Origin of the sequence: Streptomyces sp. NPDC005805 (assembly GCF_040630445.1) — a bacterium.
GTDB lineage: Bacteria > Actinomycetota > Actinomycetes > Streptomycetales > Streptomycetaceae > Streptomyces.
This window is the reverse complement of sequence record NZ_JBEXXN010000018.1, coordinates 1-55170: the sequence shown is the minus strand read 5'-3', so window position 1 is coordinate 55170 and position 55170 is coordinate 1. Positions and strand designations below refer to the sequence as shown.

Here is a 55170-nt window from a genome sequence, read left to right as displayed (position 1 = left end):
CACGGCCCACGGGGAGGACTGAGCCCGGCGCACGCGGTGGCCCTGCGCACGCGGTGGCCGGTCGGCGGGCGGGGAGGGCCGGTCGGCCCACCCCCGCTGACCGTTCGGCCACTGCCCCGCCACGTCTTCCGGCCCGAGGCTGGAGGCACGTGGAAAGGAGGCCGTGATGGACACCAGTCCCCTCGACACCGGCACCGCGGAGGCACTCGTCGCCGCCGCAGTGACCGCGCCCTCGATGCACAACGCGCAGCCGTGGACCTTCCGGTTCCGTCCCGGCGACGGGCTGCTCCAGCTGCGCCGGGAGCCCTCGCGGTCGATGCCCGCCACGGATCTGGGCGACCGGGCCCAGCACCTGGGCTGCGGGGCCGCCCTGTTCAATCTGCGGGTCGCCGCGGCCCGGCACGGCTGGCTGCCGCGTACCACCCTGCTGCCCTCGCCCGACGAGCCCGAGCTGCTCGCCGAGCTCTCCTTCCGCCGGTCGGACGCCGACCCCGAGGGCCTGGCGGAGCTGTACGAAGCGCTCCCCCGGCGGCGCACCAGCCGTGAGCCGTTCACCGGCGAGCCGGTCCCCCCGGAGCTGCGCGACGCGCTGAGCGGCGCGGCGGTCGCGGAGGGCTGCCGGCTGACCTTCCTGTCGGACTGGCAGGTGGACTCCGTCCTCGAACTCACCGAGGACGCCGCGTACCAGGAGGCCACCACCGAGGAGATCCGGGCCGAGACCGAGCGCTGGGTCCGCACCGGCACGCCCGGAGCGCCCGCCGGGGGCGCCCCGGCCGCGTCGGGCATCCCGGCCGCGTCGCTCGGTCCCCGGCGCTGGGACGGACGCGCGCCGGTCCGTGACTTCGAGCCCGCGAACTCGGTGGCCGGGCGGCCGTCGGCCGTCTTCGAGAGCCATCCGTGCCTCGCCGTGCTGGGGAGCCGGAACGACGCTCCCCCGGACTGGCTGGTCGCGGGCCAGGCCATGGAACGGGTGCTGCTGCGGGCGACCGTGGACGGACTGTCGACGGCGCTCAGCTCCCAGGCCCTCGAACGGCCCGAGTTCCGCTGGGCGGTACGCGACCCGTTCGCGGTCGGCCACCCCCAGATGATCCTGCGGCTCGGTTACGGACCGCCCGTCCCCGCCACACCCCGCCGGCCGGTGGCCGAGGTCCTGGAGATCGTCCACCGCGCCTGACGCGAGGCGCGTGCGCGCAGGCCCGCGGGGTGCGGGCCTGCGCGCGGCTCACGCGTGGCTCGTGTGCGGCTCACGTGTCGCTCGTGCGCTCACGCGTCACGCGCGGCTCAGGTGCCGGTGAGCGGCGCGGTGAGCAGGCAGCGGACGTCCACCACCCCGTCGACCGCCCGCGCCAGCCGCTCGGCCACCGCCACGAGGTCCGCGTCCCGCACGGCGCCGGTCAGGGTGACCGTGCCCTGGTCGACCGCGACCCGGACGCCGTGGCCGGAGACCGGGAACAGCCGGTCGACCACCTCGTGGCGGACCTCCTCGGCCAGTTCCTCGTCCGGGCGCAGGAAGACCTTCAGCAGGTCGCCCCGGCTCACGATGCCCTTGAGGGTGCCGGTGCCGTCCACGACCGGCAGCCGTTTGACCTGGTGCCGGGCCATCAGATGCGCGGCGCGCGGCAGCGGGGCGGAGGCGGCGACGGTCACGGCGGGGGCGGTCATCAGCTCGCGGGCCGTGGTGGCCGCGGCCTTGGCGTAGTCGGCGAGGCGGTTGCGCTGGTCGATCAGGCCGGGCGCGGCGGTGCGCAGTTCCTCCTTCGGCAGCAGGTCCGCCTCGGAGACCACGCCGAGGACCCGGCCCTCGTCGTCGACGACGGGCACGGCGCTCACCTGCCACTGCCGCAGTACGCGGACGATGTCGCCGAATCCGGCGGCCGGGCCGACGGCGACGACGGTCGAGGTCATCATGTCCCGCACGGTGCGGACGGGGTGCGGGGTCCGTGGCGCGGGGGGCGTCCTGTGCGTCATGGCGGCTGCTCCCTTCCCGGGGCGGGCCTTCGCTTCACGGTCCCACCCGGCGGCGGGCCCCCGATAGGGCCGACCGGCCCCCCGGCCCATCCGTACGTCCCGCCCGGGCCGGGCCCTGACCGTGCCGGTGGCCCCCGGCCACGGGCCGTGCGCGGGCCCCGGGCGCGGCGGCGCCCCGGCGCGTCAGTCCGGACCCGGGCCGGTGTCCGCCGTGGGCAGCGGGACGCGCCAGCTCAGGCGGGTGCCGCGGCCGTCCGGGCCGGGTCCGAGGTCGAAGCTGCCGCCCAGCGCCTCGGCCCGTTCGCGCATGTTCCGCAGCCCGCCGCGTTCCGTGCCCGGGGGCGCGCCCACCCCGTCGTCCGTCACGGTGAGGGAGAGTTCCCGCGCGGCGACCACCACCCGGACGTCCACCGAACTCGCGCGGGCGTGCCGGGCGGCGTTGGTCAGGGCCTCCCCCAGCACGGCGACCAGGTGCTCGCCCACCGGGCCGTCGGTGCGGGTGTCGAGCAGGCCCTCGACCCGCAGGGCGGGCGAGAAGCCGAGCGCGGCCGCCGCCCGCTGCACGGCCTCCACCACCGCGCCGCGCAGCGAGTGCGCGGCGGCCTCGGACTCGTGGCTGCGGAGCCCGAAGATGGTGGACCGGATGATCTTGATGGTCTCGTCCAGGTCGTCGACGGCTCTGCGCAGCCGCTCCGCCGCCTGCGGGTGGTCGACGAACCGCTGGACGCTCTGGAGGGTCATCCCGGTGGCGAAGAGCCGCTGGATGGCCAGGTCGTGCAGGTCGCGGGCGATGCGGTCGCGGTCCTCCAGCAGCGCCAGCTCCTGGGCGTCGCTGCGGCGCTCGGCGAGTTCCATCGCCAGGGCGGTCCGGGCGGCGAAGCCCGCCAGCGGATCCGTCTCCGTCTGAGTGAACGCGGGCCGGCCCCGGGTGCGGGCGAGGAGCAGGACGCCCTCGCGGCCCTGTGTCCCCAGCGGCACGGCGACCGCGGGGCCGAGGTCCCGCCACCGCTCGGCGGCGGCCTCGTCGGCGTGGGGCTCCCGCCCGAGGTCGGCCGTGGTCCGCAGCTCCCCCGCCGCGAACGCCTCGGCGGCGAGGGAGCCGGTCGCGGGCAGCAGGGTGCCCCGGTGGCGTTCGGCTCCCGGCCCGGCGGCGACGGCCGCCCGCAGCCGGCCCGTGCCCTCGGCCGGCACTGCGACCAGGCCGAGGTCCGCGTCGGCGAAGTCCCGGGCGTGGCCCAGGATCAGTTCCAGGACCTCCGAGCGCGGCCGCCCGGACAGCAGGGCGGCGGTCACCTCGGAGTCGGCCGCCGCCCGGCGCTGGCCCCGGCGGGCGTTCTCGTACAGCCGGGCGTTCTCGATGGCGACGCCCGCCGCCACCGCGAGGGTGGCGACGACCGCCTCGTCCTCGGCGTCGAACTCGGCGGCGCCCCTCTTCTCGGTGAGGTAGAGGTTGCCGAAGACGGTGTCCCGGACCCGGATGGGGACACCGAGGAAGGACCGCATCGGCGGGTGGTGCGGCGGGAAGCCGGCGGAGGCGCGGTGTTCGGCCAGGTCCGCGAGCCGCAGGGGTTCGGGGTGCCGGATGAGCTCGCCCAGCAGCCCGTGGCCGCTGGGCAGTTCGCCGATGGCGGCCCACTGCTCGGCGGTGACGCCCACGGGGATGAACTCGGACAGGGTCTCGTCCTCGCCGATCACACCGAGGGCCCCGTACTCGGCGTCCACCAGGGTGGTCGCGGCCTCCACGATCCCGCGCAGCACCTGCGGCAGTTCGAGGCCCCGGCCGACGGAGAGGACGGCCTCAAGGAGGCCGTGCACCCGGTCCCGGGTACTGCGGACGTCCTCGATCCTGACCCGCACCTCTTCGAGGAGTTCGTCGAGCCGCAGCTTCGACAGCCGGCCGAGGTGTTCCGGACTGACGCTCATCGTGCCTCCGCGACGACCTGGCTCACCGTGCCTCCGGGACGGTCCGGCGGCTTCCGCCGCCCTCCCACGGTAGGTCCCGGGCGCATACCGCGCCCGGGACCGTCCCCCGGGGAGCGCGGGCGGGGCCGTGCCCGCCCGCGTCCCGTCACGCGTCCCCGGCCGCGTCGGCCCGTGTGCGGTCCGCGCCCGGGGCCGTGCCGTGCGGGACGACCGCGATCGGGCAGGGGGCGTGGTGCACGACCGCGTGGACGACGGGCCCCAGGCGGTCGCCCGCGCCGGCCCGGCGGCCGACGACCAGGAGACCCGCGTCCCCGGCGGCCCGGACCAGTTCCCCCGCCGCGCGGCCCTGCACGGTACGGCGGGTCAGGGGCACCTCGGGGTACTTCTCCCGCCAGGGGCGCAGCACGGCCGTCAGCGCGGTCTGCTCGTCCTCGGCGAGCAGCCGGGGCTCCGGCAGCGCCGTCCAGGCGCGCGCGTAGCCGTACAGCGGCGGGGGCTGCCAGGCGTGCAGCACCTCCAGGGGCGCGCCGCGCACCGCCGCCGCCTCGAAGGCGAAGCCGATCAGCTCGTCGTCGGCGGAGTCGAGGTCGAGGCCCAGCAGCACGGTCTCCCTCGGCGGTCCGCCGGGGGGACGTCCGCCGCGGACGAGGACGACGGGGACCGGGGAGCGGGCGGTGACGTCCAGCGAGGCGGAGCCGATCAGGAACCCGGCGAAGCCGCTGAAGCCCTGCGAGCCGAGGACCAGCAGCTCCGACTCCCCGGCGGCGGCGAGCAGCACGTCGACGGGCGGGCCCATGACGGTGCGGGGATCGACCTCCAGGCCGGGGTGGGCGGCGCGGAGGTCCCTCGCCACGCCGGCCGGGATCCGGTCGGCTCCGTCGCCGGCGGTCGCGGGGTGGTGTCCGGTGTCCGGCACGTATCCGGCGTGCAGAAGGGTGAGCGCGTATCCGCGTCGCAGCGCCTCACGGGCGGCCCAGTCGGCCGCGGCCACGCTCTCGGGCGAGCCGTCGACACCTGTGGTGATGGTCCTGCGCATGACGCACCTCCCGTGGTCGGGGCGGCCCCGGTGCCTGAGGTCCGTCCGGCCGGGCGGTCCGCCTCCTGTTGCCATCGTCACCGGCCGGGGGCGGCCGCCGGGAGGGGCGGTCCGTCGCTGCCCGGGCCGGTGCGACCCGGGTGGGACAGGGCCGTTCGGCCCCTGGCGAAGGGCCCCGCCCGCGGAGATGATCGAATCACCGGGCGGGCCGGGTCCCGGAAGCAGCCGCCCACGCCCAGCCGCCATGCCCAGGAGCAGCAGTCATGAACGAGGTACCGGCCTTCTCCGCCGAACGGCCCATCCGGGTCTTCCTGCTGGACGACCACGAGGTGGTGCGGCGCGGCATCGGCGATCTGCTGGAGGACGAGCCGGACATCGAGGTCGCGGGCGAGGCGGGCAGCGCCGCCGAGGCCCTGTCGCGGGGCCCGGCGCTGCGCCCGGACGTCGCCGTGCTGGACGTCCGGCTCCCGGACGGCGACGGGGTCACGGTCTGCCGCGAGCTGCGCGACCGGATGCCCGGGCTCGCCTGTCTGATGCTGACGTCCTTCGACGACGAGGAAGCCCTCCTGGACGCGATCATGGCGGGTGCGGCGGGCTATGTGCTGAAGCAGATCAAGGGCACCGACCTGGTGGCCGCGGTGCGGACGGTGGCCACGGGCCAGTCGATGCTGGACCCGGCGACGACGGCCCGGCTGATGAGTTCGCTGCGCGGCCCCGAGACGGCCCCGCCGCAGGACGAGCGGCTGGCGGCGCTGTCGGAGCGGGAGCGGGCGGTGCTCGACCTGGTGGGCGAGGGGCTGACCAACAGCCAGATCGGCAAGCGGCTGTACCTGTCCGAGAAGACGGTCAAGAACCACATCTCCCGGCTGCTGTCGAAGCTGGGCGTCGAACGCCGGGTGCAGGCCGCGGTGATCGCGGCGCAGGCGCACGAGCACGAGAACGCGCCCGCGCGGGAGGACCGGCGGTACGGCCACGGCTGACGGCCCGGCTCGCCGCCCGGCCGGTGAGCCGGGCCGAGCGGCGGGCCGGGCCGAGCGGCGGGCCGGGCCGGGCGGCGGGCCGGGCCCTGGCCCCGGACGGGCACCAACCCCTCGGACCGGGTCCGGACCCCGGACGGCCGACATCACCAAGCCCGAGACCCACCGGACCGGGCCCTGACCCCGGACAGGCACCGGCCCCTCGGACCGGGCCCGGACCCCGGACGGCCGACATCACCAAGCCCGAGACGCACCGGGCCCGGCGGCGGGCGCCCCGGGCCGGAAGCGCCGGGCGACCGACATCACCGGGCCGGGCCTGGCCCCGGACGGGCACGGGCCCCTCGGACCGGGCCCGGACCCCGGACGGCCGCATCACCGGGCCGCAGACCCACCGGACCGGGCCCGAGACGCACCCGGGCCTGGCCCCGGACGGGCACGGGCCCCTCGGACCGGGTCCGGCACGCGGGGCCCGGCGTGCCGGGCCCGCCCGCGTGCCGGGGCCGCGCGCCGCGCGTCAGGCGGCGACGACCGTGTCGTGGGGCGGCTCGCCGAGGACGACCTTGAGCGCCCCCGTGTCCGCCGCCTTGGCGAACACCTCGTACGCCTCCTCCATCCGGTCCAGCGGGAACCGGTGGGTGACCAGCCGGGACGAGGGCAGGCGTCCGGAGGCCAGCATGTCGAGCAGCAGCGGGGTGCTGAAGGTGTCCACGAGTCCGGTGGTGATGGTGACGTCCCTGATCCACAGGTCCTCCAGGTGGAGGACGGCGGGCTTGCCGTGCACCCCCACGTTGGCGACCCGGCCGCCGGGGCGGACCACGCGGGTGCACAGCTCGAAGGTCTCCGGTACGCCGACGGCCTCCACGGCCACGTCGGCGCCCAGGCCGCCGGTGAGGTCCTCGACGAGTTTCGCGGGCTCCTCGGCGGCGTTGACCGTGGCGTCCGCGCCGAGTTCCCGGGCGGCGGCGAGGCGGGTGTCCGCGAGGTCGACCGCGATGATCCGTCCCGGAGTGAAGAAGCGGGCGGTGGCGATCGCCGCGAGGCCGACGGGCCCCGCGCCGACGACGACCACCGTGTCCCCGGGGGCGACCTGCCCGGCGAGCACGCCCACCTCGTAGGCGGTCGGGAAGATGTCGGCCAGCAGGACGGCGTCCTCGCTGCGGACGGCGCTCGGCAGCGGGTGCAGTGAGAGGTCCGCGAACGGTACGCGCACGTACTCGGCCTGGGTCCCGTCGACAAGGTGGCCGAGGATCCAGCCGCCTCCGCCGCGGCACTGCCCGTAGCGGTTCTCGCGGCAGAAGCGGCACCTGCCGCACGCGCTGATGCAGGACACCAGCACCCGGTCGCCGGGGCGCACGGTGCGTACGCCGGGGCCGGCGTCGACGACCGTGCCGACGGCCTCGTGCCCGAGGACGCGCCCGGAGGCCACCTCGGGCACGTCGCCCTTGACGATGTGCAGGTCGGTGCCGCAGATGGTCACGGTGTCGACGCGGACCACGGCGTCCGCCGGGTCCTCGATCGCGGGGTCGGGCACGTCCTGCCAGGAGGTCTTCCCCGGTCCGTGGAATACGAGTGCCTTCATGGCGCGGGCTCCGTTCCGTGTGCGGGCGGCGGGCCCCGCAGGCCACGGGGCCCGCTTCCAGTCTCGCCCGAGGCCGCCCCCGCCGCTTGGGCCGACCGGGCCCGCGCCCCGGGCCCGGTCGGCCCGGCCCCCGCCGGACCGGACGAGTCCGCCGCCGCGACCGACGGCGTGCGCCGCCGGTCCGTGGGCCCGTTCGCCGGCCGGGCGGGGATACGCGGCACGCCGAAGGGCGCCCGGCCGCGCGCGTGCGGCCGGGCGCCCTTCGGACGGCGCGGGGGTGGTGTCCGGCGGATCAGGCCACGGGGGCCGGGTACGTCGGGTACTCCACGCCGGAGACGTGCTGGACGACCCGGATGACCTGGCAGGAGTAGCCGAACTCGTTGTCGTACCAGAGGTAGAGGATCGCGTTGTCGCCGTCGACCTTGGTCGCGCCGGCGTCCACGATCGAGGCGTGGCGCGAGCCGATGAAGTCGCTGGAGACCGCGTCGGGGGCGCTGGTGAAGTCGATCTGGCGCTTGAGCGGGGAGGTCAGGGACACCCCGCGCAGGTACTCCAGGACCTCGTCGCGGGTGGTCTCGCGGCCGAGCCGGAGGCTGAGGATGGCGATCGAGACGTCCGGCACGGGGACGCGGATGGAGCTGCCGGTGATCGGCGCCTTCAGCTCGGGGAGGGCCTTGGCGACGGCGGAGGCGGCGCCGGTCTCGGTGATGACCATGTTCAGCGGCGCGGAACGGCCGCGGCGGTCGGCCTTGTGGTAGTTGTCCAGCAGGTTCTGGTCGTTGGTGAACGAGTGGACGGTCTCGACGTGGCCGCGCAGCACCCCGTACTCGTCGTCCATCGCCTTCAGCGGCGGCACGATCGCGTTGGTGGTGCAGGAGGCACAGGACAGGATCTGCTCGTCCGGCTTGATGTCGTCGTGGTTGACGCCGTGGACGATGTTCGGCACGTCGCCCTTGCCGGGCGCGGTCAGGACGACCTTGTCGATGCCGGGGCGCAGGTGGCCCGAGAGGCCCTCGCGGTCGCGCCACTTGCCGGTGTTGTCGATGAGGATGGCGTTCTTGATGCCGTACGCCGTGTAGTCGACCTCGGACGGGTCGCCGGCGTAGATGACCTTGATCTCGTTGCCGTTGGCGATGATCGTGCTGTTCGCCTCGTCGACGGTGATCGTGCCCTGGAACTGGCCGTGGATCGAGTCGCGGCGCAGCAGGGAGGCGCGCTTGACGATGTCCTGCTCGCCGCCGCGGCGGACCACGATGGCGCGCAGGCGCAGGCCGTTGCCGGAGCCGGCCTTCTCGATGAGCAGGCGGGCGACGAGGCGGCCGATGCGGCCGAAGCCGTACAGGACGACGTCGCGGGGCTCACGGCGGTCGATCTTGTTGGCGCCGGTGGCGCCGGCGACGGCGTCGGCGGTGAACTCCTGGACGGACAGGCCCCGGTCGTCGGCCTTGTACGTCGCGGCGAGCATGCCGATGTCGATCTGGGAGGGCCCGAGGTCGAGCGTGGTGAGGGCCTCCAGGAACGGGAGGGTCTCGGTGACCGAGAGCTCCTCACCGGCCATCTGCCGGGCGAACCGGTGGGTCTTGAGAATGCTGATGACCGACTTGTTCACCAGGGAGCGGCTGTGCAGGAGGACGGTGACGTCCCGCTCCCGCTGCAGCTTCCCGATGATCGGAATCATCGACTCCGCGATTTCCTCGCGGTTCTTCCAGTTCGTGAACGAGTCCTCGTTGACAGTCACAGGTTTCTCTTTCGAGCTAGACGGCGCTCATATGCTAACCCGATAGGTGTTCGCCTCTTCACGGGGTCCCCCGTGAGCGGGCCCCCGCACCCCGCTCAGCGAACGACCGCCTCCACCCCGGACGCGCAACCGGCCCGCCCCGCAGGTGAGTTGACGCTGCGGGGCGGGCCGGAACGGTCGACGGCGGCGGCCGCCGGAGGGCGGGCCGGGCGGTCAGCCGAGGGCGGCGAGGAGTTCCCGCTCCCGATCGGCGCCGAGCCCGGCGCGGCGCTCGCGCTCCAGACCCTCCGCCCGCTCCCAGTCCAGGGTGTCGGCGAGCATCCGGGCCCGGGGCCGGTGGGTGAGCCCCGCCGCGCGCGCCGCCGCCCCGGTGCGGGCCGAGAAGCCCTCCCAGCCCGGTTCGACATGCCACATCGCCAGGGACCCGGGGCCCATGAACTCGCCCACGCCCTGCTCCTTGAGCCAGGCGGAGGGGGCGGTGACCAGCGGCCCGGTGTGCCCGCCGGCCGCCCGGGAGAGCTCGATCCACTCCCCGAGCGGGACCACGGGCCCCACCGCGTCATAAGTACCGGTGGCACCGGCCTCCGCCGAGCGGACCAGCCAGACGGCGAGGTCGCGCACGTCCACCGCCTGGGTGGGCTGCTCGGGCTCGTCGGGTACGAGCATCGGCCCCTGCGGGTCGCGCGCGGCGCGGGCGGCCCAGTAGCCGGTGCGGCCGGTGTGGTCGCCGGGTCCCCCGATCAGACCGGCGCGGGCGACGAGGAGACGGTCGCCGACGGCGGCCCGCGTCGCCTCCTCGCAGGCCGCCTTGGCCTCCCCGTACAGCGAGCGGTCGACCTCGTCGAGCGCCGTCGGCGGCAGCAGCGGGGTCGACTCGTCGGCACCGAGGGCGGTGTGCGAGGCGTAGACGCTCCCCGAGGACACATAGGTCCAGTGCCGGGCGGCCGGGCCGAGGGCGGCGAGCGCCCCCCGGACGAAGCCCGGCTGCCAGGACACCTCCACCACCGCGTCCCACGTGCGGCCGGTCAGGGGCGCGTACACGTCCGGGTCCCGCCGGTCCCCGGAGACGAACTCCGCGCCCTCGGCGGTGCCGCCGCTCTCCCCGCGCGCCAGACACGTCACCGTGTGCCCGCGCCCGATCGCCTGCCGTGCCACCTCACGGCCCAGCCAGGCCGTCCCACCCAGTACCAGGATCTCCATGCCCGCCAGCCAAGCACGGTGCGGGGCACGGGTCAGGGGGGGGTTCGCCGACGGCTGAGCCGCCGCGCGGCCCGCCCCCCGCGCGTTGCCGACCTCCCCCTCCCCTGTCAGCGTGGACGGTGGGACCGTGCACCGCGCCCGAGGAGGAACGATGAACAACCCAGCAGCAGGCACCCCGGGAACCGGCCGGATCGTGGTCGGCGTCGACGGCTCCGACCACGCCCGCGCCGCCGTGCTGTGGGGCGCGGCGGAGGCCGCCCTGCGCGAGGTCCCCCTGCACCTGGTGCACGCCACCGACACCGACCGGGAGACCCTCTTCACCTCCGCCGAGACGGCCAGGCGGGTCCGCGAGGCGGGCCACGACCTGCTGGAGCGCACCCGGGAGCTGGCGGCCGGACGCCACCCGGGGCTGACCGTGACGACGGAACTCACCCACGACGACCCCGCCGACGCGCTGCGCTCCCTCGCCCGGCCCGACACGGCCCTGGTCGTCGGGCACCGCGGACTCGGCGGGTTCGGCTCTCTGATGCTCGGCTCCGTCGGCCTGTCCGTCGCCACCCGCAGCGCGGCCGCCGTGGTCGTGGTGCGGGGCGACACGGACGCGCCGCCGCGGAACGTGGTCGCCGCCGGTGTCCGCGGCGAGGACGACCGCCCCTGGCTGGCGCGCGCCGCCGAGGAGGCCGCGCTCCGGGGCGCCACCCTGCGCCTGGTGTGCGTGTGGAACGTGCTGACCCAGGTCGGCGACATGGTCAGCATGATGGACGGCCTGGACGAGACCGCCCTGCGGCACAGCGAGCGGGCGGATGCCCTGGCCGAGGGGGTGCGCCAGGCGTTCCCGGGGCTGGACGTCGAGGTCCGGTCCGAGGCGGCGCGTTCGACGGCGGGCCTCCTGGTCGACGCCACGGCGGAGGCGGACCTGATGGTCCTGGGTGACCGGCGGACCCGGCGGGCCCTGGGTTCGTCCCTGGGCCGGGTGACGCACACGGTGCTGCACCACGCGGCCTGCCCGGTGCTGATCGCGCCCCGCCCGGAGTGAGCGGGCCCCGGGACTCCGCCCACGCCTCGGAGCAGCCTCAGAGCAGCAGGCGCGCCGAGCCCTCCACCAGGTCCCGCAGCACCCGGACGTACTCCTCGTCGCCGCCCAGTCCGCCGAGCAGGTCCAGCGCCTCGTCCCGGTGGGCGGCGAGGTCGGCGGCGTAGCGGTCCAGGGTGTCCGGGGCGAGGAGCAGCCCGAGGAGTTCGGCGCGGGCGGCCTCCGACTCCCGTGCCGCGCGGCGCAGTTCACCGATCCGGGCGGCCCCGGCGGGCGAGGCGGCGTCCAGGGCCCGGGCCAGCAGCCAGGTCACCGTGCCGTTGGCGAGGTCCTCGTGCCGCCCGGAGCGGATGTCCTCCTGGTCGTTGAAGAGCTGCCACAGCACGCCGAACACGGCGCCCAGCTCCCGCCACCGGCCCACCCGCCCCCCGTCCGCTCCGGCGAGCAGCGCGGCCGTCGCCGTGATCATGGCGAAGGGGGCGCCGGACTTCCCCCGGTACACCTGGACCACGGCGTCCCGGGGCGACCGGGCCGCGTCCCCGCGCAGATCGGCGAGTTGCCCGTCGGCCGCCCCGGCGGCGCAGGCCAGGACCTCGTCGGCCAGAGCGCCCCGCAGGGACTCGGCGACGGGGAGCGAGCGGACGATCCGCAGCGGCAGGACATGGCCGGTGACCACCGCCGCGAGCAGGGCCTCGTCCGCGCCGAGGGCGCCGGACTGCACGAGGGAGGCGTTGCCGTCGGCCAGGTCGTCCAGATAGCAGGCGGAGGTCCACCACAGGTCGTGCAGCGCGGCCAGCGGGACGGCGGGGGCGGCGGTGCCGGTCTCCGCGCCGTGCACGAGGAGCGGCAGGACGGAGAGCGGGTGGGCGAAGGTCTGGTGGCGCAGCAGCCCCTCGGCCGCCGTCCGTAACGGGCCACCGGACGGCCCGAGGGTCGCGAGCGCCGTCTGCGTCTCCCTCTCGACGGCCGCCGCGAACTTCTCGTGCAGCTCCAGGTACGTCACAGCATCCACCCCTTGTCTCGCACCCCCGTACGGTGCGGCCGGTCGTCTCCGGCCGGCCGCCGGTCTGCGGGACGGTACCCCGCGGCGGGGCGCGGGCGGACGTGCATTCGCGGCCATTCGCCCCGTGGCCGAATCCGGCCACGGGCCTGGCAGGGCCCCTGCCGGGCGGGGCCCGGCGCCCCTCGGGTCGCCGGCTTCGGGGCAGGCCGCAGCCCGTGGGCGTCAGGCACCGAGCGGGTCCGGCGCGGCCGGGGCGGCAGCCTCGGAGCCGGTCCGGCTCACCCCGCAGCCTTAGCCTCCCGGCGGGCCCGGCTCACCGCAGGGTCAGTCTCCGGACGCGTCCGGCTCAGCCCGGGGCGTGAGCATCCGCACTGCGGCGTCAGGCACTGAGCAGTGCCGCCGCAGCCCGCAGGCTCAGGCTCCCGGCGCGTCGGGCGCAGCCCGGGGCGGCAGCCTCAGGGCGGGCCCGGCGCGCCCCTGGGCGTCAGCCCCGGGGCAGGTCCGGCTCACCCCGCAACCTCAGCCTCCCGGCGGGTCCGGCTCAGCCCGCAGCCCCCGCGCTGCGGGCGTCACGCGCTGGGCGGGTCCGGCTCACCCGCAGGGTCAGTCTCCGGCCCTGTCCGGCAGAGCCCGGGGCGTCAGCCCCGGGGCAGGTCCGGCACGGCCCGGGGTGTCTGGGTCCCGGTGGGCCCCGGGCCCCGCCTCCGGGCCCGGGCGTCAGCCCGCGCGCCGGCCGCCGCCCTTGCCCCGGCCCGTGCCGGGGCGCCCGCCGCGGCCCGGCTGAGCGCCGCCGCGCTTGCCGGGCGCGGGCTTGCGGCCGCCGCCCTTGGTGCCGGAGGCCGCCCGTCCGGACCGCCGGGCCGTGCCGCCCTTCCCCTGGGTCTCGGGCAGGGGGCGGCCCCGGGTGCTGTTGACCGTCCGGCCGCGCACGATCCCGATGAACTGCTCCACCAGGTCCGTCGTCGCCTCCTCCGGCCAGGCCAGCGCCACGCTCGACTGCGGGACGTCCGTGACCGGCCGGTAGGTCAGGTCACGGCGGTGGTGCAGCCGGGCCAGCGACTGGGGGACGAGAAGGACGCCCACCCCGGCCGCGACCAGCTCGATCGCGTCCGCCGTCGTCGCGGGACGCTCGATCGCGGGGCGGCCCGGGGGCTGCTCCCAGCCGAGGGTGTCGTCGAGGGGGTGAAAGACGATCTCGTCCGCGAGGTCCTCGGCCGTCACCTCGTCGACGGCGGCGACGGCGTGGTCCTTGGGGACGACGACGACCGTGGTCTCCGTGTAGAGGGGGATGGCGCTGAAATACGTCCGGTCGACCGGGAGCCGCACCAGGCCGGCGTCGGCCGCGCCCTCGCGCAGCACCTCCGCCACGCGCGCCGCGGGTACGTCGACGAGGGTCAGCGGGATGTCCGGGAGCCGCTCGTTCCAGATCCGCACCCACTTGGCGGGGGTCGCTCCGGGTACGTACGCGAGCCGGAACGACGGGGAGTTGTCCGAGCCTGTCACCGGGCCAGGCTACCGGCCGTGGTCGGCGGGGGCACACACGCTCGATACGCTGGTCACCATGACGTCGCACCAGAACACCCAGACCATGAAGCCCGCGACCGCGGCGAAGAAGCTGGGTGTGTACCTTGAGGCCACCCCCGCCTCGTTCCGTGAGGGTTCCGTCTCACGCTCCGAACTCAACGCCCTCCAGGCCGACCCGCCGGAGTGGCTGCGGGAGCTGCGGCGCGAGGGCCCCCACCCGCGTCCGGTGGTCGCGGCCAAGCTGGGCGTCTCCATCGCCGGTCTCGCGCGCGGCGGGGTCACCGAGGCGCTGACCACCGAGCAGATCGAGGCGATCAAGCGCGAGGAGCCCGAGTGGCTGCGCAAGGAGCGGGAGACCCAGGCCGGGGTCCGCAAGGAGGCGGCCCGGCTGAAGGCGCGGGACGCGGAGCGCGCGGCGGCGGACCACGACTGAGCCGGGCCGCGGCCCGCGGGCGGCGGTGGGCTGAGCCGCGTCCCCGTACGGGGCGCCGGGCGGTCGGCGTCCCCGGGGCGGCGGCCAACCGCGCCGCGTCGTCGGGCGCAACGGTGTCGCAACCTCCGGCCGGGTTCACTGGCCGGATGACCGAGATCCCGCGCGTGCAGCTGACGGAGGCCGCCGCCGGTCTGCTGCGGACCGCCCACGGGCCGCTGATGTTCCACCAGTCCGGCGGCTGCTGCGACGGCAGCGCGCCCATGTGCTATCCGGCCGGCGAGTTCCGCACCGGGGCCTCGGACGTGCTGCTGGCGGAGCTGGGCGTCGAGGGGGTGCCCGAGGCGGTGCCGTTCTGGATCTCCCGTGACCAGTACGCGCGCTGGAGCCACACCCGGCTGGTGGTGGACGTGGTCGAGGGGCGGGCAGCGGCTTCTCGCTGGAGGCGCCGGAGGGCGTCCGCTTCCTGATCCGGTCGTCCGTGATCTGACGGGCCCCGGGCACAGGCCCCCGGGCCGCGTGCCGGGTCAGGGCTGGAGGCTGCCGACCACCGAGGCGGTCGAGGCGATCCCCTCGTGGATGGTCGGGGCCATGCTGGTGCCGGCCAGGAAGAAGCCGAGCAGCGCGCAGACGAGCGCGTGGGAGAACTTGAGCCCCCCGCTGCGCAGGAAGATCACCGCGAGCACCGTCAGCAGCAGCAGTACCGAGATCGTGATGGCCATCGTGAGCCTCCTCCGCCCCGCCGCCGGGGCCGCGCCCGCCGGGCGGGGCCCGCACCGGTCGTCCGTACCGCACCGGATACGCGGCATTGCGCCGGATGTGCGGCATTCGGCGGCCAGTCTGGCGCAGCCCGGGGCCCGTCCGGGCGACTGGCGTGTCCGCCGTCCGGGTGAGACGGCCCGGGGCAGGTGAACCCAGGGCTCGCGGGGTGGCCGGGGCGACCGGCGCCCGGCCGGGCGTCAGGCCGCGGCGAGGTCCGGCTTCAGGCCGCGGTGAGCTCCGCCCAGTCGGCCGTCCGGTCGCACCAGCGCTCCAGCAGGACCCGGTCGTGCCCCACGGCGAGCAGCCCGGCGCCCGTCGTGCGCCGGTACTCCTCGACGGCGGCGACCAGGGCCGCCGTGGTGGAGGCGTCCAGCATCGCGGTCATCTCGTCGCACACCAGCCAGCGCGGCTCCAGCACCAGGGCCCTGGCCAGGCAGGCGCGCTGGAGCTGGCCGTCGCTGACCTCGTGGGGGCGGCGGCGCAGCAGCTCCGGGGTGAGGCCCACGGTCTCGGCGAGCGGGGCGGTGCGTTCCGCCGCCTCGGCCCGGCGGCCGGTGGCGCGCAGGGGTTCGGCGATGAGGTCGCGCAGGGTGAGCCGGGGGTCGGCGGCGAGCCGGGGCTGCTGGAAGACCACGCCGATCGCGGTGCGCTGGGACCGGGGCGCGCGGTGCCGCCAGCCGCGCACGGTCTCGCCGTCGACGGTGACCCGCCCCGTGTCGGGCCGGTGCAGCAGGGCGGCGACCCGGGCGAGGGTGGACTTGCCGCAGCCGCTCGGGCCGAGCAGACCGACGGACTCGCCGGGCGCGAGGCGCAGCGAGACCTCGCGGACGACGGGCTTGCGGCGCTCGTACCCGGCGGTGATCCGGTCCAGCTCAAACACGCGGGCTCTCCTCGGTCGTACGGTCGCCGCGCACCGGGGCCGGCTCCCCAGGCCCGGCGGCCGCCGCCCCGTCGTGGGGGTGATGGCAGGCGACGCCGTCGCCGAGGGCCGGCACGGCCTCGCACCGGGCGTCCGCGCGGGCGCAGCGCGGGGCGAAGGCGCAGCCCGGGGGCAGGTCGCCCAGTTCCGGGGGCAGGCCGGGGATGGGGGTGAACTCCCGCTCGGGCAGGGCCGCGAGGAGTCCCCGGGCGTACGGGTGCCGGGGGCCCGGCTCGCCGAAGAAGGCGTCGGCCGGCGCGAGTTCGACGATACGGCCGGCGTACATCACGGCGACCCGGTCAGCGGTGAGCTGCGCCGCGGCGAGGTCGTGGGTGATGAGGAGGAGGGCGCGGCCCTGGTCGGCGTGGCGGCGGAGTTCGTCGGCGGTGTGCTCGACCAGGTCGCGGTCGAGTCCGGTGGTGGGCTCGTCGGCGAGGAGCAGGGGCGCGTCGCCGACGAGGGCGAGGGCGGTGGCGGCGCGCTGGGCGAGGCCGCCGGAGAGTTCGTGGGGGTAGCGGTCGAGGTGCCCGGCGGGGAACGCGGCCCGGTCGGCGGCCTCGGCGGCGGCCTTGCGGGCCGCGGGTCCGCGCAGTCCGGTGAGCGCGCGGACGGTCTCGGCGAGCTGGTCCCCGACGGTGCGCACCGGGGTGAGGTGCGCGGCGGGGCTCTGCGGGACGAGGCCGACGCGGCGGCCCCGGACGCTCCGGGCGAGGGTGCGTTCATCGGCGGTGAGCAGGTCGGTGCCGTCGACGACGGCGCTGCCGCCGGTCTGCGCGTTGCCGGGCAGCAGCCCGAGCAGGGCGGAGGCGAGGACGGACTTGCCGCAGCCGCTCTCGCCGACGAGGGCCAGGCACTCCCCCGCCGCCAGGTCGAAGGTCGCCCCGGTGACGGCGGCGACATGGCGTCCGCCGCGCATCCGGAAGCGGACGGACAGGTCCCGGACGGCGAGCACGGATTCGCCGGAAACAGCCGGAGTCGTGGCCGTCGTGGTTGTCGTGGCCGGGGTGGCAGGGGTGGTCGCCGGGGTCACAGCATCAGCTCCGATCGGCGGCGCGGGTTGATGCGCTCGCGCCAGGCGCCGGCGAGACCGGCGACGGCGAGCGTGGGGATGATCAGGAAGAGGCCGGGGAAGAGGGTGGGCCACCAGTCCCCGGCGAGCAGGGAGCCGCGCGCGCTCTGCACCAGGTTGCCGAGGCTGGCCTGGTGGGTGGGGAGTCCGAGGCCGAGGAAGGAGAGCGCGGACTCGTGCCACATGGCGTGCGGCACCATCAGCACGGCGGCGAGCCCGGCCTGCGGCAGCACCCCGGGCAGCAGGTGCCGCAGCAGCACCCGCCGTCGGCTCGCGCCGCCGCTGACGGCCGCGTCGATATAGGGCCGGGCGCGCAGCGACAGCACTTCGGCGCGCACGATACGGGCGGTGGAGAGCCAGTGGGTGAGGGCGACGGACACGATCACGGGCCACACCCCGGGGCGGAACATCGCAACGATGAAGATGCCCAGCAGCAGGTGCGGCACGGAGGAGAAGGTGTCCACGAGCCGCATCAGCACCCGGTCGGTCCAGCCGCCGAAGGCGGCGGCGAGCGCGCCGATCGCGGTGCCGATGACGGTGGCCACCAGCGCGGCGACCAGGCCGACGAGCAGCGAGACGCGCAGCCCGTAGACGCAGCGCAGCAGCAGGTCGCGGCCCACGTCGTCGGTGCCGAAGGGGTGGGCGGCGGACGGGGGCATCAGCTTCATCGACAGGTCGACCGCCTGCTGGTCGAGCTGGACGACCGGCGGGACCACGAGGACGGCGAGGGCCACGGCCGCCGTGATCACGGCGGAGACGGTGACCCGCACGGTGCGCGTGGAGCGGCGGGTGCGGCCCCGGCTGCGCCACTCGCCGGGAGCGGCGGGTCCTTCGGCCGCGCGGGGCGTCTTGCTCAGCAGGTCAGCCATCGAAGCCCACCCGGGGGTCGGCGAGCCCGTAGAGGAGGTCGGAGAGGAGGTTGCCGGCGAGGACGGCGGCGGTCGCCAGCACGGTGAGCGCGGCGAGCAGCGGGAAGTCGACGGCGGTGGCGGCCTGGACGGTGGCGGCGGCGATGCCGGGCCAGCTGAAGACGGTCTCCACGAGCAGGGCTCCGGTGATGAGTTCGGGGACGCGGGAGCCGATCAGGGTGAGCATCGGCAGCATCCCGGAGCGGAGGGCGTGGCCGGTGAGCACGGTGCGTTCGGCGAGGCCGCGGGCGCGGGCGCCGCGGACGGCGTCCTCGTCGAGCGCGTCGCCGACGCCCTGGCGGACGTAGAGGAAGAACCAGGGCATCTGGCTGATGCCGAGGACGGTCGCCGGGAGGACGAGGTGGCGGGCGACCTGGTCGAAGGTGACCGTGTCGCTGGCGGTGTCGGTGAGCCCGCCCGCGGGCAGCACGCCCAGTTCCAGGGCGAAGAACCAGATGGCGAGCAGTCCGAGCCAGAAGGAGGGCGCGGCCTCCAGGGTGTAGGCGGCGGAGCTGACGCAGCGGTCGACCAGGCCGCCGCGGCGGCGGGCGGCGAGGAGGCCGAGCGCGGTGCCGAGCAGCACGGCGAGGGCGAAGGCGGTCGCGGCGAGCAGCACGGACCAGCCGACGCGTCCGGCGATGACGTCGGCGACGGGCATCCGCATCACGCTGGAGTCGCCGAGGTCGCCGCCGAGGGCGGCGGTGATCCACTCCCACCAGCGGGTCACCAGCGGCTGGTCGACGCCGAGGTTGGCCCGGATCTGGTCCAGGTTCTCCTGGGAGGCGGTGAGTCCGGCGGTGCCGGTGTACGCCTTGACCGGGTCGAAGGGGGAGGCGGCGGCGACCGCGAAGACGCCGAAGGTCACGGTGAGGAGGACGGGGACGGCGAACAGGGCCCGCCGTCCCGTCATCCGCGCCAGCGCCCCCCAGGGGAGGCGGCGCCTCACTTCTTCGCGTCCCCGGAGCCGTCGCCGGAGCCGTCGCCGGAACCGCCCTCGGCACCGCCCTTGGGGGCCCACTTCTCGACGTTCCACCAGGGGCCGGAGGCGAGGCCGTGGTCGTGCGGCTCGATCTGGGTGCTCAGGCCGTCCCACCTGTCGGCGAGGACGTAGACATGGTCGATGTGGGTGAGGAAGGTGTAGCCGGGGTTGTTCACCAGCTCACGCTGGACGGTGTCGTAGGCCCGCTTCCGCTCGGCCTTGTCACCGGCCTTGCGGCCCTCGTCCAGGGCCTTGTCGACGGCCGGGTTGTCGTACCAGGCCATGTTGTTGAAGCCGTCGCCCGCGAGGTCGGAGCGGAGCAGCAGGTACTGGTCGAAGTCGGGGTCGCCCGGGGAGCCGCCGCCGGCGAGGACGGCGTCGTGCTTCATCCGGGGCTCGATGACCTCCCAGGTGCCGGCCTGGGTCTTGATCTCGATACCGGCCTTGCGGGCGTCGGAGGCGTAGGCGAGGGCGTGGTCCTGGCGGAGCTTGTCGCCGCTGACGTACCAGAGCGGGAAGGCGGCGCGGACGCCGTCCTTGACGCGGACGCCGTCCTTGCCTGGCTTCCAGCCGGCCTCGTCGAGGATCTTCTTGGCGGCGCGCAGGTCGTGGGTGCGCTCGGTGCCCCGGGTGAACCACTCGCTGCCGGTGGGGACGGGCCCGTAGGCGGGCTTTCCGGCGCCGTTGAGGATGCTGTCGACCATGGCCTGCCGGTCGACGGCGGTGTCCAGGGCGCGGCGGATCGCGGTGTCGCCGGTGACCTTGTTGCCGGTGGGCAGGGTGACGGTGCGGTAGTCGTAGGTGGTGGCCTCGTGGGTCCGGGTGCCGCGGTCCTTGCCGAAACCCTCGGCGAGGTTGGGCGGGAGGATGGCGCCGTCCAGGTCGCCGGCGCGCAGGCGGGTGGCGCGCACGTCGTCGTCCTTGATGATCGCCATGGTGAACTTCTTCACCTTCGGCTCGCCGCCCCAGTAGCCGGGGTTGGCCTTGAAGCTGATCTTCTCGCCCTTGGACCAGTTGGTGAGGACGTAGGGGCCGGTGCCGATCGGCTTGGTGGTGAACGGGCCGGTGTTGACGTCCTGCTTGCCCGCGACGTGCTCGGGGGCGATGGGCAGCACGGTGCGCTGGGCGAAGGGCGCGTAGGGGTACGCGAGGGTGAAGACGACGGTGTCCTCGCCGGTGGCGCGGACGTCCTTGACGGCGTCCAGCTCGGTGCGGGAGGCGTTGTTGGTCTTCTCGTCGAGGATGGTGCGGTAGGTGAAGACGACGTCGTCGGCGGTGAACGGTTCGCCGTCGCTGAACTTCACGCCCTGGCGGAGCTTGTAGGTGTAGGTGAGGCCGTCGTCGCTGACCTCGGGCAGTTCGGCGGCGAGCGCCGGGCGGAGCTTCATCTCGCCGTCGAAGGCGAGGAGCCCGTCGAAGATCTTGCTGTTGCCGTCCTTGCCGTAGCCGAGGAGCGGGCTGAGGCTGTCGGGTTCGTAGGCGATGCCGACAACGGCGGACTCGCCGCCGCCGGCTCCGTCGGTGCCGCCGGCCTGCGGGTTGGAGCAGGCCGCCGCGCCGATGGCGAGCGCGGCGGCCACGGCCGCTCCGGAAGCGCGCCGTATGGATCGGCCCGTCATGTCGCACCCCTGTTGAAGATCGTCCGTTGTTGCCAAACCCTGGCATTAAACAGCAGGTAAAGGGTGGGGCGGAACAGGGGGTGTTACCCGGGGGACGGGTGCGGCACCGGGGTCGTCAGGGGGAGTGCAGTCCGGTGAGGGCGGCCACCGTCTCCTTGTGCCGGCCGGGTGCGCCGAAGGCGGTCGCGTCGGCCTTGGCGCGCTTGAGGTAGAGGTGCGCGGGGTGCTCCCAGGTCATGCCGATGCCGCCGTGCAGTTGGACGCACTCCTCGGCGGCGCGCACGGCGACTCGGGAGCAGTAGGTCTGGGCGACGGCCGTCAGCAGGGCGGTGTCCTCGCTGCCGGTGGCGAGCGCGTCGGCCGCGGCGCGGGCGGCCGCCCGGGCGGAGACGACCTCCAGCCAGGTCCCCGCCATCCGGTGCTTGAGGGCCTGGAAGGAGCCGACGGGCCGGTTGAACTGGTGGCGTTCGCGGGTGTGCCGGACGGTCTCCGCGAGGCACCACTCCGCGATCCCGAGCTGTTCGGAGGCGAGCAGCGCGGCACCCGTGAGCAGGCCGCGCCGGACCGCCCGTTCGCTCTCCGCCGCCCCGGCGAGCGGAGTCCCGGCCCCGGTGGGGACGGTGACGGCGGCGAGCGGCCGGGTCAGGTCGAGGGCGATCAGGGGTTCGACGAGGGCGTCCCGCGCTTCCACCGCCCGCAGTCCCTCCGGCCCGGGGACGAGGAGGACGTCGGCGGAGGCCGCGTCCGCGACCGGGGTGATCCGGTCCGTGCCGCCGGGCAGCGGGTCGCCGGGGGCGAGGGAGAGGGGCACGGCGAGGGCGGCGGTGCGGCGGCCCTCGGCGAGGTCGCGCAGCAGGGCCTCGGTCTCCGCGCCGGGGGTGAGGGCGAGCAGCACGGAGGTGGCCACCACGGAACTGGTGAGATACGGGACGGGCGCGACTGCGCGGCCGAGTTCCTCCAGGACGACGGCGGCCTCGCGGTGGCTCGCGCCCGCGCCGCCGAGCTTCTCGGGCACCAGGAGTCCGGCCGCGCCGACCTCGGCGGCGAGGGCCCGCCAGAGGGCGGGGTCGGCGGCGGCGCCGCTCTCGGCCCCGGGGGCGGCGAGGACGGCGGCCGGGTCGGCGCGGGCGGTGAGCAGGGCGCGGACGGCGGCCCTGAGGTCGGTCTCGTCCTCGGAGTAGAGAAGGTCCGTCATCGGGCGAGGTCCTTCCAGGGGATGTCCTTGTCGTTGCGGGGCTCGGCGGGCAGGCCGAGGACGCGTTCGGCGACGATGTTCAGCAGCACCTCGCTGGTGCCGCCCTCGATGGAGTTGCCCTTGGAGCGCAGATAGCGGTAGCCGGCCCCGCGTCCGGTGAAGTCGACGAGTTCGGGGCGGCGCATGGTCCAGTCGTCGTACAACAGCCCGTCCGTGCCGAGGAGTTCGACCTCCAGGCCGCTGATCTCCTGGTTGAGCCGGGCGAAGGCGAGCTTCATGGCGCTGCCCTCGGGGCCGGGCTGTCCGGCGACGAGCTGCTGGCGCAGGCGTTCCCCGGCGAGCCGGGCGACCTCGGACTCGACCCACAGGTCCAGCAGCCGCTGGTGGAGGTCGTGGGTGCGCAGGTCGGGGCGTTCGCGCCAGGTGCGGGAGACGGGGCCGATCATGCCGCCCTCGCGGGGCAGGCGCTGGCCGCCGATGGAGACGCGCTCGTTCATCAGGGTGGTCTGGGCGACCTTCCAGCCCTCGCCGACACCGCCGAGGCGGTGGGCGTCGGGGATGCGGACGCCGGTGAGGAAGACCTCGTTGAACTCGGCCTCGCCGGTGAGCTGGCGCAGCGGCCTGACCTCCACACCGGGGTCGGTCATGTCGCAGACGAAGTAGCTGATGCCCCGGTGCTTGGGCTGGTCGGGGTCGGTGCGGGCGATGAGGATGGCCCAGCGGGCGAGATGGGCGCTGGAGGTCCACACCTTCTGGCCGTCGACCACCCAGTCGTCGCCGTCGCGGACGGCCCGGGTGCCGAGGGCGGCGAGGTCGGAGCCGGCGCCGGGTTCGGAGAAGAGCTGGCACCACACCTCCTCGCCGGTCCACAGCGGGCGCAGGAAGCGCTTCTTCAGCTCCTCGGAGCCGTAGGCGAGGAGGGTCGGCGCGGCCATGCCGAGGCCGATGCCGATGCGGCGCGGGTCGTTGTCGGGGGCTCCGGCGGCGGCGAGTCCGGCGTCCACCACGGCCTGGAGGGAGCGCGGGGCGCCGAGGCCGCCGAGCCCTTCGGGGTAGTGGACCCAGGCGAGTCCGGCGTCGAAGCGGGCGCGCAGGAAGTCCTCGCGCGGGGTACCGGCGGGCGGGTGGGCGTCGAGCAACGCGCTCACTCGGTCGCGGAGTTCGGCGGCGTCGGTCATCGGGCCGCTCCGTCCGTGCCGCCGGGGAGGACCACGAGGCGGCCGGTGGTGGTGCCGTCGGCGACGCGCTGTACGGCGCCGGCCGCGCCGGCCAGCGGCACCCGCTCGCTCACCAGGGGGCGGACGAGGCCCTTGGCGGCGTACTCGGTGAGCACCCGGTGGCACTCGGCGATGGCGGCGGGGTCCTTCTGCGCGTAGAGGCCCCAGTGCAGGCCGAGGATGGCGTAGTTCTTGACCAGGGCGTGGTTGAGGGCGGGCGCCGGGATGTCGCCGCTGGCGAAGCCGACCACCACGATCCGCCCCTCGAAGGCGACGCACTTGGCGGACTGGGTGTACGCGGGGCCGCCGACCGGGTCGTAGACCACGTCCGCCCCGCGTCCGCCGGTGGCCTCCTTCACGGCGGCGACCACGTCCTGTTCGCGGCGGTCGATGACCAGGTCGCAGCCGAGGGAGCGGGCGACGGCGGCCTTCTCCGGGCCGCCGACGACGCCGATCACGGTGGCGCCGGCCGCCTTGCCGAGCTGGACGGCGGCGCTGCCGACACCGCCGGCCGCCGCGTGTACGAGCAGGGTCTCGCCCTCCTGGAGGGCGGCCCTGCGGTGCAGGCCGAACCAGCCGGTCTGGTAGCCGATGTGCAGGGCCGCGGCCTCGGCGTCGTCCAGGGCCTCGGGCGCGGGCAGCAGGGCGGCCGCGTCGGCGGGGGCGTACTCGGCGAGGCCGCCGTACGGGAGGGCGGGGTTGGCGATGACCCGGCGGCCGTCCTCGGTCTCGCCGCAGATCTCGACGCCGGGGGTGAACGGCAGCGGCGGGCGGATCTGGTACTGGCCCCGGCAGAGCAGGGCGTCGGGGAAGTTGATGTTGGCGGCGAGGACCCTCAGCAGCACCTGCCCCTCGCCGGGCACCGGCCGGTCCACCTCGTCGAGCTGCATCACCTCGCCGGGCTCGCCGTTGCGGTGCACTCGCCATGCCTGCATCTCGGGGCCTCCCACCAGCCGTAGGGCAGTACGTGCGGATCACGGGCGAAGCATCACCCGCGCGACGCATACTAAGCGGTCGCTTGCCGCCTCGGGAAGCCCCCCGTGCCCGCACCCCCGCCCCGGCCGGGGGCCGGGCCCCGCGGGGGCAGCCCCGCTGAGGATCAGTCCCGCCGGGGCCGCGCGCGGACGTGCATCCGCTCCCCCTGCGGGCCGAACAGGCTCAGGAACTCCACCGGCGCCTCGTCCGCCGTGCCGAACCAGTGCGGCACCCGGGTGTCGAACTCGGCGGCCTCCCCCGCCGTCAGCACCACGTCGTGGTCGCCGAGGAGGAGGCGCAGCCGCCCGGAGAGCACGTACAGCCATTCGTAGCCCTCGTGGACACGCTGCTCGACCGGCTCCCGGGAGGGCTGGTAGACGCCCTTGAACGCCTGGAGGCCGCCGGGCCGGTTGGTCAGCGGGTACATCGTGCGGTGCCCACGGACCACGGGCTTGGCGCGCACCCGTGGGTCGCCGACGGGCGGGGCGCCCACGAGTTCGTCCAGCGGCACCTGGTGGGCGCGGGCGAGGGGCAGCAGGAGTTCCAGGGTGGGGCGGCGCCGGCCGGACTCCAGCCGGGAGAGGGTGCTCACGGAGATGCCCGTGGCCTCCGAGAGCGCCCCCAGGGTCGCGCCGCGCTCGCGGCGGATGCGGCGCAGCCGGGGGCCGACCTCGTTCAGCACCGCGTCCAGGGGTTCGCCGCCCGGCGCGCCGTTCTCGTCGCTCATACGTCCGTCAGCACGGCTCATGCGTCCGTCAGCACGGGAAGAGCTCGAAGGTGACGGCCGGGCGGCCGCCGAAGCGCGGCGCGGCGGCCTCGGCCGCCGACACCAGGAAGCCCCGGCAGTACGCCTCGGGGTCCTGCTCGGTCAACCCCTCGATATAGGCGCGGTGTTCGAGGAGGGAGAGGACGGAGCGCTCCAGCCCGGGGCGCGCGTCGACGGCGTGCGTGGGGCTCTGCGAACCGGCGACCGCCACCCAGCGCACCCCGCCCCAGGGTTCGAGCCCCTGCTCGGTCACCAGCTCGGGGAAGATCCAGCGGTTCCCGGCGTCGGCCGCCGCGTCCAGGGTGGCACGGCCGACCGCGCGGTGGTCGGGGGTGTTCCAGCCGACACCGCCCCAGGTGTCCCGGTGGTTGAGGGTGATCACCAGCTCCGGGCGGTGGCGGCGGATCGCGGCCGCGATGTCCCGCCGCAGGCCGGTGCCGTACTCCACGACGCCGTCCCGGTGGTCCAGGAACTCCACGGCCGAGACGCCGACCACGGCCGCGCTCGCCCGCTGCTCCCGCTCGCGCAGCGGCGCGGCCTCCTCGGGCGGCACCGAGTCGATGCCCGCCTCGCCCCGGGTGGCGAGCAGATAGACCACGTCCTTGCCCTGGTCGGTCCATCCGGCGACGGCGGCGGCGCAGCCGTACTCCAGGTCGTCGGGGTGGGCGACCACGGCCAGCGCCCGCTGCCAGTCGCCGGGCATCTCCGAAAGCTGCTGCGAAACGTCATCGGTCATACCCGGCACCCTACGGCCCGCCCGCCCGGAGGCGGCTGATCCGGTGTCGGACCTCGCCGCGTCCGGATACGCGGCCCTGATCAGGTGTCAGACCTCGCCGCGCGCCAGGCCGATGAGCCGGTCCAGGACCCGGGTGCCGCTCGCGCGGACGCCGTCGTGCTCGTACTCGTCCGTCACCCAGGTCCGCAGCCCGCCGACGGCCCGGGCGGTGGCCAGCGAGTGGGCCGTGTCCACGTACATGTCGTCGTGGTAGACGGCGGCGGCGACCGGGACGGTGTTCCCGGCGAGTCGCGCGGTGTCGTAGAGGACGGGCCAGTCGGTGCGGGCCGCCAGCAGCTCGGCCGTCTCGCGCAGGGGGCGCAGGGCCGGGTCGGTGGTGAAGTGCCAGGGGTGGATGGTCTCCCCGGTGAACAGCAGCGGCCCCTCCCCCGCGAGCGCGCCGGCCGCGTCGAATTCGGGGAACCCGGCGCGCACCCGTTCGGCGGCCCAGTCGGTGGGGCGTCCGCCCTGGGCGTAGATCGCCTCGTGGAGGACCGCGTACAGGGGGTTGGCGGCGAAGGAGAGGACCGGTCGGACGCCCGCGAGGAAGGCGTCGGACAGCTCGTGCCCGGCCGGGGTGCGCACAAAGGCGTTCTCCAGGAGGTAGTGCAGCTGGTGGCTGCCGTCCCCGGAGCCGAGCAGGATGCCGAGGGACTGGAAGACCTCGGGGGTGAGCCGGTGGCCGTCCGGCAGTTCGGCCGGGTGCTCCGCGAGGTGCGCGCCGATGCGGCGGGCGCGTTCCACGTCCTGCGGGTAACGGGCGTAGTGCGCCTCGTTCTTGCGCCGGATACGGGGATAGGCGGCCCGGTAGACGTCGTCGGCGTGGGCGTCCAGGGCGGGCAGCCCACCGGTGATCAGGACGGTGTCCAGGCCCTCGGGCGCGGTGGACAGGTAGTGGGTGGCGCAGAAGCCGCCGAAGCTCTGCCCGAGCACGGTCCAGGGCGCCCCGCCGGTGAGCTGCCGGCGGACGTTCTCGCAGTCGCGGACGATGGCGTCCGCACGGAAGTGGGCGAGGTACGCGGCCTGTTCGGCGGGGCCGCCGCGCAGCGGGAGGGTCTGCCGGTTGGCCGGGGTGGACCGGCCGGTGCCGCGCTGGTCGAGCAGGAGGACGCGGTACTCCTGGACGGCCCTCGCGAGCCACGCCTGCGCGCCGGTGAAGCGCCGGACGGCGTTGCCGGGGCCGCCCTCCAGATAGACCAGCCACGGCAGCCGGTCCCCGCCGGGCCGGGCGGCGGCGACCTCGCGGGCGTAGAGCTCGATCCGTTCGCCGGAGGGGTTGTCGTGGTCGAGGGGGACGGCGAAGTGGTGGTCGGTGAGGACGACTCCCGGCTGCCGGTAGCTGGCCAAAACTGCTGCTCCTGTGTGTGCGTGCCCCAGGGCGTGCCGCGCCCTCGTCCGCCCCAGTGGATCACAGGAGGGGCCGGACGAGGGCACGGCGGGGGCGGCCCGGCAGGGGCGCCGCTCCGGGCTCGGGTCAGCCGGTGGGGAAGTCGTCCGGGGTGCGGATCCGGTCGCGGACCCAGACCCCGGCGGGCTTCAGCGAGGAGGTCCCGGCCCAGGGGCCGCCCCGGTTGCAGGTCCCGGAGGTGAAGACGGCCCCGGAGCGGTGGTCGTCGGAGAAGTTCCAGTTGACCCAGCTGATCTTCTTGTTCGCCATCAGGTCGAGGTAGCGCTGCGCCATGGCGAAGTCGTTGGCGTCCTCGCCCGCGTAGTTCTGGGTGCCGAACTCGGTGACGAACACGGGGATCCGGTCGGCGGCCCGGGAGAGGGTGTCCAGGTACGCCTCGCGGTGGGAGGCGGCGTAGAAGTGGAAGGTGTACATGATGTTGGCGGCGTTGACGGGGTTGTTCACCACCTCGGACTCGTTCGCCCCCTCGGAGACGCCGAAGGACGACCAGGCGCGGGTGCCGACCAGGACCGGGGTCTCGGGGTCGTGGCTCCGGACGACCGGGATCAGCTGCTCGGCGTAGCTCTTGATGCGCGACCAGCTCACACCGCTGGGCTCGTTGGCGATCTCGTAGAGGAGGTTGGTCTTGGCGTTGTGGCGCTGGGCGATCTCGGCGAAGAAGGTCCTGGCGCGTTCGAGGTTGTGGTGGGGGTCGCCGGGGCTGAGCATGTGCCAGTCGACGATCACGTACATGCCGTGCGCGGTGGCCTGTTCGATGAGGGAGTGGGCGAGGTCGGTGTAGCGGCGGGGGTCGGTCTCGTAGCCTCCCTCCTGCACATAGGTGGAGACGCGCAGGACGTCGGCGCGCCAGTCGTTCGCGAGGGCGTCGAGCGAGCCGCCGGTGAGGCACTGGCTGTACCACTGGGTGCCGTGGCTGCTCATACCGCGCAGCTGGATCGGCTTGCCGTACCGGTTGCAGAGCTTGGTGCCGCAGACCCGGAGCTGCCCGTTGACGGCGGCGGGGCTGCCGGCGGGGGCGGCGGAGGTGCCGGGCGCGGCGGCAGGGGCCGGGGGCCGGGCGGAGGGGGCGGCGCCTTGCGCGGCGGGGGCCGCGGGGGCGGTGGTCAGGGCGAGGGCCAGGGCGGCGCCGAGGGCGCCGGTGGCGGCGAGGGGGCGGGGGAGGAACCGTGCCGGTCTCATGGGGGGTCTCCGTTGGCTGGGCGGACGGGCCGGGCGGTACCGGTGCGTCGGGGCGCACCGGGCGGAGCGCGATTGGAAGGAAACTTTCCTAACGAAGGAGATAGCAGGGTCCGCCGAGGCTCGGCAAGAGTCCGGACGGAACCCGTCCGCTCCGCCCGCGCCGTACGCGGGAGCCCGCCCGGGCCCCTGACCCGGACAGTCCGGGCCCGTGTGCGCCGCCCACCGGCCGCTCCTGGGGAGTGTCCGGAACGTCGCGCCGTTCGCCCGGACGCCGCGAACCGGGCGAGACGTTCCGGACACGGCCTAACGTTGGCCCATGATCCGGTTCGAGCAGGTCGCGAAGGTCTATCCGGACGGCACGACGGCCGTCGACGGGCTGTCGTTCGAGGTGGCCGAGGGCGAACTCGTCACCCTCGTCGGCCCGTCCGGCTGTGGGAAGACGACCACGATGATGATGGTCAACCGGCTCATCGAGCCCACCTCCGGCCGCATCCTGGTCGGCGGCGAGGACATCCGGACCGTGGACCCGGTGAAACTGCGCCGCCGGATCGGCTACGTCATCCAGCAGGCCGGGCTGTTCCCGCACCGGACCGTGCTCGACAACACGGCGACCGTCCCGGTGCTGACGGGCTGGAAGAAGTCCCGGGCCCGCGCCCGCGCCGCCGAACTCCTCGATCTGGTCGGCCTCGACCCCTCCGTCTACGGCGGCCGCTACCCGGCGCAGCTCTCCGGCGGGCAGCGCCAGCGGGTCGGCGTCGCCCGCGCGCTGGCAGCCGATCCGCCGGTGCTGCTGATGGACGAACCCTTCGGCGCGGTGGACCCGGTGGTGCGCGAGCGGCTCCAGAACGAGTTCCTGAACCTCCAGGCCACCGTGCGCAAGACCGTCCTGATGGTCACCCACGACATCGAGGAGGCGGTCCGGATGGGTGACCGGATCGCGGTGTACGGGCAGGGCCGGATCGAGCAGTTCGACACGCCCGGCGCGGTCCTGGGCACCCCGGCGACCCCGTATGTGGCCCGGTTCGTCGGCACCGACCGGGGCCTGAAGCGGCTGTCGGTCACCGCGATCGAGGCGGCCGACCTGGAGCAGCCGCCCACCGCGCGCGTCGACGAGCCGGCGGCGCCGGCGGCGGCCCGGCTGCGGGCGGACGAGGCCCGCTGGGCGGTGGTCCTGGACCGGGCGGGCGCCCTGCACGGCTGGGTGGCCACCGAGGCCCTGTCGCTCGCGGGCGGGCGGGGGACGGTCGGGGACCTGGCCCGGCGGATGGACGCGTGGGTACCGGTCGGCGCGCCCCTGAAGCAGGCGTTCAGCGAGATGCTCCAGCACGACGCCGGGTGGGTGGCGGTCCTGGACGGCGACCGCTTCCTCGGGGTGCTGACCCCGGCGAAGCTCCATGAGGCCCTGCGCCGCTCGGTGGACGCGGACGCGCAGGGGGTGGCGCGGGACGAGGTGGAGTTCGACTCGGTGGCGGACGCGTGAGCCGGCGCGGACTCGCCGGGTGCGCGGGGTGCGCGGGGCGGGTGCTCGCCCGGGGAGGACGGCCGCCCTGCCGCCCGGGGCGGGCGGCGGTCTTGACCGGGGCCGGGCGGCGGGCCTAGGTTCCACCGCGGCGCGCACGGAAAGCGCTTGCCGTACGGGCCGCCGCCCGAGGGCGGCCCGCCGCGACGCGAGGAGACGACCCTGACGGACCAGGGTCCAGCCCTCCCCGGCCCGGCCCTCCCCTACGACGGCCCGCCCGGCGGGATCGGCGTGTCCCGGCTGACGGTCTACGACTGGCCGGCCGCCGCCGCGCTGCCCGAGGACGGCACGGAGGAGGAGCTGGCGGCCGCGGCCCGCGGGCGGCGGGACCTGGCCCTGGAGGGGTACGCGCGGCTGCGCGAGGCGACGGGGGCCGGGGACCCGGAACCGCTCGCCGCCTTCCACCGCGCGGCGGGCGCCCTCGTCCGGGACCGGACCGGCGCCTGGCGGGAGCGCTGGCGGGCTGGCGCGGCGGCGGCCTCGGCGGCGACCGGGGAACAGCTCGATCTGCTGGCCGGGGGCGTTACGGGGTATCTGGCCGGGGCCGTGGTGCGGGCGGAACGCCCTCTGCCGGGGCGGCGGTTCGGGATGTGCGGACACCTGGAGACCTACGCGTCCGCGCACTGAGCGGCTTGGTACGGGTCAGGGCTTCAGCAGGCCCTTGGACTCCAGATAGGCCCGGGCGACGTCCTCCGGGAGGCGTCGCCAGCTGTCGACCTGCTGGTTGAGCCGGGCCAGGTCGGCGGTGGTGAGGACTTCGTTCAGCCGGTCGAGGGCTCCGGTGACGCCCTTGCCGCCGGCCCGGGCGCGGTTGACGACCGGCACGATGTAGTCCGCGTTCTGGAGGTGCTTGTCGTCGGCGAGCAGGACGAGGCCGAACTCGTCCAGGGTCGCGTCGGTGGTCGTGGTGAGGACCATCTGGTCGCGTCCGCTCTGGACGGCCTGCTTGGCCTGGGTGGTGCCCACGCCCTTGGGGTCCACGGCGATGATGTCGATCCCGTACACCTTGCGCAGGCCGGGGGCGCAGTAGGGGCGGCTGACGCACTCGTCGCCGGCCGCCAGCCGGACCGGGATCTTCGCGCGGCCGAGGTCGCCGAGGGTGCGCAGGCGGTGTTCGGCGGCGAACTCCCTGGTGACGGCGAAGGCGTTCTGGTCGACCGCGCGGCCGGGCGGGAGGACGTCGAGCCCGCGCGGGGTGGCGAGGCGGCGGAGCGCGGTCATGGTGGCGTCGAGGTCGGGCGATCCGGCGGGCGGGGCGTCGGGGCCGTTCTCCTTGGCGTTGAGCCAGTCCGCGAAGGTGGCCGCGTATTCGGGGACGACGTCGATCTGACCGCTCTCCAGGGCCGGTTCGTACAGCTCGCGGTTGGTGACGGAGAGGATCTCGGTGTCGTACCCGGCCTCCTCCAGCAGGAGGGCGTACATCCGGGCGAGGAGGTCGGACTCGGTGAAGCCGGCCGATCCGACGGTGAGGCTGCGGCTCTCGCCGGGCGGGGCGGTGATCTCGCCCTGGTCCTCCAGGGAGGGGCCGGTCGCGCAGGCGGCGGTGAGGGCGAGGAGGAACGCGGCGAGCACGGTCCGCAGGGCGAGGGCGGGCGGTGCGGTCATACGGCGCCGCTCCCCCGCGACCAGGCCGGGGCGAGCCGCTGCGCGAGTTCGAACAGCCCCTCCACGAGGAGGGCGAACACGGCGACGAGGACGGCCCCCGCGACCACCTGCGGGGTGGAGGCGAGGTTGAACCCGGCGGTGATGATCCGGCCCAGTCCCCCGCCGCCGGCCAGGGCCGCGATGGTGGCGGTGGCGACGAGTTGCACAGCGGCGATGCGCAGCCCGGTGGTGATCAGCGGCAGGGCGAGCGGCACCTCCACGCGCAGCATGGTCTGCGCGCCGGTCATGCCCATCCCCCGGGCCGCCCGCACCACGTCCGGGTCGACGCCGCGCATGCCGACATAGGCGTTGGTGAGGAGCGGCGGGACGGCGAAGAGGACCAGGGCGATGACGGTGGGCCAGGTCCCCCAGCCGCCGATCGGGCTGAGCAGCAGCAGGACGAGGACGGCGAAGGTGGGGACGGCGCGGCCGATGTTGGAGAGGTTGACGGCGAGTGCGCCGCCCTTGCCGAGGTGGCCGAGGACGAGGGCGACGGGGAGGGCGACCAGGCAGCTGATGCCGAGGCAGACCCCGGTGAGGTAGAGGTGTTCGATCAGGCGCTGGGTGATGCCGCCGTCGCCCGACCAGTTCGAGGCGGTGGTGAGCCAGTCCCAGGTGGCGGAGAGGGTGTTCACGCGGCCCCCTTCCGCGTCCAGGGGGTGAGCAGCCGCTGCACCAGCAGCAGGAGCAGGTCGGCGGCGACCGCGATGACCACGCACAGCACGGAGGCGGTGAGCACCTGGGCCTTGAAGTAGGTGTTCATCCCGGACCAGATGAGGTTCCCGAGGCCGCCGTAGCCGACGATCGCGCCGATGGTGACGAGGGAGACGGCCGAGACGGTGGCGATGCGCAGTCCGGCCATGGCGGCGGGCAGGGCGAGGGGCAGTTCGACGGTGCAGAGCAGGCGGACGGGTCCGTAGCCCATGCCGCGGGCGGCCTGCCGGGTCTCCTCGGGCACGGCGCGCAGCCCGGCGAGGATGTTGCGGACGAGGAGGGTGAGCGAGTAGAGGACCAGTCCCGCGACGACCAGGGCGGCGGAGAGTCCGTAGACCGGCAGCAGCAGGGAGAACATCGCCAGGGACGGGATGGTGTAGAGGATCGTCGTCAGGGCGAGGACGGGAGCCGCGGCCCAGCCCCAGCGGCGGGCGGCGACGGCGAGGGGCACGGCGAGGACCAGCCCGATGAGGACGGAGAGGAAGGTCAGCTCCAGGTGCTGGAGCACGGCGTCGACGAGGATCTCGCTGCGGGTGGAGAGGTAGTCGCCGCAGATCCACTCGTTGCGGGCGAGGCAGTCGTCGGGTGGCGCCGTCATCTGTCCATTGCAGCGCGGGCGGAGGACCGCCGCGCGGACTGGTGCGCTGTCCGGGGGCGGCGGGCGCGGACGCCTTTACCGGGGGAATGCGCGGACGCCGGGTGGCCGGACCGTGCGGTGACGGTCCGGGCGCCCGGCGTCCGTTGGCTTCTGCAATGGGATGTACGGCGGTCGAATCCGTGGATTCGGCCTTTCCGGTCAGTAGGGACCGTTGACGTTGTCGATCGAACCGTAGCGGTCGGCGGCGTAGTTGCAGGCGGCCGTGATGTTGGCGACGGGGTCGTAGCTGTCCGTCGAGGTGCCCGGGACGTGGTACGCCTGGAAGGTCGGGTCGATCACCTGGAGAAGGCCCTTGGAAGGCGTTCCCTTGGCGGCGTTGGAGTCCCAGTTGTTGATCGCCAGCGGGTTTCCGGAGGACTCCCGCATGATGTTGCGGTAGATGCCGTCGTAGCTGCCCGGAATTCCGTGCTGGGCCATGATGTCCAGCGATTCCTTGATCCAGCCGTCGAGGTCGTCCGAGTACGTCTTCGGGGCGGCCTCGGCCTGCTGCGCGACCGGGGCGGTGCGCTTCTCGGAGCGGTCGGCGCGCTCGGCGGCGGGCTTGGCGGGGGCCTTGGCCTTGGTGGCGGCCTTGCCGCCGACGGTCAGCTCCAGGCCGGGGTGGATCAGGGACGGGTTGGCGCCGACGGCCCGGCGGTTGTCCTGGTAGAGCTTCTGCCAGCCGCCTTCCAGGGAGTGCGCGGCGGCGATCGCGGACAGCGAGTCGCCGGCGACCACGGAGTAGGTGGCGGGCGCCTTCTTCGCGGGGGCGGCGGCCGCGGCGGCCGGGAGCTCCGCGGCGGGGGCGGCGGTGGCGGTGGCCGCGCCGAGGACCGGGAGGGCGAGGGCGGCGGTGCCGGTGCCGGCGGCGACGAGGTGGCGGGCCAGGCGGCTGGTCCTGGGGCGGCGGTGCTTGCCGTGTGCAGGCATGACGAGTTCCTCTCCGTCGCCTGCGAGGTGAGCTGTCGGGTTCGGGCTGGAGCTGCCCGGCCGCGCTGGGCGCGGCTTCACCCCGAGCCGTCCCGGTATCCCGTGTGGATTCCGGTCCGGCGACTTACCTGGTTCCCCCGCTCCTGCCGTTACGGGTGATGTGATCGGGTATCCGGACAGTGGCAGGATTCGGCGTTCCATCCGGAATGCCGCGACCGTAGGCGAGACGCTCGCCCGGGAACAAGCCTGGAATTCACAACCACAATGTCCGCGATCTCAAAGGGCGGGTAAATGATGTTGCGCATTCCCCGACGGGGCATCAGTTCGCTTGCACGGAAAGCCCTCTGGGGGTGCGCGGTGAACAACGGCGGAGTGGGCGCGTGACCGATGTCACGGAACCGATCACAAAGAACGCCAGATATCCCATTGGGCATGTAAACGGACATTGCGCCGCATGAATGCACAGGTTCCCCCCTCCCGAGAGAGAGGGGGGAATATGGTGGGAATTTCATCAATGATGCCCGTTTTGCACGCTATGCGTTTCCGGGTGCCCCGCGGACCAGGATGCGCCGCCCGGTGACCCGCTCCGGCGCGACGGCGATCCACAGCTCCCGGTCGCCGCCCGCCCACGGAGCGCTGTACGCGAGTTCGTCGAGCCGGCGGACCGCGTCCCCGTCCGCCACCGTCCGCGCGTCGCCCACCACCAGCACGCTCCAGCCCTGGCTGAACGCCTCGTCGATGTGGTCCACCTCGAAGGCGACCTCCCCGCCGGCGGCCCGGCCGGGCAGGGCCCCGGGGGAGGTGCGGAAGGCGACCTCGCCCTCCGAGACCACGTAGTTCACCGGCAGGATCGCGGGCCCGTCCGGGGTGGTCACGGCGACCCGCCCGACGCCGTGGGTGCCGAGCAGATCCCAGCATTCCGGTGCGTCCAGCTCCACCAGCTCCGGGTGGTAGCCCGCCCGGCCCAGCCCCTCCGGCAGGTCGGCCCCGCTGCCGGTGAGCGCGGTGACCGTCGTCTCCAGGGCGTCCGCGAGCCGCAGCAGGAACCCCATACCCGGGGCCGCGGGGTTCTCCTCCAGGTACTGGATGTAGCCGGGGGCCGATCCGGCCCGGGTGGCGACCTCCTCGCGAGAGAGCCCCAGCTCCCGCCGCCGCGCCCCGACCCGGCGGCCGATGTCCCCGCCGAGTCGTCCCCGGCCTGCTCCGGATGGCTCCGTGTGCGGTTGTCCCGGCATGGTCGGGCACCTTCCCCTGTCGGTCGGTCCGGGTGGGCCGGTCGCCCGGCGCGGACACGGCGCGTACGCCGTCCCGCGCCCACGGTAGTCAGCGGGGGCCGGGCCCGCACGGCGGCGACGCGCGGCGGGCACCCGGCCGCGGGGTCCCGGACAGACTCGGAAATACTGTCCCCAACAGGACCGCACGCATGTGGAGGTACCGCGCATGACTTCTCCGGCAGGCCCGCGCACAGGCCCTGGGACCGGTGCGCGATGAGACACCGCTCGGTGGCCGACCTGATGACCCCGCAGGCGGTGGTCGCCCAGCCCGGCACGGCCTTCAAGGAGATCGCCCGGCTGCTCGACGAGTACGGGATCACCGCCGTGCCCGTGGTCGACGAGGAGGGCCGACCCCTGGGGGTCGTCTCGGAGGCGGACCTGCTGCGCCGGCACACCGGCGGCACCGCCTCCGACACCGCCGAAGGGCTGATGACCAGCCCGGCGGTGGTGGCCCGGCCCGAATGGAGCGCGGTGGCGGCCGCCCGGGTGATGGAGGAGAGGCACATCAAGCGGCTGCCCGTGGTGGACGGCACGGGGCGGCTCATCGGGGTGGTGAGCCGCAGCGATCTGCTCCAGCTCTTCCTGCGCCGGGACCGGTCGATCCAGGAGGAGATCGTCGAGGACGTGCTCTCGGGCACCCTCGGGGTCTCCCCCGCCGCGGTCTCGGTGCAGGTCGACGACGGCCGGGTGACCCTCAGCGGCACCCTGGAGCAACGCTCCCTGGTACGGATCGTCGTCCGTCTGTGCCAGAGCATCGACGGTGTGGTGGATGTGGTCGACCGGCTCGACTGGGAGGCCGACGACATGGCGGGACCGGTGGCCTGACCCTCCCGGCGGGGGGCCGGGCCGGGGCGGGTGTCAGGCGTCGGGGAGGTCCAGGGTGCGGGAGGTGCCCGGGGCGACGGTCACCGTGCGGTCGCCGAGGCGTACGTCGATGGGCAGGCCGTCCGGGGTGGCCGGGAGGGCGATCGTCAGCTCCCCCGGCCGCATCCGCACCCCGACGCCCCAGTGGCCGTGGTAGCGCACGCTGAACCCGTACTCCGCGAGCTGCGGGGAGGGCACCGGGTCGAACCACAGGGCGCCGGAGCGGGTCTCCATGCCGGTCAGCCCGCGCTGGACCAGGTCCAGGGTGCCCGCCATCGCGCCCAGGTGGACGCCCTCCTCCGTGGTGCCGCCCTGGAGGTCCGCGATGTCCCCCTCCAGCGCCTCACGGCAGAAGTCCCACGCCTCCTCCCGCCGGACCCGGGCGAGCACCCAGCCGTGGACCAGCCCGCTGAGTGTGGAGCCGTGGCTCGTCCGGCGCAGGTAGTAGTCGACCGTGCGGTGCCAGGTCCGGTCGTCCAGCTCGTAGCCGAGCCGGGCCAGCAGGGCGCGCAGCTCCGCCGGTGCGAACAGGTAGCCGAGCATCAGCACATCGGCCTGCTTCGACGCCTGGTAGCGGTTGACCGTGTCGTCCTCCGCCTCCAGCACCCGGTCCAGGCGGCGGATGTCCCCGTGCCGGGCCCGCAGCCCCGCCCAGTCCAGCTCGGCCAGCTCCCCGTAGCCGTGGAACTGGCTGATGACACCGTCGTGGAAGGGGACGTACAGCTTCCGTGACACCTCCTCCCAGTGCTCCAGCTCGGTGGTGGTGAGCCCATGGCGCTCGAACAGCTCGACGCGGCGCGGCTCGGGCAGTTCACGGGCCACCTCCAGGGCCCGGGCGAGCACCCAGGCGGCGGTGACGTTGGTGTACGCGTTGTCGTCGAGCCCCGGCCGCTCCGCGTCCGGATAGGCGTCGTGGTACTCGTCGGGTCCGACGACCCCCCGGATCCGGTAGCGGCCGAGGCCGGGGTCCCAGTCCGCGAAGTCCGCCCAGAAGCGGGCGATCCCGGTGAGCATCGCCGCGCCCTTGGTGTGCAGGAACTCGGCGTCGCCGCTCGCCTCGCAGTACTGCCAGACGTTGTACGCGATGGCCGAGCCGACGTGGTGCTGGAGGCGGGAGTGGTCGGGCAGCCAGCGGCCGGAACGGGGGTTGAGATGGAGCTGCTGGGTCTCCTCCCGGCCGTCGCTGCCGCTCTGCCACGGGTACATGGCCCCCTGGTAGCCGGCGTCGCGGGCGAGGACGCGGGCGGCCTCCAGGCGGCGGTGGCGGTAGGTGAGCAGGGCGCGGGAGACCTCCGGGAAGCGCAGGTTGAGGTAGGGCAGGACGAACAGCTCGTCCCAGAAGACGTGTCCGCGGTACGCCTCGCCGTGCAGGCCCCGGGCCGGGACACCGACGTCGAGGTCGGCCGTGTGCGGGGAGAGGGTCTGCAGGACGTGGAAGAGGTGCAGCCGCAGGATCCGGCCGGCCTCGCCGCGCACGTCCAGGTCGCCGCGCCGCCACAGGGCCCGCCAGGCCGTGCGGTGGGACTCCAGGAGGGTGTCGAAGTCCGGCGCACGGCGCACCCGGTCGGCCGCCGCGTGCAGCGGGTCGCTGATCGCGGGGTCGCGCGAGGTGTGCAGGGCCACGATCTTGTCGACGGTGCGCGGGCGGCCGTGGGTGAGGGTGAGCCGCAGGAGTTGCACGGCCCGCATGGGCTCGTGGGCGGTGCGGGGCAGTTCGTGGGCGGCGGGCGCGTCGGCGCCGGTGCGGGCGGCGAGGCCGACGCGGATGTCGGAGGTGACCGTCCGGCAGCGCAGCCAGACCACCTCCGGGTCGCCGTCGCCCGCGTTGACGTGCACCAGGTGACGGCCGTCGAGGTCGCGGTAGCGGGCGACGCCGCTGTTGGTGACGGTGCCGTCGAGGGCCGCCTCCACCTCGATGTCGCCGGACCAGCCCTCGGCGGTGAACTCGGTGCGCAGGGCGGCCAGATGGGGGTCGCCCATGTGCACCAGGCGGAGCTGGCGGACCGTCAGGGTGCGTCCGTCCGGGGCGGCGTAGCGCATGGTGCGTTCCAGGGTGCCGGAGCGGAGGTCGAGTTGCTGGCGGTGTTCGCGCAGTCCGTCGCCGTCGGGTGTGAACCAGGGCTCGTCGCCCTCCTCGCTGTGCGGGCGGAAGCGCAGCGGGAGCCAGTCGGGGAGGTTGACCATGTCCTCGTTCTCGACCTGGCGGCCTGCGATGTCCGAGGTCAGCCGGTTGTAGCAGCCGGCCGCGTAGGTGCCGGGGTAGTGGTACTCGCCGGCGGTGCACTCGGGGGCCGCGCCGCGGGTCGCGAAGTAACCGTTGCCCAGGGTGCACAGGGCTTCGCGCAGCCGCTCGCTGCCGGGGTCGTAGCCCTCGTAGGCCCAGATCCAGTCCTCGTCGTTCATGCCGCGCCCCCGCTCGCCCCGGCGGTCGTCGCGCCGGGCGCACCTGCGGTCGCGTCGCCGCTCGTCTCGTCGTGGTTCATGTCGTGTCCCCGGTCGGGAGGAGGTCGCCGAGATCGCGGACGACGAGGTCGGCGCCGTGTTCGCGCAGGGCGTCGGCGGTGCCGGGGCCGCCGGTCCGGTCCACGCCGACGACCAGGCCGAAGCCGCCCCGGTGGCCGGCCGCGACGCCCGCGAGGGCGTCCTCGACGACCACGGTGCGGGCCGGGTCGGCGCCGAGGCGGCGCGCGGCCTCCAGGAACAGTGCCGGGTCCGGCTTGCCGGGCAGCCCGAGCCGGGCCGCCTCGTTGCCGTCGACCAGGGCGTCCAGCCGGGGCAGCACTCCGGCGCGGGTGATCAGCTCCCGGGCGTGGCGGGAGGCGGAGACCGCGGCGAGGGGCACCCCGGCGGTGTGCAGCAGCTCCAGCAGGCGCAGGGTGCCCGGGTAGGCGTCGACGCCGTCGTGCGCCAGCCGTTCGGTGAACAGCCGGTCCTTGTACGCGGCGACCGCGCCGACGCTGCCGGTGCCCGGCGGGTCGTCCGGGCCGCCCTCGGGGAGGGTGAGCCCCCGGGAGGCGAGGAACGCGGCGGCGCCGTCGGCCCGGGAACGGCCGTCGACATGGCGCAGGTAGTCCGCGACCGGGTCGAAGGGGCGCCGGTCGGCGGGGGCCTCGGGCGGGTGGTCGCGCAGGCAGGCGTCGAAGGCGGTCTTCCAGGCGGCGGCGTGGACGCGGGCGGAGTCCGTGATGACACCGTCGGTGTCGAGGACGACGGCGTCGAAGGGGCGGAGCGCGTCGGGGACGGAGGTGGGGGCGGGGCGGGCGGGGGCGGGGTGCGTGTCCGCGTGGTCGCGGTCGGCGGGGGTGCGGTTCGCGGCCGCGCCGGAGTGGTCGGCGGGGGTGCTCGCTGCGGCCATCCCGGTCCCTCCTCTCCGGCCCGGGCCCGGGTCTCCGCCCGCGCCGGGCGTCGCGCGGGCCCTCCGATCAGGATGGCGTCGCGACGCCGGGCCCGCCTGCGGAGCGGGACGGGCCCGGGACGGCGGGCGGCCGGGGGCGTGAAGGGGGACCCTGGAGGCGTACGGGTGTGAGGAGGGCGTGCGATGGTCCGCCAGGTGACCGCGGGGGTCGACAGCTCGGAGGAGAGCGTCGCGGCGGGGCACTGGGCCGCGCGTGAGGCGGTGCTCCGCGGTGCGCGGCTGCTGCTGGTGCACGTCGAGGAGTGGCCGCTGCCGCTCGCCGTGGCCGTGCCGACGATCGACCGGGACGACCACCGGCACTGGGCGGACCGGATGCTGGAGGAGGTCGCCGGGGAGCTGCGGCGCGCCCACCCGGATGTCGACTTGGCGACCCGGCGGCTCTCCGGGCGGGCCGCCGCCGCGCTCGCGGTGGAGTCCGCCGAGGCGGAGCTGCTGGTGCTGGGCTCTCGGGGGCTGGGCACGGTGGCCGGGGCGCTGATGGGGTCCGTCGGCATGGGCGTGATCGCGGCGACGACGACGCCTGTGGTGCTCGTCCGGGCCGGGGGGCGTGAGGCGGCGGGCGGGGTGGTGGTCGGGGTGGACCCGCACGACGACACCGACCAGGTGCTGGACTTCGGCTTCGCCGCCGCGCTGCGGGGCGGGCGGCCGCTGCACGCGGTGCACGCGGCGCGGATCGCGCGCTTCCACTCGCACTCGCCGGGGCACCGGGCGGCCGCCGAGCGCCGTGCGGCGGAGGAACTGGCCGGGGTGCTGGACCCCTGGCGACGCCGCTACCCGACGGTCCCGGTCGTCGAGCGCGCGGTCGAGGGCTCCCCCGGCCAGGCCCTGGTGGAGGAGGCGGCGGACGCGTCACTCGTCGTGGTCGGCCGCCGCGTCCGCCGGGCCCCGGTCGTCCCGCACATCGGCCCCGTGACCCACGCGGCGATCCACCACTGCGCGGCCCCGGTCGCCGTGGTGGCCCACGGCTGAGGGGGCGGGGGCGGCGCGGGTCGCCGCCCCCGCCCTGCGGCGCGCCGCGCCGCGGACTCCGGCGCGCCCGGAGTGAGCGGCTCCGGGCCGGCTCGGGGGCGCGGCGGGCCATGGGCCGCGGGCTCCGCGCCGGTGCGGAACGCGGCCTCGGACGGCCGTAGTCCGGTGCGGACGCCATGGCCGCTCCCACCGCCTCCTAGGCCGCGGGCCGCGAGCGCGGGTCGCCGCCGCGGCTTGGCGGCGTGCCGCGCCGCGCGCTGTGGACTCCGCGTCACGCGCTCGGCCCCCCGGCTCGGCGGCGCGGCGGCCTGCGGGGCACAGGCTCCGGCCTGCCGACGTCGGTCGCCCGCGCATCGACGCGGTGGCGCCCGCGGCGATACGCCACTGCGCCACGTCGGCCGCCGTCATGACTCCTGGCTGACGGGCGCAACCGGCGGCGGCGTGCCGGGCGGCGTGGGTCACCGCCGTAGCCGAGCGGTGTACCGCGCCCCGCGCTGCGGACTCCGGTTCGCAGCCGGGCAGTGCGGCTCCGCGCCACAGGCTCGGGGCCGCAGGCTCCGCGCCGGTGCGGGACGGGGCCTCGGGCGGTCCCGAGGACCGGACGCCCCCCGCTGCGCACGGCCGACCTCGGCCGGTGCCAAGGCACCAGGCACCGGACCGCTCGGCGCTGAGCGCCAAGAGTCCGGCCACCCGGGCCGGGGCTACGGCGCGGAGTACGGACGGCCGTAGTCCGGTGCGGACACCGTGCCCGCTCCCACCGCCTCCAGGTCGCGGTCGGCCGCGCGCATCAGCTGGCGTACCACGCTGTGCATGGCGCGCGCGGCGGCGAGTTCCTCGCCGATCTCGGGGACGTCGACGTCCTGGGGGCTGCAATGGGCCGTGCCGTAGCCCGTGATCGTGCCGTTGCCCGTGGCCAGTCTCGCGCGGGCCCGGGTGGTGCCGTCGTCCTCGACGAGGACGACGTCGACCTTCCACTCCAGCGTTCTCACCATGGCGCACTCTCCCCGCCGGTCGGAACTTCCGCTCTGTTCTCCAGGATCCGCCCGTGCCCGCCGTGGGGCGAGACGGGCGGACCGGGGGCCGGGCGGAGAGCGTCCCGGGGGCGGGAGGAGAATGGCCGGCATGACGAGCTCCCTGCTCCGCCCCCGCGGCCGTGCCCGCACCGCCGGCGACCGGCCGCGGGCCGCGTCCGGCAGCACCCTCCCGACGCCGATACTCGACTGGGAGCACCCGCGCGTGGGCCGCCTCGCCAGTGCGGCCGGGGCGACCCGCACCCCGGACGGCGGGGCGGGCGACGGCGGCGGACCGGCCCTGGCCACCCGGCAGTTGGAGATGCTGCGGCGGGCGCACCGGCTGATCACGGCGGCCGTGCGGCCGGTGTACTCCGTGCGGGACGACCGTCCCGTCTCCGAGGTGCTGCGCCGGGGCCGGGGCTCGTGCAGTCAGCGGCTGGCGGTGCTGGAGTGCGTCGCCCGCGCGGGCGGTGTGCCGACCCGGGTGCGGGGGCTCGTGGTGGACGGCGCCCTCTGGTACCCGCGGTTCCCGAGGCTGCGCAGGATCGTGCCGGATCAGGTGCTGCTGGCCTGGCCCGAGTTCCGCCCGGGCGGGGCGGACGGAGCCTGGCTACCGGTGTCCGAACTCTTCGGCGAGCTGGGCGAGTTGAGCGCCCGGCCCGGTGGCGGGTTCACCAACGCGGGCGCGGAGACCCTGTTCGAGGCACTGTCGCGGACCGCGGTCGACTGGGACGGGACGACCGTGTGCCCGGCGGACGGCACCTCCTGTGATCTGTCCGGGAGTGTGCTCGCCGACCTCGGGCACTTCGACTCCCGGGACGAGCTGTTCGCCGCGCACGGGCAGACGCTGTGCGCGGCGGCCAGGCTGGTCGCCGACCCCGTGCTCGGCCGGCGGTCCGCGGGCGCCCGCTGAGCCGTGCGCGCACGGCTAGGGGCGCGCGGCTCAGGCCGCCCGCTCCCGCGCGACGACCGGGAAGGGGTGGGCCTGGTGCGCCCCGCTGGCCAGCATGCGCACCTCGCCCTGGTCGCTGATCTCGGCGCGGACGATGCCGGTCTCGTCCTGGTAGACCGGGCAGCCGCCCGCGCCGGCCCGTTCGGTCCGGTGCACCACGACGACGTCGTCGGCGACCGCCGGGGCCTGGAAGACCAGCTCGTACGTTTCGGGAAAGTCCATGAGAGCCACCACCACCTCTTCCATCGTGGCCCTCCGCCCGGCTCCCCGCCTGTCCAGGGCCCGGGCCGCCCGCCGCCGGGCGGCCCGGGAACGGGGCCCGGCCCGGTCAGACGCCGAACTCCGACGGGTTCAGGCCGAGCGCCGCGCACGCCTCGCGGATGATCTGCTCCTCCGCGGGGGCCACCCAGCCGTCGGCCCCAGCGACGACGATGCCCGTCTGGATCACCGCGCGGGCCTCCGCCTGCTTCTTCGACGCCTTGGCGACCTCCTTCAGGGCCTCCGCCTTGCCGTGCGCGAAGTTCGCCGCGAGCTGGTCGACGTGCTTGTTGAACCGCTCCCGCAACTGGCCCGCGGGGAAGTTCTGCAGGACGTCGTTGTTGAGGATGAGCTGCTCGACGTGCTGGCGCTCGGCCGGGTCGACATGGCCGTCCGCCGCGGCGACCAGGGCGCACATGGCCATGCTGGCGTCCCGGAAGGCGCCGCTCTTGAGCTCCGCCTTCAATGAGGTCAGCTGGGTCTTCAGGGCGCTGACGAGCTGCGCCTTCGACCCGCCGGAGCCGGAGCCGGACCCGCCGCCGGGCCGCGCCTGCCCGGACCCGCGTGCCCCCTGGGCCTGCTGCTGGAGACCCTTGGCCTGGTCCTTGATCCGATCCCACATCGCCACTGCTGCCACCTCGGCTTCGCCGTATGTCCGTCGTCCACCGCGCCCCGTCGCGCGGCACCCTGCCAACGTGCCGGGGCACCGGCGAAGTTCCGCCACCGCGCCGGGTCCTTCGAACGAGTGAACGCGCGGGCGGGGACCGCGCCGGGGGATCATGGGGGGCGGTTCACCGGGCACCCGGCAGAGCAACGACAGTCACGTGCAACGACCACGAGCAACGACACTGAGGAGTGGACGGATGGCGAACGAGCGCGCGGGCCGGCCGGCCGGGCCGGACGATCTCGTCGACGTGGCCCGCCTGGTCACCGCGTACTACGCCCTGCACCCCGATCCGGCCGATCCCGGCCAGCGGGTGGCCTTCGGCACCTCGGGCCACCGCGGCTCGTCCCTCGGCACGGCGTTCAACGAGGACCACATCGCGGCCACCAGCCAGGCGATCTGCGAGTACCGGCAGGCTCAGGGCACCGACGGTCCGCTGTTCCTCGGCGCGGACACGCACGCCCTGTCCGAGCCCGCCCGGGTCACGGCGGCGGAGGTGTTCGCGGCGAACGGCGTGACGCTGCTGGTCGACCCGGCCGACGGCTACACGCCCACCCCCGCCGTCTCGCACGCGATCCTGGCCCACAACCGCGCGGCCTCCGGCGGGCGCGCGGACGGTGTGGTGGTCACGCCCTCGCACAACCCCCCGGCCGACGGCGGGTTCAAGTACAACCCGCCGAGCGGCGGGCCCGCCGGGTCGGAGGCGACCGGCTGGGTCCAGGACCGGGCGAACGAGATCATCGCCGGCGGGCTGAAGGACGTCCGCCGGGTACCGTACGCGCGGGCGCTGGCCGCGGCCACGACCCACCGGTACGACTTCCTCACGCGCTATGTGGACGACCTGCCCTCCGTGCTCGACCTGGACGCGGTGCGCGGGGCCGGGGTGCGGATCGGCGCCGACCCTCTCGGCGGGGCCTCGGTCGCCTACTGGGAGCGGATCGCGGAGCGCCACGGCCTCGATCTGACAGTGGTCAACCCGCTCACCGACCCGACCTGGCGCTTCATGACGCTGGACTGGGACGGGAAGATCCGGATGGACTGCTCCTCGCCGTACGCGATGGCCTCCCTGATCGAGGGGCGGGACCGGTTCGCGATCACCACGGGCAACGACGCGGACGCCGACCGGCACGGGATCGTGACGCCGGACGGCGGGCTGATGAACCCCAACCACTACCTGGCCACCGCGATCGGCTACCTCTTCCGGCACCGCGAGCACTGGCCCGCGGCGGCCGGGGTCGGCAAGACGCTGGTCTCCTCGTCGATGATCGACCGGGTGGCGGCGGACCTGGGGCGCGAACTGGTGGAGGTGCCGGTCGGGTTCAAGTGGTTCGTGGACGGACTGGCCGGCGGGACGATCGGCTTCGGCGGCGAGGAGTCGGCCGGCGCGTCGTTCCTGCGCCGGGACGGCTCGGTGTGGACGACGGACAAGGACGGCATCCTGCTGGCGCTGCTGGCCTCGGAGATCCTGGCCGTGACGGGGCGGACGCCGAGCGAGCACTACGCAGAGCTGACCGGGCGGTTCGGCGAGCCCGCCTACGCCCGCGTCGACGCGCCCGCGACGCGGGAGGAGAAGGCGGTGCTGGCGCGCCTGTCCCCCGCCCGGGTGAGCGCGGACACGCTGGCCGGGGAGCCGGTCACGGCGGTGCTGAGCGAGGCGCCGGGCAACGGGGCGGCCATCGGCGGGATCAAGGTCACCACGGAGAACGCGTGGTTCGCGGCGCGGCCCTCGGGCACGGAGGACGTGTACAAGGTGTACGCGGAGTCCTTCCTCGGCCCGGACCACCTGGCGCTGGTGCAGGAGGAGGCGCGGGCGGTGGTGTCCGCCGCGCTCGGGGCCGCGTGACGCGGCGTGGCACCGCGCGGGTGCCGGGTTCCATGGGGGCATCCCCCGTGGAACCCGGCGCGCCGGTCAGGGCAGGCTGATGTGGTACGCCTTGCGCAGGGTCTCGTGGACCGTCCACGTCGTGCGGTCGCCTTCGCGCAGCACGCACGCGTCCCCCGGCCCGACCTCCAGGACCGGTCCGCCCTCGACCTCGATCGTGGCGCGGCCGCTGACGACGACGAAGAGTTCGTCCGCCTCGGTGTCGGTGACCACGCCCGGGGTGATCTGCCAGATCCCGCGTACCTGCCGCCCGTCGGCGGACTCCCACAGGACCTTCCCCGAGACCTCGGGCGCGCCCGAGACGATCTGGCCGGGGTCGAGCGGGTCCGGCGCCAGGTCTGCGTCGGGGATGTGGACGGCGAAGCTGGTGAGGTCGGTCATGGCGGCGACGCTAGGCGGCCGGGGGCGGGCCGCGCCATGACCGGAGTGTCGCGCGGCGCGGCGCGCGGCACGACGCTCCGTCGCGGTGATCGACACCTCCGGGCAGACCACGGCGGGGAACGCGGTGGCGGAGACCCTGGCGTCAAGGTCTGAACGGTGGTTCACTCTTTGGTGTGGCCTATCGGAAGACGCCCGCCGTGCGGGACCGGCTCGACGCGGCACGCGAGCACCTGATCGAGCGGGCGACCGCCGTCGTCGCCGACGTGGGGTGGGCGAACGCCTCCGTGACGACCGTCGCCGCCGCGGCCGGGATGTCGGTCGGCTCCGTGTACCAGCACTTCGCGTCCAAGGGCGCGCTGGCCGTGGAGGTCTTCCGGCGCGCCTCCGGGCGGGAGGTGGGGGTCGTCGGCGAGGTGCTGGCCCACGGCACCGGTGATCCGGTCGAACGGCTGGCCCTCGGTGTCGGTGTGTTCGCGCGCCGGGCGCTGGAGAACCGGGGGCTGGCGTACGCGCTGCTGGCCGCCCCGGCGGAACCGGCGGTCGGGCGGGAGCGGCTGGAGTTCCGGCGGCGCTACCGGGCCCTGTTCGCCGCCGTGGTGCGCGAGGGCGTCGCCGCCGGGCTGCTCCCGGCCCAGGACGCGGATGTGACCGCCGCCGCGCTCACCGGCGCCATCGGCGAGGTGCTCGTCGACCCCCTCGCGGACCACGGCGAGGGGTCCGCGGACCGGCTGGTCGCCGAACTGGTCGCCATGTCCCTGCGCTGCGCGGGCGCCCCGCCCGTGGCCGCCTCCCCCGATCCGGAAGGACCGTCATGACCGCGACCGCGGACACCCCGTACGCCGCCCCGCACAGCGAGCCGGCCGCCCGCACGCACGAGGTCACCAACCAGCCGCCGCCGCTGACCGGCCACGACGTCGCCGACGACCCGGTGCTGCTGGAGGGCGTCCGGCGGGAGGGCGCCGCGTGGGCCGAGGAGGACCTGCACCGGATCGGGCGGCTCGCCGGGTCGGAGCAGGTGCAGCGCTGGGGCGAGGAGGCGAACGCGTACGAGCCGGTGCTGCGCACCCACGACCGCTACGGCCACCGGATCGACGAGGTCGACTTCCACCCCGCCTACCACTCCCTGATGGAGGTCGCGGTCGGCGAGGGCCTGGCCGGGGCGCCCTGGGCGGACGAGCGGCCGGGGGCCCATGTGGCGCGCGCCGCCGGGTTCATGGTGTGGAGTTCGGCGGAGGCCGGCCACGGCTGCCCGGTCTCCATGACGTACGCCGTGGTCCCCGCGCTGCGCTCGGCGCCCGGACTGGCGGAGCGGTACGAGCCGCTGCTGACCAGCCGGGTGTACGACCCCGGGCTGCGCGACCCCGCCGGGAAGCGGGGGCTGCTGGCCGGGATGGGGATGACGGAGAAGCAGGGCGGCACGGACGTCCGGGCGAACACCACCACCGCGGTGGAGCGGGCCGACGGCACCTGGCGGCTGCGCGGTCACAAGTGGTTCACCAGCGCGCCGATGAACGATCTCTTCCTGGTGCTGGCGCAGGCGCCCGGCGGGCTGTCCTGCTTCCTGGTCCCCCGGGTGCTGCCCGGCGGCGAACGGAACACCTTCCGTATCCAGCGCCTCAAGGACAAGCTGGGCAACCGCAGCAACGCCAGCAGCGAGCCCGAGTTCGACGACACCGTGGCCTGGCTCGTCGGCACCGAGGGCCAGGGCGTGCGGACCATCATCGACATGGTCACCATGACCCGGCTGGACTGCGTCCTCGGTTCGGCGGCCGGGACCCGGACCGCGCTGGCGCGGGCGGCCCACCATGTGCGCCACCGCAGGGTGTTCGGCGCCAGGCTGATCGACCAGCCGCTGATGCGGAACGTGGTCGCGGACCTGGGCGTCGAGTCGGAGGCGGCGACCGCGCTGGCGCTGCGGCTCGCCGGGGCGGTCGACCGGGCGCAGCGGGGCGACGCGCGGGAGAAGGCGTTTCTGCGGCTGGCGACCGCGGTGGGCAAGTACTGGGTGTGCAAGCGGCAGCCGGCCGCGGTCGCCGAGGCGCTGGAGTGCCTCGGCGGCAACGGCTACGACGAGGCGTCCGGGATGCCGCGGCTCTACCGGGAGGCGCCGCTGAACGGGATCTGGGAGGGCTCCGGCAACGTCAACGCGCTCGATGTGCTGCGCGCCCTGTCCCGTGAGCCCGCCTCGCTGGACGCCTTCGGGGCCGAGGTGGAGGCGGCGGCCGGGGCGGACACACGGCTGGACGAGGCGTGGCGGGCGCTGCGCGGGGAACTGGCCCGCACCGAGGACGCGCAGCTGCGGGCGCGGCGGCTGGTCGAGCGGATGGCACTGGTCCTCCAGGGGTCGCTGCTGGTGCGGCACGCCCCGGCCGCCGTGGCGGACGCGTTCTGCGCGACGCGCCTGGCGGGCGGGGGCGGGGTGGCCTTCGGGACGCTGCCGCCGGGCGCGGACCTCGCCGGGATCCTGGAGCGGGTCCCGGGCGGGGGCCGCTGACGCCGCGGCCCGGGTTCGCCTCCGGCGGCGCGGACCCGGGCCCGGGACCTGCCGGGTCCGCGCCGCCGGAGGAGGTCGGCCCGCGCCTGAGGGCGCGGGCCCGGTGACGGAGGGTCAGACCTGGACGCCGGGGCGGCCGTCCTCGACCACCACGCTCGCCCGGGTGCTCACCGGCGCGCCGGGGCGGGTGACATAGGGGACCACCCGGAAGTCGCTGCGCCAGCGCTCCCGGTCGACATGGACGCGGACATAGCCGCGCTGGGCGTTGAAGAACTTCATGTGCGGGTTGGCGGCCAGGAACTTGGTGCCGTCCGCGTTCATGTCGGCTCCGTCGCCGCCGCTGCTGATGGAGGTGCCGACGAACTCGCTGCCCACGGTGCGCGAGCCGGGGTCGGCGTAGTCGCGCTTGAGGTCCCAGGCGTAGTTCTGGTGGCGGTCGCCGGTGATGACCACCAGGTTGCGCACTCCGGTCGCGTCGGCCTCGGCGAGCAGCCGGTTGCGTTCGGCGACATAGCCGTCCCAGGGGTCGGTCCACACCGTGGCGCCGGGGCCGGGGTCGTGGTCGGTCTGGCCCATCGGGGCCTGGTTGCCGAGGATGCGCCAGCGAGCGGGGGAACGGCGGAAGCCCTTGAGGACCCAGTCGCGCTGCTCGGCGCCGAGGAGGGTGCGGGCGGGGTCGAAGCGGTCCGCGCAGTCGCTGGTGAGGGTGTCGCCGCAGGCCTGGTCGTCGCGGTACTGGCGGGTGTCGAGCATGGTGAAGTCGGCGAGGTTGCCGTAGGGCAGGCGGCGGTACATCTGCACGTCGGGGCCGTCCGGGAGCTGGGGGCGGCGCAGCGGGGCGTGCTCGTACAGGGCCTGGAAGGCGGCGGCGCGGCGGGCGCGGAAGGGGCCCGGGTCCTGGCCCTTCTCCGGGATGTCGTCGGCCCAGTTGTTCTCCACCTCGTGGTCGTCGAAGGTCATGATCCACGGGAAGTTGGCGTGCGCGGCGCGGAGCGGGGCCTCGGACTTGTAGAGGCCGTACTGGAGGCGGTAGCGGGCGAGGTCGACGGTCTCGGTGTGGAACTTCGGGTCGGTGGTGACACCGCGCTTGTTGGTCTTGACGCCGTACTCGTAGAGGTAGTCGCCGAGGTGCACGACCAGGTCGAGGTCCTCGTCGGCCATGTGGTCGTAGGCGGTGAAGTAGCCGTCCTGCCACGCCTGGCAGGAGGCGAAGGCGAAGCGCAGGTCGCGGGTGTTGGTCCAGGGCGCGGGGGTGGTGCGGGTGCGGCCGGCGGGCGAGACGTGACCGCCGGCGCGGAAGCGGTACCAGTAGACCCGGTCGGACTGGAGGCCGTGGATCTCGGGGTGGACGGAGTGGGCGAGTTCGGGGGTGGCGACCACCGTGCCCCGGCGGACCGGGCGGGTGAAGCGCTCGTCGGCGGCGACCTCGTACTCGACGCGGACGGATGCGGCGGGCATTCCGCCGTGGCCGTCGGCGGCGAAGGGGTCGGGGGCGAGCCGGGTCCACAGGACCACGCCGTCCCAGCGGGGGTCGCCGGAGGCCACCCCGAGGGTGAAGGGGTCGGACGGGATTCTGGGCGCGGCGTGGGCGGCGCCGGAGCTCCACTCGCCGGTCCCCAGCATGAGCGCACTGACACCGGCGCCGGCGAAGCCGATCGCCTTCCGCCGGGTAACGGGACGTACGGCCACGGGGTCCTCCTTGGCTCTGGGTGGGTGAACCGCCAGAACCTTCGCGAGGGTTGGTGACCCGCGGCCTCCCGGAACGCGTCCGGGTACCGAGCAATTCGTGAACACGACAACGGCATACACAGCCGGGCGGGGTGTTCCGTCGGTGGTGGCCCGCGGTTCACCTCAATGCCCCTGCCTGATAGCCCGTCAGAAAGCCGGGGACGTGCGGACGGGGCGGCCGGTCGGTGCCGGCCGCCCCGTCCGGGCGCGTGGTGGCGCGGTGTGGCTCAGTGACGTGGTCAGGGTGCGAGGGCGATGTCGAAGAGGTGGATGGTGCCGTTGGCGGGCAGGACGACGAAGTCGGCCTCCTTCGCCGGGTCCAGGGCCACGGAGTGCGCGAAGACGCGGTAGGCGATGCCCGCGTTCCCGTATCCGTCGGGCCGGTTGCGGCCGTCGGTGGCGGCGACGAGGGTCGCGCCGTGGGCGTCGGCCGGGTCGAAGGACCAGTTCGGGAAGCCGATGGTGCCCTTGGTGGAGGTGCCGTCCTTGTAGTACACGGTGGCGCTGCCCGTGGCGCCGCTGGTCACGCCGGACCCGAGGAACACCAGCCGGCTCCCCTTGCCGTGCAGGGTGACGGCCTGTCCGGCACTGGAGACGTTGTCCGGGGTGCCGGCCGGGACGTCGGGCCAGGTCAGCGTGGCGCCCAGGGCCTTGACGGGCGCGCCGGGGGTGAGGCCGGCGGCGGCGAGTTTCTGGGCGGAGAAGCTGTTGCCCTCGCCGTCGAAGTCGCCGGGCGCGGTGTCCGACTCGTCGGTCACCGCGACGCCGTTGTACGCGGCGCGCAGGTTCGCGACCGGTTCGCCGGTGCGCTGGGTGCGGGTGGCCGTGGCCCGGCCCTCGCCGTCGCCGCCCTGGTAGGAGGCGGTCGCGGTGAAGGTCCGGACGGTGAACCCGGGCCGCTGGCCGGGCACCTGGATCCGGAACACGGTCTCCGCACTCCGGCCCGGGGCGAGGGTGCCGTCCACCCGGCGTTCGGCGGGCTGCACCGCCCAGCCGACCGGGCCGGCGAAGGAGACCCGCAGGGAGCGCATCCGGTCCGGGCCGGTGTTGCGGACGGTCACCTTCACCTCGGAGATCGCGGGTCCGTCGAGGTCGACGGGGGCGATGTCGACCACGGTCCGGTCGGCCCGGGCGGCGGCCGCGGTGGGCGCGGTGGGCTCGGTGGGCGCGCCCGCCGGGGCCGGGTGGTGCGGGGTCGCGGCGGCGGCCGCCTGGGCGGGGAGCAGCAGCGCCGCCCCGGCGGCCGTGGCTCTGAGCGCGGTGATCAGCCGGTGGTGTCTCACGGTCGGTCTCCTCGACGTCGCTGGTGTGGGCGGTGCGGGCGCGGTGCGGGCGGTCAGGCGACCGGGGGCATCTCGGTCTCGCGGGAGTCCAGTCCGGTGCGGAGGTTGACCCAGGCGCCCCGGGTGAAGTCGGGGATCTCCACCGGCCGGCCGCCCGCCGCCAGGGAGCGGACGCTGAGCGGGACGGGCGAGCACCAGGCGGCGGAGTCGTAGACGTCGATGTCCGGCACCAGTCCGGCGCGCATCAGCTGGACGGTGCGCCACTGGAGGACGTAGTCCATGCCGCCGTGGCCGCCGTTGTTGGCGGCGTCGTCACCGATCTTCGTCCAGAGCCAGTGGTCGAACTCCTTGCGGTAGGCGTCGAAGTCGCGCCAGGAGTGGCCGCTGTGGTCCGGTTCGACGTAGATCCGGCCGCCGGTCTTCGAGGTGCCCGCGTAGTCCTCGAAGATGCCCCGGCTGCCGGCCAGGCTGTTGATGCGGCTGTAGGGGCGGGGCGAGCTGACGTCGTGCTCGGCGCGGATGACCCGGCCCTTCGCCGTGTCGATCATGCAGGTGACGAGGTCGCCGTTGACATAGGTCTCCTGCCACGACGGGTGCGACCGGGGGACGAAGCGCTCGCGGTAGTCGGCGAGGCCCTTCGGTTCGGTGGCGGTGGCCCGCAGCACGGTCATCCGGTCGCCGCGGTTGATGTCCATGGCGGCGGCGATCGGCGCGAGGCCGTGCATCGGGTAGAAGGAGGCGGTGCTGCGGGCGTGCCAGCGGCGGCGCCAGGCGTCGGTGTAGTACGTGTCGGAGAAGAGGAGTTCGCGCAGGTCGTGCAGGTAGCCGCCGTGGCCGTTGGTGACCTCGCCGAACAGGCCCTCGTGGGCCATCTTCAGCATGGCCAGCTCATTGCGGCCGTAGTTGCAGTTCTCCGCCAGCATCAGATGGCGGCGGGTGCGCTCGGAGGTGTCGACGAGGTCCCACAGCTCGTGCAGTTCGGTGGCGACGGGGAGTTCGACGATGGCGTGCTTGCCGGCGAGCAGGGCGGCGCGGCCCTGCTCGTGGTGGAACTCCCAGGGCGTGGCGATGTAGACGAGGTCGATGTCGTCGCGCCGGAGCATCCGCTCGAAGGCGCGCTCCGAGCCGCCGTACTCGGCCGGGCGGGGCTTGCCCTTGGCGACCAGGCGGTCGGCGGTGCGCTTGGCCCGGTCGGCCCGGACGTCGCACACCGCGGTCACCGCGCAGCCGGGGACGACGGACCAGCCCTCGGTCATCCCCGAACCGCGGTTGCCCAGGCCGATCACGCCGACCCGGACCGTGCGGTGGGGTGCGTAGGCCACGCCGATCATGGACTTCTGGCCGGGCCTGCGGCGGGGTGTGGCCGCGGGAGCGGCGCCCGCCGCCCCGGGCGCGGCGGCCGCGGTGGAGGCGCCGGCGGCCCCGGCCACGAGCGCGCCGGTGCCGGCGAGGGCGCCTCCCAGGAGCAACCGGCGTGAGACAGCGGGGATTTCGGGCATGGGGCATCGCTCCTCGGTCCGTGTACGGCAGGTGGCGGGGAAGACTCTGGCGGCGGCGACACCTCATGTCAATAGATGTTCATTAGGGGGTCGTTTCAATCAGCTTCACGCATCGTTTCGCGCCAGGGCGCGCCCGGGGAACGCTCCTCCGGAGCCCGGGGAACGTCCCGCCGGGGCCCCGGAAACGCCGAGGGCCCGGCCCGCAGGAGTGCTGCGGGCCGGGCCCTGGGAGGTGTCCGGCGGATCAGGGCCGGACACCTCCCAGCCCGCGCCGGGCGGAGGGTTCGTCAGGAACCGGTCGCCGCGCGGATCTGCTCGGTGAGGGTGTCCGTGCTCTGGAAGGTGAGACCGGCCAGGGCGATGTGCTTCCACCGCACCGCGCCCTCCCCGTCGAGGACGAAGACCGAGCGCCGCAGCCCCAGACCGGGCACGGCGATCCCGTAGGCGCGGGCCACCTCCCGGTCGGTGTCGGCGAGCAGGGGGAAGCGCAGGTCGTACTGCTCGGCGAAGCCCTCGTGGCTGTCCAGGCCCTGCGGGCTGATGCCCCACACGGTGGCGCCGAGGTCCCAGAAGCGGTCCAGGTCCGAGGTGTACGAGCAGAGCTGCTTGGTGCACACCGCCGTGTTGTCCCCGGGGTAGAACACCAGGACCAGCGGGTTCCCGCGGTGAGCGGAGAGCGTGTAGTCGCCGCGCTCCGGCCCGGAGGCGGTGCGGACGGTGCCGGGGACGGTGAAGTCCGGTGCGGGGCTGCCGACGTCGGGGGTACGGGCCATGGGGATCCCTCTCTCGGGGCGGGACGGGGCGCGGGGGTGGGCCCCGGTCGCAGGACGCAGTCTGCCAACCTCCGCGCCGCCCGGCGGAGGGGGGTCAGCGCCCGGGGGCCAGCTCCCACATCCGGTGGTCCCAGCCGATGTCGGTGACGGCGCGCACGGTGAGCCCGGCGCGTTCGGCCAGGGACGTGATCTGCTCCGCGTCCCGGACGCCGGAGCCGAAGGCGCACTTCAGGCGGAGGTGGTGGAGCAGGGCGTCGACGTCGTCCTCGTCCGCCGCGGTGACCATCTCGACGAGGAGCAGGGTCCCGCCGTCGGCCAGGGCGCGGCCCGCCTCGGTGAGGGCCTGGACGGCGTCCTCGTCGGGGAGCCACTCCAGGTGGCGGGAGAGCAGCAGGGTTTCGGGGTCCTGCGGCAACGCGCCCGTGGTGGGGACGAGTTCGACGTTCGGGAGGACGTCGGCGTCGAGGATCTGCTCCTCGACGACGCGCAGCGCGGAGGGCATCGCGGCGATCCGGACGCGCAGCTCCGGGTGCGCCTTCACCAGGGCGTTGACGACGGTGGCGGCGCCGTGGCCGGCGGCGGTCAGCTCGGTGACGGCGGACCAGTCGCGGGAGCGCAGCACACCGGGGGCGATCCAGCGGGCCTCCTCCTCGATCGCGGTCCGGGCGGAGCCGGCCAGCCGGGGGTCCTCGGCCACCGCCTCGGCGAGGGGCTTGCCGCTGAGGGTGCGGTAGCCGGGGCCGCCGGTGAGCAGGGTGTCCAGCAGGCCGGAGAGGGAGGCGTCCATGGCGGCCTCGATGCCGCCGAGGTGGTACTCGTCGGAGGAGTGGTCGTCCTCGACGAGTTCCTCGCTGACCGGGGTGAGGCGGTAGCCGTCCTCGTCGTGGCCGAGGACGTCGAGGGAGACCAGGTAGGTGAGCAGGGCGCCGAGGCCGGCCTCGTCGGCGCCGGTGCGGCGGGCGAGTTCGGGCAGGGTGCGCACCCCGCCGTCGACGAGGTCGACCGCGCCGAGGGTGACGGCGGCGCGGATGGCGAAGCCGGGGGCCAGGTCGGTCAGTTGGTGGAGGCGCTCGTGGGCGTCGTCCTCGTCGTGGGCCTCCTCGGCCTCGGCGGGGCTGACGCCCGGGGCGGGCGGTTCGGTGCGGCGCCAGTAGCCGGTGATGTGGGTGTGGTCGCGCGGGACCTGGCGTTCGGCGACCAGGTGGCGGCGGATGCCCTTGAGGGCGACGGCCTCGCCGGCCACCCAGGCGAAGACCGTGCCGGGCAGCCACTCCATGGTGCGGACCGCCTGCTCCAGGAGGTCGGTGGTGCCGGCGGGCGCGCCGTCGCGGGAGAGCCAGGTGATGTCGGCGTCGGCGCGGGTGGGCAGGTCCTGGCGGTGGCTGTCCTCGCCGACCTCGATGAACACCTTGGCGCGGGTGCCTTCGGGCATCTCGGCGAGCCAGCGGCCGATGGCGGGCAGGGCGGTCTCGTCGCCGACGACGAGGATCCAGTCGGCGCCCTCGGGGTGGCTGTGGGACATCTTGGGGCCGGCGATCCAGGCGCTCTCGCCGGGCTTGACGCGTTCGGCCCAGGTGGAGGCGACACCGCCCTCGTGGCGGACGAAGTCGAAGTCGATCTCGCCGGCGGCGGGGTCGTGCCGGACCGGGGTGTAGTCCTTGGCGACCGGGCGGCCGTCGGCGGGCCAGTCGAGGCTGCTGACGTTCTGCCGGGGCAGGACCAGGCGCCCGGACTCGTCGGTGAAGAAGAACTTCACATGGTCGTCGAAGCCCTCCGTGCGGAGCGCCGGCAGGTCCAGTCCGTCCCGGGTGAAGGCGTGCAACTGCTCGCCGCCGAGGGTCAGACGGCGCATCCCCGGGGTGATGTTCTCGGCGCGCAGCACCGTCAGTTCCCTGATCACGATGGGGAAGGTGACGACCGAGCGGGGGCTGCGGGTGGACATGCTGGGGCTCCTTCGTACAGCGGGCGCCCCCGCGGGTGCGGGGGCGCGTCGGCGGGCCGGCGCGGGGCCCGGGGCGGGGCGCCGCCCGGGGGGGGGGTATCCAGCGCGCGCCGCGGGGGGAGGCGAGAGGGGGCGAGTGAACGCCCCCCCAGG

Annotated in this window: 49 protein-coding genes, 2 pseudogenes and 1 riboswitch (1 of these 52 only partly in view); of the genes and pseudogenes, 14 read left to right on the top strand and 37 right to left on the bottom strand. The window is 75.1% G+C overall.

The window, feature by feature from the left end; all coding sequences use genetic code 11:
- Both ABZ457_RS12985 and ABZ457_RS12980 read left to right on the top strand, forming a co-directional pair.
- A protein-coding gene (locus ABZ457_RS12985; protein ID WP_359157062.1) for a CBS domain-containing protein crosses the window boundary here: on the top strand, positions 1-22 show its 3' end. It extends 662 nt beyond the left edge of the window; 22 of the gene's 684 nt are visible here — the last part of the coding sequence; the start codon falls outside the window, past its left edge; it ends in the stop codon at positions 20-22.
- Between the two features lie 144 nt (positions 23-166).
- On the top strand, positions 167-1174 hold the full coding sequence (locus ABZ457_RS12980) for a nitroreductase (protein WP_359157060.1): 1008 nt from the start codon (positions 167-169) through the stop codon (positions 1172-1174).
- Positions 1175-1281: 107 nt separating this feature from the next.
- Here the strand turns inward: ABZ457_RS12980 and ABZ457_RS12975 are convergent, their stop codons facing one another.
- The 3 genes from ABZ457_RS12975 to ABZ457_RS12965 all read right to left on the bottom strand — a co-directional run bounded on the left by ABZ457_RS12975 (position 1282) and on the right by ABZ457_RS12965 (position 4927).
- A complete protein-coding gene (locus tag ABZ457_RS12975; protein ID WP_359157163.1) occupies positions 1282-1905 on the bottom strand; it encodes a CBS domain-containing protein in 624 nt (207 codons plus the stop codon).
- Between the two features lie 246 nt (positions 1906-2151).
- Positions 2152-3891 (bottom strand): GAF domain-containing protein, encoded by a 1740-nt coding sequence (locus tag ABZ457_RS12970; protein ID WP_359157058.1) that lies wholly within the window; start codon positions 3889-3891, stop codon positions 2152-2154.
- A 145-nt stretch (positions 3892-4036) separates the two neighbouring features.
- Entirely contained in the window at positions 4037-4927 is an 891-nt protein-coding gene (locus ABZ457_RS12965; RefSeq protein WP_359157056.1) for a universal stress protein, read from the bottom strand.
- 263 nt (positions 4928-5190) lie between these two features.
- On the opposite strand from ABZ457_RS12965, the gene ABZ457_RS12960 reads away from it, so the two are divergent.
- Positions 5191-5907, top strand: a complete 717-nt coding sequence (locus ABZ457_RS12960; protein WP_359157053.1) for a response regulator transcription factor — start codon at positions 5191-5193, stop codon at positions 5905-5907.
- A 511-nt stretch (positions 5908-6418) separates the two neighbouring features.
- Here the strand turns inward: ABZ457_RS12960 and ABZ457_RS12955 are convergent.
- From ABZ457_RS12955 to ABZ457_RS12945, 3 genes are all read right to left on the bottom strand, one after another.
- A complete protein-coding gene (locus ABZ457_RS12955; RefSeq protein WP_359157051.1) occupies positions 6419-7483 on the bottom strand; it encodes a zinc-dependent alcohol dehydrogenase family protein in 1065 nt (354 codons plus the stop codon).
- Positions 7484-7775: 292 nt separating this feature from the next.
- Positions 7776-9221, bottom strand: coding sequence for a glyceraldehyde-3-phosphate dehydrogenase (locus ABZ457_RS12950; RefSeq protein ID WP_020610363.1), 1446 nt, complete (start codon positions 9219-9221; stop codon positions 7776-7778).
- Positions 9222-9434: 213 nt separating this feature from the next.
- Positions 9435-10421, bottom strand: coding sequence for an NAD-dependent epimerase/dehydratase family protein (locus ABZ457_RS12945; protein WP_359157048.1), 987 nt, complete (start codon positions 10419-10421; stop codon positions 9435-9437).
- A gap of 151 nt (positions 10422-10572) precedes the next feature.
- Here ABZ457_RS12945 and ABZ457_RS12940 point away from each other — a divergent pair, with 151 nt between their 5' ends.
- Complete coding sequence (locus tag ABZ457_RS12940; RefSeq protein WP_359157046.1) at positions 10573-11457, top strand: universal stress protein; 885 nt, start codon at positions 10573-10575, stop codon at positions 11455-11457.
- Between the two features lie 37 nt (positions 11458-11494).
- Here ABZ457_RS12940 and ABZ457_RS12935 read toward each other — a convergent pair whose 3' ends face one another.
- Both ABZ457_RS12935 and ABZ457_RS12930 read right to left on the bottom strand, forming a co-directional pair.
- Positions 11495-12457, bottom strand: a complete 963-nt coding sequence (locus ABZ457_RS12935) for a polyprenyl synthetase family protein (RefSeq protein WP_359157044.1) — start codon at positions 12455-12457, stop codon at positions 11495-11497.
- A 717-nt stretch (positions 12458-13174) separates the two neighbouring features.
- Positions 13175-13960: a LysR family substrate-binding domain-containing protein gene (locus tag ABZ457_RS12930; protein WP_359157042.1), complete on the bottom strand. Its 786-nt coding sequence runs from the start codon at positions 13958-13960 to the stop codon at positions 13175-13177.
- 58 nt (positions 13961-14018) lie between these two features.
- On the opposite strand from ABZ457_RS12930, the gene ABZ457_RS12925 reads away from it, so the two are divergent.
- Together ABZ457_RS12925 and ABZ457_RS12920 are read left to right on the top strand one after the other, a co-directional pair.
- Positions 14019-14414, top strand: a complete 396-nt coding sequence (locus tag ABZ457_RS12925; RefSeq protein WP_359157040.1) for a DUF5997 family protein — start codon at positions 14019-14021, stop codon at positions 14412-14414.
- Positions 14415-14560: 146 nt separating this feature from the next.
- Positions 14561-14901: pseudogene (locus ABZ457_RS12920) on the top strand (DUF779 domain-containing protein).
- Between the two features lie 37 nt (positions 14902-14938).
- On the opposite strand, the gene ABZ457_RS12915 reads toward ABZ457_RS12920, so the two are convergent.
- From ABZ457_RS12915 to ABZ457_RS12855, 13 genes are all read right to left on the bottom strand, one after another.
- Complete coding sequence (locus tag ABZ457_RS12915; protein WP_018849202.1) at positions 14939-15133, bottom strand: hypothetical protein; 195 nt, start codon at positions 15131-15133, stop codon at positions 14939-14941.
- A gap of 260 nt (positions 15134-15393) precedes the next feature.
- Positions 15394-16053 carry an ATP-binding cassette domain-containing protein gene (locus ABZ457_RS12910; RefSeq protein ID WP_359157038.1) on the bottom strand — a complete coding sequence of 220 codons (660 nt, stop codon included), beginning with the start codon at positions 16051-16053 and terminating at the stop codon, positions 15394-15396.
- The gene (locus ABZ457_RS12905; protein WP_359157161.1) at positions 16046-17008 is read right to left on the bottom strand and encodes an ABC transporter ATP-binding protein; all 963 of its coding nucleotides are present in this window, start codon (positions 17006-17008) and stop codon (positions 16046-16048) included. The genes ABZ457_RS12910 and ABZ457_RS12905 overlap by 8 nt, the downstream gene beginning before the upstream one ends.
- Positions 17009-17118: 110 nt before the next feature.
- Entirely contained in the window at positions 17119-18030 is a 912-nt protein-coding gene (locus ABZ457_RS12900) for an ABC transporter permease (RefSeq protein WP_359157035.1), read from the bottom strand.
- The gene (locus tag ABZ457_RS12895; protein ID WP_359157033.1) at positions 18023-19015 is read right to left on the bottom strand and encodes an ABC transporter permease; all 993 of its coding nucleotides are present in this window, start codon (positions 19013-19015) and stop codon (positions 18023-18025) included. Before ABZ457_RS12895 ends, ABZ457_RS12900 begins: the two co-directional genes overlap by 8 nt.
- Complete coding sequence (locus tag ABZ457_RS12890; RefSeq protein ID WP_359157031.1) at positions 19012-20667, bottom strand: ABC transporter substrate-binding protein; 1656 nt, start codon at positions 20665-20667, stop codon at positions 19012-19014. The genes ABZ457_RS12895 and ABZ457_RS12890 overlap by 4 nt, the downstream gene beginning before the upstream one ends.
- 115 nt (positions 20668-20782) lie before the next feature.
- Entirely contained in the window at positions 20783-21862 is a 1080-nt protein-coding gene (locus ABZ457_RS12885; RefSeq protein ID WP_359157029.1) for an acyl-CoA dehydrogenase family protein, read from the bottom strand.
- Positions 21859-23040, bottom strand: coding sequence for an acyl-CoA dehydrogenase family protein (locus ABZ457_RS12880; RefSeq protein WP_359157027.1), 1182 nt, complete (start codon positions 23038-23040; stop codon positions 21859-21861). Before ABZ457_RS12880 ends, ABZ457_RS12885 begins: the two co-directional genes overlap by 4 nt.
- Positions 23037-24014: an NADPH:quinone oxidoreductase family protein gene (locus ABZ457_RS12875; RefSeq protein WP_359157025.1), complete on the bottom strand. Its 978-nt coding sequence runs from the start codon at positions 24012-24014 to the stop codon at positions 23037-23039. Before ABZ457_RS12875 ends, ABZ457_RS12880 begins: the two co-directional genes overlap by 4 nt.
- Positions 24015-24178: 164 nt before the next feature.
- Positions 24179-24781: a cupin domain-containing protein gene (locus tag ABZ457_RS12870; RefSeq protein ID WP_359157023.1), complete on the bottom strand. Its 603-nt coding sequence runs from the start codon at positions 24779-24781 to the stop codon at positions 24179-24181.
- A gap of 28 nt (positions 24782-24809) precedes the next feature.
- On the bottom strand, positions 24810-25556 hold the full coding sequence (locus ABZ457_RS12865) for a PIG-L family deacetylase (RefSeq protein ID WP_359157021.1): 747 nt from the start codon (positions 25554-25556) through the stop codon (positions 24810-24812).
- 87 nt (positions 25557-25643) lie between these two features.
- Positions 25644-26942 (bottom strand): alpha/beta fold hydrolase, encoded by a 1299-nt coding sequence (locus tag ABZ457_RS12860; protein WP_359157019.1) that lies wholly within the window; start codon positions 26940-26942, stop codon positions 25644-25646.
- 127 nt (positions 26943-27069) lie between these two features.
- Positions 27070-28182 carry a glycoside hydrolase family 5 protein gene (locus ABZ457_RS12855; RefSeq protein ID WP_359157017.1) on the bottom strand — a complete coding sequence of 371 codons (1113 nt, stop codon included), beginning with the start codon at positions 28180-28182 and terminating at the stop codon, positions 27070-27072.
- 316 nt (positions 28183-28498) lie between these two features.
- Here ABZ457_RS12855 and ABZ457_RS12850 point away from each other — a divergent pair, with 316 nt between their 5' ends.
- The gene (locus tag ABZ457_RS12850; RefSeq protein ID WP_359157015.1) at positions 28499-29662 is read left to right on the top strand and encodes a betaine/proline/choline family ABC transporter ATP-binding protein; all 1164 of its coding nucleotides are present in this window, start codon (positions 28499-28501) and stop codon (positions 29660-29662) included.
- 348 nt (positions 29663-30010) lie between these two features.
- Positions 30011-30328: pseudogene (locus ABZ457_RS12845) on the top strand (cupin); the annotation flags it as partial.
- Between the two features lie 15 nt (positions 30329-30343).
- Here the strand turns inward: ABZ457_RS12845 and ABZ457_RS12840 are convergent.
- The 5 genes from ABZ457_RS12840 to ABZ457_RS12820 form a co-directional block, all read right to left on the bottom strand.
- A complete protein-coding gene (locus ABZ457_RS12840) occupies positions 30344-31306 on the bottom strand; it encodes an ABC transporter substrate-binding protein (RefSeq protein WP_359157013.1) in 963 nt (320 codons plus the stop codon).
- On the bottom strand, positions 31303-31980 hold the full coding sequence (locus ABZ457_RS12835) for an ABC transporter permease (protein ID WP_359157011.1): 678 nt from the start codon (positions 31978-31980) through the stop codon (positions 31303-31305). Before ABZ457_RS12835 ends, ABZ457_RS12840 begins: the two co-directional genes overlap by 4 nt.
- A complete protein-coding gene (locus tag ABZ457_RS12830) occupies positions 31977-32657 on the bottom strand; it encodes an ABC transporter permease (protein ID WP_359157009.1) in 681 nt (226 codons plus the stop codon). Before ABZ457_RS12830 ends, ABZ457_RS12835 begins: the two co-directional genes overlap by 4 nt.
- Positions 32658-32855: 198 nt before the next feature.
- The gene (locus tag ABZ457_RS12825) at positions 32856-33626 is read right to left on the bottom strand and encodes a LysM peptidoglycan-binding domain-containing protein (RefSeq protein WP_359157007.1); all 771 of its coding nucleotides are present in this window, start codon (positions 33624-33626) and stop codon (positions 32856-32858) included.
- Positions 33627-33630: 4 nt separating this feature from the next.
- A riboswitch (cyclic di-AMP (ydaO/yuaA leader) is annotated at positions 33631-33831 on the bottom strand.
- A gap of 328 nt (positions 33832-34159) precedes the next feature.
- Positions 34160-34861, bottom strand: coding sequence for a pyridoxamine 5'-phosphate oxidase family protein (locus tag ABZ457_RS12820; protein ID WP_359157005.1), 702 nt, complete (start codon positions 34859-34861; stop codon positions 34160-34162).
- A 252-nt stretch (positions 34862-35113) separates the two neighbouring features.
- On the opposite strand from ABZ457_RS12820, the gene ABZ457_RS12815 reads away from it, so the two are divergent.
- Positions 35114-35725 carry a CBS domain-containing protein gene (locus ABZ457_RS12815; RefSeq protein WP_359157003.1) on the top strand — a complete coding sequence of 204 codons (612 nt, stop codon included), beginning with the start codon at positions 35114-35116 and terminating at the stop codon, positions 35723-35725.
- Positions 35726-35758: 33 nt separating this feature from the next.
- On the opposite strand, the gene ABZ457_RS12810 is transcribed toward ABZ457_RS12815, so the two are convergent.
- Both ABZ457_RS12810 and ABZ457_RS12805 read right to left on the bottom strand, forming a co-directional pair.
- Complete coding sequence (locus ABZ457_RS12810) at positions 35759-38167, bottom strand: glycosyl hydrolase family 65 protein (RefSeq protein WP_359157001.1); 2409 nt, start codon at positions 38165-38167, stop codon at positions 35759-35761.
- Positions 38168-38243: 76 nt separating this feature from the next.
- A complete protein-coding gene (locus tag ABZ457_RS12805) occupies positions 38244-39119 on the bottom strand; it encodes an HAD-IA family hydrolase (RefSeq protein WP_359156999.1) in 876 nt (291 codons plus the stop codon).
- A 183-nt stretch (positions 39120-39302) separates the two neighbouring features.
- On the opposite strand from ABZ457_RS12805, the gene ABZ457_RS12800 reads away from it, so the two are divergent.
- Positions 39303-40148 carry a universal stress protein gene (locus ABZ457_RS12800; protein WP_359156997.1) on the top strand — a complete coding sequence of 282 codons (846 nt, stop codon included), beginning with the start codon at positions 39303-39305 and terminating at the stop codon, positions 40146-40148.
- 701 nt (positions 40149-40849) lie between these two features.
- Here ABZ457_RS12800 and ABZ457_RS12795 read toward each other — a convergent pair.
- Positions 40850-41140 (bottom strand): DUF1876 domain-containing protein, encoded by a 291-nt coding sequence (locus ABZ457_RS12795; RefSeq protein WP_359156995.1) that lies wholly within the window; start codon positions 41138-41140, stop codon positions 40850-40852.
- Between the two features lie 130 nt (positions 41141-41270).
- Between ABZ457_RS12795 and ABZ457_RS12790 the strand changes: the two genes are divergently transcribed.
- Positions 41271-42074, top strand: coding sequence for a transglutaminase domain-containing protein (locus ABZ457_RS12790; RefSeq protein WP_359156992.1), 804 nt, complete (start codon positions 41271-41273; stop codon positions 42072-42074).
- A 30-nt stretch (positions 42075-42104) separates the two neighbouring features.
- On the opposite strand, the gene ABZ457_RS12785 is transcribed toward ABZ457_RS12790, so the two are convergent.
- Entirely contained in the window at positions 42105-42335 is a 231-nt protein-coding gene (locus ABZ457_RS12785) for a DUF6296 family protein (protein ID WP_359156990.1), read from the bottom strand.
- A 106-nt stretch (positions 42336-42441) separates the two neighbouring features.
- The gene (locus tag ABZ457_RS12780) at positions 42442-42993 is read right to left on the bottom strand and encodes a TerB family tellurite resistance protein (protein ID WP_037746546.1); all 552 of its coding nucleotides are present in this window, start codon (positions 42991-42993) and stop codon (positions 42442-42444) included.
- A gap of 241 nt (positions 42994-43234) precedes the next feature.
- Here ABZ457_RS12780 and pgm point away from each other — a divergent pair, with 241 nt between their 5' ends.
- Complete coding sequence (gene pgm / locus ABZ457_RS12775) at positions 43235-44878, top strand: phosphoglucomutase (alpha-D-glucose-1,6-bisphosphate-dependent) (RefSeq protein WP_359156987.1); 1644 nt, start codon at positions 43235-43237, stop codon at positions 44876-44878.
- 66 nt (positions 44879-44944) lie between these two features.
- Here the strand turns inward: pgm and ABZ457_RS12770 are convergent, their stop codons facing one another.
- The gene (locus tag ABZ457_RS12770) at positions 44945-45298 is read right to left on the bottom strand and encodes a cupin domain-containing protein (protein WP_359156985.1); all 354 of its coding nucleotides are present in this window, start codon (positions 45296-45298) and stop codon (positions 44945-44947) included.
- A 173-nt stretch (positions 45299-45471) separates the two neighbouring features.
- Between ABZ457_RS12770 and ABZ457_RS12765 the strand changes: the two genes are divergently transcribed.
- Together ABZ457_RS12765 and ABZ457_RS12760 are read left to right on the top strand one after the other, a co-directional pair.
- Complete coding sequence (locus ABZ457_RS12765) at positions 45472-46113, top strand: TetR/AcrR family transcriptional regulator (protein ID WP_359156983.1); 642 nt, start codon at positions 45472-45474, stop codon at positions 46111-46113.
- Positions 46110-47792, top strand: a complete 1683-nt coding sequence (locus ABZ457_RS12760; protein ID WP_359156980.1) for an acyl-CoA dehydrogenase family protein — start codon at positions 46110-46112, stop codon at positions 47790-47792. The genes ABZ457_RS12765 and ABZ457_RS12760 overlap by 4 nt, the downstream gene beginning before the upstream one ends.
- Positions 47793-47906: 114 nt before the next feature.
- Here the strand turns inward: ABZ457_RS12760 and ABZ457_RS12755 are convergent, their stop codons facing one another.
- The 5 genes from ABZ457_RS12755 to ABZ457_RS12735 form a co-directional block, all read right to left on the bottom strand.
- On the bottom strand, positions 47907-49481 hold the full coding sequence (locus tag ABZ457_RS12755; protein ID WP_359156977.1) for an alkaline phosphatase D family protein: 1575 nt from the start codon (positions 49479-49481) through the stop codon (positions 47907-47909).
- A gap of 278 nt (positions 49482-49759) precedes the next feature.
- Complete coding sequence (locus ABZ457_RS12750) at positions 49760-50803, bottom strand: NEW3 domain-containing protein (protein WP_359156974.1); 1044 nt, start codon at positions 50801-50803, stop codon at positions 49760-49762.
- A 53-nt stretch (positions 50804-50856) separates the two neighbouring features.
- Positions 50857-52302, bottom strand: coding sequence for a Gfo/Idh/MocA family oxidoreductase (locus tag ABZ457_RS12745; protein ID WP_359156972.1), 1446 nt, complete (start codon positions 52300-52302; stop codon positions 50857-50859).
- A gap of 287 nt (positions 52303-52589) precedes the next feature.
- Entirely contained in the window at positions 52590-53075 is a 486-nt protein-coding gene (locus ABZ457_RS12740; RefSeq protein ID WP_359156970.1) for a peroxiredoxin, read from the bottom strand.
- Positions 53076-53169: 94 nt separating this feature from the next.
- On the bottom strand, positions 53170-55017 hold the full coding sequence (locus tag ABZ457_RS12735; protein WP_359156968.1) for an SIP domain-containing protein: 1848 nt from the start codon (positions 55015-55017) through the stop codon (positions 53170-53172).
- Positions 55018-55170 lie beyond the last annotated feature (153 nt).

Excerpts from the sequence above, each read along its gene's own strand:
- ABZ457_RS12815 (WP_359157003.1), top strand. The coding sequence starts at position 35,114 with ATGAGACACCGCTCGGTGGCCGACCTGATGACCCCGCAGGCGGTGGTC.
- ABZ457_RS12870 (WP_359157023.1), bottom strand. The coding sequence starts at position 24,781 with ATGAGCGACGAGAACGGCGCGCCGGGCGGCGAACCCCTGGACGCGGTG.
- ABZ457_RS12785 (WP_359156990.1), bottom strand. The coding sequence starts at position 42,335 with ATGGACTTTCCCGAAACGTACGAGCTGGTCTTCCAGGCCCCGGCGGTC.
- ABZ457_RS12840 (WP_359157013.1), bottom strand. The coding sequence starts at position 31,306 with ATGACCGCACCGCCCGCCCTCGCCCTGCGGACCGTGCTCGCCGCGTTC.
- ABZ457_RS12955 (WP_359157051.1), bottom strand. The coding sequence starts at position 7,483 with ATGAAGGCACTCGTATTCCACGGACCGGGGAAGACCTCCTGGCAGGAC.
- ABZ457_RS12900 (WP_359157035.1), bottom strand. The coding sequence starts at position 18,030 with ATGGCTGACCTGCTGAGCAAGACGCCCCGCGCGGCCGAAGGACCCGCC.
- ABZ457_RS12915 (WP_018849202.1), bottom strand. The coding sequence starts at position 15,133 with ATGGCCATCACGATCTCGGTACTGCTGCTGCTGACGGTGCTCGCGGTG.
- ABZ457_RS12820 (WP_359157005.1), bottom strand. The coding sequence starts at position 34,861 with ATGCCGGGACAACCGCACACGGAGCCATCCGGAGCAGGCCGGGGACGA.
- ABZ457_RS12940 (WP_359157046.1), top strand. The coding sequence starts at position 10,573 with ATGAACAACCCAGCAGCAGGCACCCCGGGAACCGGCCGGATCGTGGTC.
- ABZ457_RS12805 (WP_359156999.1), bottom strand. The coding sequence starts at position 39,119 with ATGGCCGCAGCGAGCACCCCCGCCGACCACTCCGGCGCGGCCGCGAAC.
- ABZ457_RS12885 (WP_359157029.1), bottom strand. The coding sequence starts at position 21,862 with ATGACGGACCTTCTCTACTCCGAGGACGAGACCGACCTCAGGGCCGCC.
- ABZ457_RS12745 (WP_359156972.1), bottom strand. The coding sequence starts at position 52,302 with ATGCCCGAAATCCCCGCTGTCTCACGCCGGTTGCTCCTGGGAGGCGCC.
- pgm (WP_359156987.1), top strand. The coding sequence starts at position 43,235 with ATGGCGAACGAGCGCGCGGGCCGGCCGGCCGGGCCGGACGATCTCGTC.
- ABZ457_RS12875 (WP_359157025.1), bottom strand. The coding sequence starts at position 24,014 with ATGCAGGCATGGCGAGTGCACCGCAACGGCGAGCCCGGCGAGGTGATG.
- ABZ457_RS12945 (WP_359157048.1), bottom strand. The coding sequence starts at position 10,421 with ATGGAGATCCTGGTACTGGGTGGGACGGCCTGGCTGGGCCGTGAGGTG.
- ABZ457_RS12865 (WP_359157021.1), bottom strand. The coding sequence starts at position 25,556 with ATGACCGATGACGTTTCGCAGCAGCTTTCGGAGATGCCCGGCGACTGG.
- ABZ457_RS12980 (WP_359157060.1), top strand. The coding sequence starts at position 167 with ATGGACACCAGTCCCCTCGACACCGGCACCGCGGAGGCACTCGTCGCC.
- ABZ457_RS12795 (WP_359156995.1), bottom strand. The coding sequence starts at position 41,140 with ATGGTGAGAACGCTGGAGTGGAAGGTCGACGTCGTCCTCGTCGAGGAC.
- ABZ457_RS12905 (WP_359157161.1), bottom strand. The coding sequence starts at position 17,008 with ATGCGCGGCGGACGCCATGTCGCCGCCGTCACCGGGGCGACCTTCGAC.
- ABZ457_RS12960 (WP_359157053.1), top strand. The coding sequence starts at position 5,191 with ATGAACGAGGTACCGGCCTTCTCCGCCGAACGGCCCATCCGGGTCTTC.
- ABZ457_RS12890 (WP_359157031.1), bottom strand. The coding sequence starts at position 20,667 with ATGACGGGCCGATCCATACGGCGCGCTTCCGGAGCGGCCGTGGCCGCC.
- ABZ457_RS12970 (WP_359157058.1), bottom strand. The coding sequence starts at position 3,891 with ATGAGCGTCAGTCCGGAACACCTCGGCCGGCTGTCGAAGCTGCGGCTC.
- ABZ457_RS12740 (WP_359156970.1), bottom strand. The coding sequence starts at position 53,075 with ATGGCCCGTACCCCCGACGTCGGCAGCCCCGCACCGGACTTCACCGTC.
- ABZ457_RS12780 (WP_037746546.1), bottom strand. The coding sequence starts at position 42,993 with ATGTGGGATCGGATCAAGGACCAGGCCAAGGGTCTCCAGCAGCAGGCC.
- ABZ457_RS12735 (WP_359156968.1), bottom strand. The coding sequence starts at position 55,017 with ATGTCCACCCGCAGCCCCCGCTCGGTCGTCACCTTCCCCATCGTGATC.
- ABZ457_RS12760 (WP_359156980.1), top strand. The coding sequence starts at position 46,110 with ATGACCGCGACCGCGGACACCCCGTACGCCGCCCCGCACAGCGAGCCG.
- ABZ457_RS12770 (WP_359156985.1), bottom strand. The coding sequence starts at position 45,298 with ATGACCGACCTCACCAGCTTCGCCGTCCACATCCCCGACGCAGACCTG.
- ABZ457_RS12880 (WP_359157027.1), bottom strand. The coding sequence starts at position 23,040 with ATGACCGACGCCGCCGAACTCCGCGACCGAGTGAGCGCGTTGCTCGAC.
- ABZ457_RS12855 (WP_359157017.1), bottom strand. The coding sequence starts at position 28,182 with ATGAGACCGGCACGGTTCCTCCCCCGCCCCCTCGCCGCCACCGGCGCC.
- ABZ457_RS12965 (WP_359157056.1), bottom strand. The coding sequence starts at position 4,927 with ATGCGCAGGACCATCACCACAGGTGTCGACGGCTCGCCCGAGAGCGTG.
- ABZ457_RS12850 (WP_359157015.1), top strand. The coding sequence starts at position 28,499 with ATGATCCGGTTCGAGCAGGTCGCGAAGGTCTATCCGGACGGCACGACG.
- ABZ457_RS12790 (WP_359156992.1), top strand. The coding sequence starts at position 41,271 with ATGACGAGCTCCCTGCTCCGCCCCCGCGGCCGTGCCCGCACCGCCGGC.
- ABZ457_RS12925 (WP_359157040.1), top strand. The coding sequence starts at position 14,019 with ATGACGTCGCACCAGAACACCCAGACCATGAAGCCCGCGACCGCGGCG.
- ABZ457_RS12975 (WP_359157163.1), bottom strand. The coding sequence starts at position 1,905 with ATGACCTCGACCGTCGTCGCCGTCGGCCCGGCCGCCGGATTCGGCGAC.
- ABZ457_RS12810 (WP_359157001.1), bottom strand. The coding sequence starts at position 38,167 with ATGAACGACGAGGACTGGATCTGGGCCTACGAGGGCTACGACCCCGGC.
- ABZ457_RS12830 (WP_359157009.1), bottom strand. The coding sequence starts at position 32,657 with ATGACGGCGCCACCCGACGACTGCCTCGCCCGCAACGAGTGGATCTGC.
- ABZ457_RS12825 (WP_359157007.1), bottom strand. The coding sequence starts at position 33,626 with ATGCCTGCACACGGCAAGCACCGCCGCCCCAGGACCAGCCGCCTGGCC.
- ABZ457_RS12800 (WP_359156997.1), top strand. The coding sequence starts at position 39,303 with ATGGTCCGCCAGGTGACCGCGGGGGTCGACAGCTCGGAGGAGAGCGTC.